Origin of the sequence: Halomonas litopenaei, assembly GCF_017303055.1 — a bacterium.
Taxonomy (GTDB): domain Bacteria; phylum Pseudomonadota; class Gammaproteobacteria; order Pseudomonadales; family Halomonadaceae; genus Halomonas; species Halomonas litopenaei_A.
Genome location: NZ_JAEKJT010000006.1, coordinates 344,336 through 396,081 on the forward strand (window position 1 = coordinate 344,336; position 51,746 = coordinate 396,081).

Annotated in this window: 47 protein-coding genes (1 of these 47 cut by a window edge); 17 read left to right on the top strand and 30 right to left on the bottom strand. The window is 58.3% G+C overall.

Going from position 1 to position 51,746, the window contains the following annotated elements; translation table 11 throughout:
• The 3 genes from JF545_RS14095 to JF545_RS14105 all read right to left on the bottom strand — a co-directional run.
• On the bottom strand, positions 1–611 hold the 5' portion of the coding sequence (locus tag JF545_RS14095) for an amidohydrolase (protein WP_206943073.1). 1,126 nt of this gene lie to the left of the window's left edge; 611 of the gene's 1,737 nt are visible here — the first part of the coding sequence; its start codon is at positions 609–611; its stop codon lies beyond the left edge, outside the window.
• 82 nt (positions 612–693) lie between these two features.
• Positions 694–2,085 carry a YjiH family protein gene (locus JF545_RS14100; RefSeq protein ID WP_206943074.1) on the bottom strand — a complete coding sequence of 464 codons (1,392 nt, stop codon included), beginning with the start codon at positions 2,083–2,085 and terminating at the stop codon, positions 694–696.
• Between the two features lie 118 nt (positions 2,086–2,203).
• Entirely contained in the window at positions 2,204–2,944 is a 741-nt protein-coding gene (locus tag JF545_RS14105) for a class II aldolase/adducin family protein (protein ID WP_206943075.1), read from the bottom strand.
• Between the two features lie 137 nt (positions 2,945–3,081).
• Here JF545_RS14105 and JF545_RS14110 point away from each other — a divergent pair, with 137 nt between their 5' ends.
• Entirely contained in the window at positions 3,082–3,981 is a 900-nt protein-coding gene (locus JF545_RS14110; protein WP_206943076.1) for a LysR substrate-binding domain-containing protein, read from the top strand.
• 398 nt (positions 3,982–4,379) lie between these two features.
• On the opposite strand, the gene JF545_RS14115 is transcribed toward JF545_RS14110, so the two are convergent.
• A complete protein-coding gene (locus JF545_RS14115; protein ID WP_206943077.1) occupies positions 4,380–4,595 on the bottom strand; it encodes a hypothetical protein in 216 nt (71 codons plus the stop codon).
• A gap of 85 nt (positions 4,596–4,680) precedes the next feature.
• Here JF545_RS14115 and JF545_RS14120 point away from each other — a divergent pair, with 85 nt between their 5' ends.
• The 3 genes from JF545_RS14120 (at position 4,681) to JF545_RS14130 (ending at position 7,025) form a co-directional block, all read left to right on the top strand.
• Positions 4,681–4,863 carry a hypothetical protein gene (locus JF545_RS14120; RefSeq protein WP_206943078.1) on the top strand — a complete coding sequence of 61 codons (183 nt, stop codon included), beginning with the start codon at positions 4,681–4,683 and terminating at the stop codon, positions 4,861–4,863.
• 153 nt (positions 4,864–5,016) lie between these two features.
• Positions 5,017–5,859, top strand: coding sequence for a DMT family transporter (locus JF545_RS14125; RefSeq protein ID WP_242520868.1), 843 nt, complete (start codon positions 5,017–5,019; stop codon positions 5,857–5,859).
• 344 nt (positions 5,860–6,203) lie between these two features.
• Positions 6,204–7,025 (top strand): type IV toxin-antitoxin system AbiEi family antitoxin domain-containing protein, encoded by an 822-nt coding sequence (locus tag JF545_RS14130; protein WP_206943080.1) that lies wholly within the window; start codon positions 6,204–6,206, stop codon positions 7,023–7,025.
• Between the two features lie 361 nt (positions 7,026–7,386).
• Here the strand turns inward: JF545_RS14130 and JF545_RS14135 are convergent, their stop codons facing one another.
• A complete protein-coding gene (locus JF545_RS14135) occupies positions 7,387–8,295 on the bottom strand; it encodes a LysR family transcriptional regulator (protein ID WP_206943081.1) in 909 nt (302 codons plus the stop codon).
• Positions 8,296–8,494: 199 nt separating this feature from the next.
• On the opposite strand from JF545_RS14135, the gene JF545_RS14140 reads away from it, so the two are divergent.
• The gene (locus JF545_RS14140; RefSeq protein WP_206943082.1) at positions 8,495–9,691 is read left to right on the top strand and encodes an MFS transporter; all 1,197 of its coding nucleotides are present in this window, start codon (positions 8,495–8,497) and stop codon (positions 9,689–9,691) included.
• Positions 9,692–9,831: 140 nt separating this feature from the next.
• Here JF545_RS14140 and JF545_RS14145 read toward each other — a convergent pair whose 3' ends face one another.
• From JF545_RS14145 to JF545_RS14155, 3 genes are read right to left on the bottom strand one after another with little or no spacing between them, the layout of a single operon-like run.
• Positions 9,832–10,188, bottom strand: a complete 357-nt coding sequence (locus tag JF545_RS14145; protein ID WP_206943084.1) for a nucleotide pyrophosphohydrolase — start codon at positions 10,186–10,188, stop codon at positions 9,832–9,834.
• Positions 10,189–10,371: a hypothetical protein gene (locus JF545_RS14150; RefSeq protein WP_206943085.1), complete on the bottom strand. Its 183-nt coding sequence runs from the start codon at positions 10,369–10,371 to the stop codon at positions 10,189–10,191.
• 3 nt (positions 10,372–10,374) lie between these two features.
• Complete coding sequence (locus tag JF545_RS14155; protein WP_206943086.1) at positions 10,375–11,022, bottom strand: MarR family transcriptional regulator; 648 nt, start codon at positions 11,020–11,022, stop codon at positions 10,375–10,377.
• A gap of 529 nt (positions 11,023–11,551) precedes the next feature.
• On the opposite strand from JF545_RS14155, the gene JF545_RS14160 reads away from it, so the two are divergent.
• The 6 genes from JF545_RS14160 (at position 11,552) to JF545_RS14185 (ending at position 18,859) form a co-directional block, all read left to right on the top strand.
• Positions 11,552–12,454 carry a LysR family transcriptional regulator gene (locus tag JF545_RS14160; RefSeq protein ID WP_206943087.1) on the top strand — a complete coding sequence of 301 codons (903 nt, stop codon included), beginning with the start codon at positions 11,552–11,554 and terminating at the stop codon, positions 12,452–12,454.
• A 171-nt stretch (positions 12,455–12,625) separates the two neighbouring features.
• The gene (locus JF545_RS14165; RefSeq protein WP_206943088.1) at positions 12,626–14,086 is read left to right on the top strand and encodes a gamma-aminobutyraldehyde dehydrogenase; all 1,461 of its coding nucleotides are present in this window, start codon (positions 12,626–12,628) and stop codon (positions 14,084–14,086) included.
• A gap of 62 nt (positions 14,087–14,148) precedes the next feature.
• Positions 14,149–15,300, top strand: a complete 1,152-nt coding sequence (locus JF545_RS14170) for an iron-containing alcohol dehydrogenase (RefSeq protein ID WP_206943089.1) — start codon at positions 14,149–14,151, stop codon at positions 15,298–15,300.
• A gap of 212 nt (positions 15,301–15,512) precedes the next feature.
• Complete coding sequence (locus JF545_RS14175; RefSeq protein ID WP_206943090.1) at positions 15,513–16,922, top strand: APC family permease; 1,410 nt, start codon at positions 15,513–15,515, stop codon at positions 16,920–16,922.
• 32 nt (positions 16,923–16,954) lie between these two features.
• Positions 16,955–17,425: a hypothetical protein gene (locus tag JF545_RS14180; protein ID WP_206943091.1), complete on the top strand. Its 471-nt coding sequence runs from the start codon at positions 16,955–16,957 to the stop codon at positions 17,423–17,425.
• A 9-nt stretch (positions 17,426–17,434) separates the two neighbouring features.
• On the top strand, positions 17,435–18,859 hold the full coding sequence (locus JF545_RS14185) for a gamma-aminobutyraldehyde dehydrogenase (RefSeq protein ID WP_206943093.1): 1,425 nt from the start codon (positions 17,435–17,437) through the stop codon (positions 18,857–18,859).
• A gap of 230 nt (positions 18,860–19,089) precedes the next feature.
• Here the strand turns inward: JF545_RS14185 and JF545_RS14190 are convergent, their stop codons facing one another.
• From JF545_RS14190 to JF545_RS14215, 6 genes are read right to left on the bottom strand one after another with little or no spacing between them, the layout of a single operon-like run.
• Positions 19,090–19,422, bottom strand: a complete 333-nt coding sequence (locus JF545_RS14190; RefSeq protein ID WP_224851818.1) for an AtuA-related protein — start codon at positions 19,420–19,422, stop codon at positions 19,090–19,092.
• A gap of 4 nt (positions 19,423–19,426) precedes the next feature.
• Positions 19,427–20,791, bottom strand: coding sequence for an acyclic terpene utilization AtuA family protein (locus JF545_RS14195; protein WP_206943097.1), 1,365 nt, complete (start codon positions 20,789–20,791; stop codon positions 19,427–19,429).
• The gene (locus JF545_RS14200; RefSeq protein ID WP_206943099.1) at positions 20,788–21,630 is read right to left on the bottom strand and encodes a 3-keto-5-aminohexanoate cleavage protein; all 843 of its coding nucleotides are present in this window, start codon (positions 21,628–21,630) and stop codon (positions 20,788–20,790) included. The genes JF545_RS14195 and JF545_RS14200 overlap by 4 nt, the downstream gene beginning before the upstream one ends.
• On the bottom strand, positions 21,627–22,598 hold the full coding sequence (locus JF545_RS14205) for a 3-hydroxyacyl-CoA dehydrogenase NAD-binding domain-containing protein (RefSeq protein WP_206943101.1): 972 nt from the start codon (positions 22,596–22,598) through the stop codon (positions 21,627–21,629). The genes JF545_RS14200 and JF545_RS14205 overlap by 4 nt, the downstream gene beginning before the upstream one ends.
• Positions 22,595–24,469: a TRAP transporter permease gene (locus tag JF545_RS14210; RefSeq protein ID WP_206943103.1), complete on the bottom strand. Its 1,875-nt coding sequence runs from the start codon at positions 24,467–24,469 to the stop codon at positions 22,595–22,597. Before JF545_RS14210 ends, JF545_RS14205 begins: the two co-directional genes overlap by 4 nt.
• A gap of 18 nt (positions 24,470–24,487) precedes the next feature.
• Complete coding sequence (locus JF545_RS14215) at positions 24,488–25,459, bottom strand: TAXI family TRAP transporter solute-binding subunit (RefSeq protein WP_206943105.1); 972 nt, start codon at positions 25,457–25,459, stop codon at positions 24,488–24,490.
• 128 nt (positions 25,460–25,587) lie between these two features.
• Between JF545_RS14215 and JF545_RS14220 the strand changes: the two genes are divergently transcribed.
• On the top strand, positions 25,588–26,499 hold the full coding sequence (locus tag JF545_RS14220; protein ID WP_206943107.1) for a LysR family transcriptional regulator: 912 nt from the start codon (positions 25,588–25,590) through the stop codon (positions 26,497–26,499).
• A gap of 364 nt (positions 26,500–26,863) precedes the next feature.
• The gene (locus JF545_RS14225) at positions 26,864–27,733 is read left to right on the top strand and encodes a DUF4437 domain-containing protein (protein ID WP_206943109.1); all 870 of its coding nucleotides are present in this window, start codon (positions 26,864–26,866) and stop codon (positions 27,731–27,733) included.
• A 271-nt stretch (positions 27,734–28,004) separates the two neighbouring features.
• Here JF545_RS14225 and galE read toward each other — a convergent pair whose 3' ends face one another.
• The 3 genes from galE to JF545_RS14240 are packed head-to-tail and all read right to left on the bottom strand — an operon-like array spanning position 28,005 to position 31,051.
• A complete protein-coding gene (galE, locus tag JF545_RS14230) occupies positions 28,005–29,012 on the bottom strand; it encodes a UDP-glucose 4-epimerase GalE (protein WP_206943111.1) in 1,008 nt (335 codons plus the stop codon).
• Positions 29,013–29,057: 45 nt separating this feature from the next.
• Positions 29,058–30,503 (bottom strand): sigma-54-dependent transcriptional regulator, encoded by a 1,446-nt coding sequence (locus tag JF545_RS14235; RefSeq protein ID WP_206943114.1) that lies wholly within the window; start codon positions 30,501–30,503, stop codon positions 29,058–29,060.
• On the bottom strand, positions 30,500–31,051 hold the full coding sequence (locus tag JF545_RS14240) for a heme NO-binding domain-containing protein (protein ID WP_206943116.1): 552 nt from the start codon (positions 31,049–31,051) through the stop codon (positions 30,500–30,502). The genes JF545_RS14235 and JF545_RS14240 overlap by 4 nt, the downstream gene beginning before the upstream one ends.
• A gap of 414 nt (positions 31,052–31,465) precedes the next feature.
• On the opposite strand from JF545_RS14240, the gene JF545_RS14245 reads away from it, so the two are divergent.
• Genes JF545_RS14245 through JF545_RS14255 form a run of 3 tightly spaced genes read left to right on the top strand, consistent with a single transcriptional unit; the run spans position 31,466 to position 35,348 of the window.
• Positions 31,466–32,677 carry a polysaccharide biosynthesis/export family protein gene (locus JF545_RS14245; RefSeq protein WP_206943118.1) on the top strand — a complete coding sequence of 404 codons (1,212 nt, stop codon included), beginning with the start codon at positions 31,466–31,468 and terminating at the stop codon, positions 32,675–32,677.
• Positions 32,674–34,080 carry a hypothetical protein gene (locus tag JF545_RS14250; protein WP_206943120.1) on the top strand — a complete coding sequence of 469 codons (1,407 nt, stop codon included), beginning with the start codon at positions 32,674–32,676 and terminating at the stop codon, positions 34,078–34,080. Before JF545_RS14245 ends, JF545_RS14250 begins: the two co-directional genes overlap by 4 nt.
• A gap of 26 nt (positions 34,081–34,106) precedes the next feature.
• Positions 34,107–35,348 (top strand): O-antigen ligase domain-containing protein, encoded by a 1,242-nt coding sequence (locus JF545_RS14255; protein ID WP_224908167.1) that lies wholly within the window; start codon positions 34,107–34,109, stop codon positions 35,346–35,348.
• A gap of 7 nt (positions 35,349–35,355) precedes the next feature.
• Here JF545_RS14255 and JF545_RS14260 read toward each other — a convergent pair whose 3' ends face one another.
• From JF545_RS14260 to JF545_RS14275, 4 genes are all read right to left on the bottom strand, one after another.
• Positions 35,356–36,351 (bottom strand): glycosyltransferase family 4 protein, encoded by a 996-nt coding sequence (locus JF545_RS14260; RefSeq protein WP_206943124.1) that lies wholly within the window; start codon positions 36,349–36,351, stop codon positions 35,356–35,358.
• A complete protein-coding gene (locus JF545_RS14265) occupies positions 36,348–37,340 on the bottom strand; it encodes a glycosyltransferase (RefSeq protein ID WP_206943126.1) in 993 nt (330 codons plus the stop codon). Before JF545_RS14265 ends, JF545_RS14260 begins: the two co-directional genes overlap by 4 nt.
• Before the next feature lie 217 nt (positions 37,341–37,557).
• On the bottom strand, positions 37,558–38,466 hold the full coding sequence (locus JF545_RS14270; protein ID WP_206943128.1) for a glycosyltransferase: 909 nt from the start codon (positions 38,464–38,466) through the stop codon (positions 37,558–37,560).
• 17 nt (positions 38,467–38,483) lie between these two features.
• Positions 38,484–39,767: an oligosaccharide flippase family protein gene (locus JF545_RS14275; RefSeq protein ID WP_206943130.1), complete on the bottom strand. Its 1,284-nt coding sequence runs from the start codon at positions 39,765–39,767 to the stop codon at positions 38,484–38,486.
• 291 nt (positions 39,768–40,058) lie between these two features.
• Between JF545_RS14275 and JF545_RS14280 the strand changes: the two genes are divergently transcribed.
• Positions 40,059–41,498, top strand: coding sequence for a WecB/TagA/CpsF family glycosyltransferase (locus JF545_RS14280; RefSeq protein WP_206943132.1), 1,440 nt, complete (start codon positions 40,059–40,061; stop codon positions 41,496–41,498).
• Between the two features lie 3 nt (positions 41,499–41,501).
• Here JF545_RS14280 and JF545_RS14285 read toward each other — a convergent pair whose 3' ends face one another.
• From JF545_RS14285 to JF545_RS14325, 9 genes are all read right to left on the bottom strand, one after another.
• Entirely contained in the window at positions 41,502–43,577 is a 2,076-nt protein-coding gene (locus JF545_RS14285) for a PAS domain-containing hybrid sensor histidine kinase/response regulator (protein WP_206943134.1), read from the bottom strand.
• 47 nt (positions 43,578–43,624) lie between these two features.
• Complete coding sequence (locus tag JF545_RS14290; protein ID WP_206943136.1) at positions 43,625–45,850, bottom strand: PAS domain-containing hybrid sensor histidine kinase/response regulator; 2,226 nt, start codon at positions 45,848–45,850, stop codon at positions 43,625–43,627.
• 729 nt (positions 45,851–46,579) lie between these two features.
• On the bottom strand, positions 46,580–47,350 hold the full coding sequence (locus tag JF545_RS14295) for a hypothetical protein (protein ID WP_206943138.1): 771 nt from the start codon (positions 47,348–47,350) through the stop codon (positions 46,580–46,582).
• Between the two features lie 93 nt (positions 47,351–47,443).
• Positions 47,444–48,514: a DUF1214 domain-containing protein gene (locus JF545_RS14300; protein WP_206943139.1), complete on the bottom strand. Its 1,071-nt coding sequence runs from the start codon at positions 48,512–48,514 to the stop codon at positions 47,444–47,446.
• Between the two features lie 28 nt (positions 48,515–48,542).
• Positions 48,543–50,012, bottom strand: coding sequence for a DUF1254 domain-containing protein (locus JF545_RS14305; RefSeq protein ID WP_206943140.1), 1,470 nt, complete (start codon positions 50,010–50,012; stop codon positions 48,543–48,545).
• A gap of 218 nt (positions 50,013–50,230) precedes the next feature.
• Positions 50,231–50,449, bottom strand: coding sequence for a hypothetical protein (locus JF545_RS14310; protein ID WP_206943141.1), 219 nt, complete (start codon positions 50,447–50,449; stop codon positions 50,231–50,233).
• Between the two features lie 297 nt (positions 50,450–50,746).
• Complete coding sequence (locus JF545_RS14315; protein ID WP_206943142.1) at positions 50,747–51,169, bottom strand: type II toxin-antitoxin system VapC family toxin; 423 nt, start codon at positions 51,167–51,169, stop codon at positions 50,747–50,749.
• Complete coding sequence (locus JF545_RS14320; RefSeq protein ID WP_206943143.1) at positions 51,166–51,405, bottom strand: FitA-like ribbon-helix-helix domain-containing protein; 240 nt, start codon at positions 51,403–51,405, stop codon at positions 51,166–51,168. The genes JF545_RS14315 and JF545_RS14320 overlap by 4 nt, the downstream gene beginning before the upstream one ends.
• An 89-nt stretch (positions 51,406–51,494) precedes the next feature.
• Positions 51,495–51,746, bottom strand: a 252-nt coding sequence (locus JF545_RS14325; protein ID WP_206943144.1) for a DDE-type integrase/transposase/recombinase, incomplete at its 5' end; no start/stop codon positions are given.

Below are 51,746 nucleotides of genomic sequence, written 5' to 3' on the forward strand. Positions count from 1 at the left end.
ATGCCCGTCGGCTCCCCAGTGATACCGTCACGTTCGATGTAACCATGACGAGGGTCCGGAGTGTTGACATCGATAGCGGCCAGTTCCAGCGCCATCGAGTTGACCAACATACATCCCCAGGAGCGGTCGAGAATGGCTACCGGGCGATCCGACACGATACTGTCGAGCCAGGCTCGATCCGGAACGATACCCGCCTGCTTGAAGGTATACCGCACAAAATAGGCGCCATAGATCCAGCCATCCCCCGGATGTTGGTCGGCGTAACTCAAGATCGCCTGGCTAACCTGCTCTGGCGTCGGATCCTCGAGTCCGACATCCAGGTATCCTGCGTAGCCAGGTGCCAGCGCCAGGTCAGGATGGGTGTGCATGTCGTAAAGGCCAGGCATGACAAAGCGACCACCCAGATCCACCACACGAGTATGTTCGCCGATATGGGCGGCAACCTGGTCGGCACTGCCGACGGCGATGAAGCGCCCCTGAGAGATCGCTACAGCATCAGCCCAGGGCGTCGCGTCATCCACCGTGTAGAACCGGCCATTGGTCAAGACCAGCTCGGCAGTTGCTGCAGAAGGACGGGTATTGGAAGACAGATAATGACGAGAAACGTCCATGATGTAGCCCTTTCAAACCGGAAGATGCCTCCAGCGACTAGCGCAGTGACATGACACAGGCTAGCCGCAGGCGTTGGCAGATTTATCCCAGGATCAGGTGGCCCAGGAGAGACAGGATCGGCAAGGAGATCAGTACGCGGAGCAGATAAATCACGATGAGGTCCCTCAGCTTCAAACCAATCCCTGCTCGAATCAGGACGATCGCGGCCTCGGTGAAGAAGATGATCTGGTTGACCGCGACACCTGCCAGCACGAACCGGGTAACCTCACTTTCAATACCGGCACCGAGCAACGGCGGCATGATGCTGTCCACAATGCCGGCAAGCAGCGCAGGAGCGGCCTTGTCAGCTTCTGGCAGCTGCAGCAGTTCGAGAAATGGCACCAGAGGCAATGACAGCACGTGGAAGAACTGGGTGAACTCGATCAACGCCAATCCGGTACAGCCAATGATCATCATCGTGGGATATACGGAGATCGCCACATCGAGACTGACATGCACACTGCGCTTGAACAGTTCCAACGGTGGCGCAGCCGAGGCCGCACGCTCTACTGCTCGACGCAGCCCCATCGCAAACAGCCCTTCCCCTGCCTGCTTGTCCATCACCAGTTGCTGACCCACAACGGGATGGTACGCATCGGGCTTACCCCGCAACGGCGGTAACTTTGGCACGATGATGGCGCACACAATGCCGGTGAAAGCGACGGCGGCATACCACGGTAGAAATACATGCTGCATTCCGATCAAACTCAGCAACAGGTACGAGTAAGCGATCGACACGATCGAAAAATTGGTCGAGATGACACAGGCTTCTCGACTGGTATAGAAGCCCTGTCGGTACTGCTGCGTGGTCAGGATAATGCCCACGGCGGACGCTGACAGCCAGGAGGCAAGACTGTCGATAGCGGCACGCCCCGGCAGCCCGAACAGCTTGACGAAAACCCTAGACAGAAGGCTACCGACGAACTCCATTAGCCCATAATCGGTCAGCAGCGGCAGCAGCAAGGCCGACAGGAAATAGATGGCCAGTACCACGGGCCCGACGTCGTAAAGCAATACGCCCCCGGTGTTGCGGTGCCATACCCACTCTGGCCCCCACTGGAAGTAGGTCATCAGCATCAGTGTGGCTCCTACCACCCTGATAAGCGTCCATCCGACTCCAGGATTCAGCAGCTGCACGAAGCGATTGGGATGCTCCTTTAGCGAGCTGAACGTGACCAGCACCGTCAGTGCGCTGGGAATGACCGCAACGGCAACGGTTACCGGCACCATCAATGGCTTTATCACGTCATTGATATAGTCGATAACGAAAGCAATCAATACCGTCAGGCGGCCATCGACGCTGATGGGAGTAAGGAACAACAGCACGCCAAGAAGAGTGGGCAGCAGGAACTTGGCAAGTTGCGCAGCGCTATAGCGATGGGAGCGATGCGTTGTCTCATCGGTCACGGCCGAGGATTCGGATTTATGTTGCATGGGTGCCACCTTGTTATAGTTATCCAGCTTCAGGATTCCATTGTGGTATCAGGCCAACGTCCCGGTACGGCCTGTCTGGCACTGTCGTCTGGAACGACGTGCCACGGTTCGCCAGGGACTATTGCCGGTAGCTCGGATCCATGCGGTCCAGCTTGCGCCGCAGCGCCTTCCAGACCAGGTCAACACCTTCCTGATGATAGTCGGGGTGCTCGAACTGTCGGGCGGTGAACTCACAGGCATCATGCGAGGGCAGGGCCAGCGGACGACCGCTTTTCATCGCCTCGAGCTGGATTTCGCAGGCCTGGTTCAGGTAATACATGTAGAAAAAGGCCTCGGGAATACTGCGACCTACGGTAAGAAGGCCATGATTTCGCAAGATCATCGCCTGGTGACTGCCAAGCGCTTCGACGATGCGCTGCCGAACGGACAGGTCCAACGGAATGCCTTCGTAGTCGTAGTATCCCAAGCGCTGATAAAAGGCCATGTTCGTCTGATTGATCGGCAGCAGGCCCTCTTCCAACGCCGACACGGCCATTCCGGCCATGGTATGAGTATGCATCACGCATGCTGCGTCATGCCGGTGGAGATGGATAGCGCTATGTATGGTGAACCCGGCGGGATTGACCTCACTATCCACCTCTCCAACTTTATTACCGTAAGCATCGATCTCCACCAGGTTGGATGCGCTTACCTCTTCGGGTAACAGACCATAGGCATTGATCAGAAATGTCGGCTCGTCACCTGGAACCCGAACTGACAGATGGGTAAAGATCTGATCACTCCAGCCGTAGTAATCCAAAAGTCGATAGGCCGCCGCCAGATCGGTTCGCAACGCCGCGCGCGTGTCCTGATGTCCCATGTCTTGTTCCTGTTCTACCGTTAGACGAGCCCCAATTCGGGCCGACTCGGGTAGAGTAAGGAACTTGTCAGATACGTGATATCGATCTATTTTCCATAGATCATTCCAAAACGGAATGACCCTTCAGGACCGCGCCGATGAGTCGTCAGCTGCCCACCATGATCTCGCTCAGTTGCTTCGAGACGACGGCCCGTCATCTCAGCATCACCAAGGCGGCGGAAGAGCTCAACCTGACCCTGAGCGCTGTCAGCAAGCAGATCAAGAAGTTGGAACGCGAGCTTGGCTGCGCGCTGTTTCACCGGGAGAAGCAGCGCTTGAGCCTGACAGACAGTGGCCAGCAGTACCTGAGCGTGGTATCGAAAGCATTGCACCAGATCGACGGCGTGACACGCTCGCTCAGCAGTGGAACGTCTGACCTGGTCACCGTCGGCGCGGAGCCTTCCTTTACCTCTCGCTGGCTACTGCCCAGACTCGGGGACTTCAAGCTTAAGCACCCTGAGGTGACTACCGACATCATGAATGATCTTCGCCACCTCTACGACGGTAGCGAAGACTTTGACGTGGGTATTCTCTACGGGGACGGACAATGGCCAGAGTTCGAGAGCCACTTCCTGATTCAAGGCGAGCTGGTGGTCGTATGCACCCCGGCCCTGTTCGAGCGGTATGGCCCGATAGACGACCCCAGAGACCTGCTGCGCTACCCGGTGTTGCACCACGGCAGCTATGCTCCCACCCCTCAGCTATCTTCCACATACCTTTGGCTACAAGGCGCCGGGCTCGATGGCGAGGCCATAAAGTCGATTCCAGGCCAGCACTTCGAGCACTTCCGGTTCTTGCTCGATGCCGCCGAACATGGCCTCGGCGCGACAGTACTTCCCGCCTACTTTGTCGAAGCCGAGCTATCCAAGGGCCAATTGGTACAGGCCTCCCGCACAGCGATGGTGTGTGGCGCCTACTACGTTGCCATCCGCCGGCAGCGCCTGCCCCATCGCCCAACGCAGCTGTTCGCCCGGTGGTTACTGGAGGAAACGACGTAGACAATGATGAAAAGCAGCAGCAGATCTACTCGCCACCGGCGATGAAAGAACGCGGGTGACTCGGCTCTGTCCGAAAAGTCGACGAGCGAAGGTTAGACAAGGAAAAAATCGTTGAGAAAGCGCAGTTTACGTGGTGTAAATGAGTATTTTGACCGGGCTGGCGTACCAGACGATTTTTAACGCCGTATTACCGAGCGCAGGCACTTTTCAGACAAGCCCTAGAAGGCAACTGGGGAAAAGACGAAGAGCACCTGTCACTGCCTGCCCCTGGACCACTTCAGCAACCGACCACACCACGGCACCCACTAGACCACGACAGCGCCTCCACCGTGGTCTCATCTGAATCACAACCACTCGTCAGCCGGAACGACAGGAGCAAGCTCCAACCCCGTAACGTGCTACTGGTCTTGCCTACGCGCCCTACGACGCTTGAGTTCAGCGCGCATCCAGGCCGACGACTCGGCCATATCACGACGTAAGTCGGCTAGCTCATCAGGCGTTAGCCAGCGCACCGCAGGCTCGCGGGGGCGGAGTGTCTTAGCGGGAATCTGCTCGACGGCATGGCCTTCCAGCGCAGGGCCACCGGCCTCGGGCTTGGGGCGTTGTTCGCTCATTGTGTTCTCCGGGTGGCTGCGCGGACGCCCGCCGCATGGCCTGCCCTATAGCCCGCTCAGCTCGACGGGAGGGGCGCGGCATTTCATGGCCGCTAACGCCATTGCCAGCGGCAAGCTTGTGCGTGTTAACAAGTATAGCGACAACACCAGCCTTGCTGAGTACATCGTGCGCGACCGCAGTCGCCCGCTTGCTAGCGCCCCGCCCCTGTTCAGGGACTGGCTGATCGCGGCTGCCCTTGGGGAAAAGACAACAACCATGCTGTCGTAAAGAGAACAGCTCGCCAGGCGCAGGGCTCGTATCCTGCCTGGGACGTTGTGACATCGTCGCCATCACCCCAGACTGACCCCAGGACCTACGCACACCCCAGCAGGAGCCCACTGAATGTTCTTCCCTCTACATGGCCACGGACGCGGCCTTGCCATGGCGGCGGCAGGCGTCACCGTTCTCAGTTTCGACAGTCTGCTGGTCCGCCTGGCGGCGACGGATGGATGGAACATCATTTTTTGGAGAGGCGCCTTGATGGCACTCTCGCTCGGCTTGCTGTGCCTAAGCGGCCGACGGCTGGCAACACTGAAAGAGAATCCCGCCGCGGCCCTGTGCTCCGCCATCACGCTGGCGATCACGTCCAGTCTGTTTGTCCTCGCCGTCATGAACACCAAGGTCGCCAATGTTGTCGTCATATTGAGTGCCGCCCCGCTGTTTGCTGCCATCTTCACGCGTTGCTTTCTGCATGAGGCGGTTGCCATGCGGACCTGGTTAGCGATTTTGGCGGCCATGGCCGGCATGCTGATCGTTTTCGCGGGGTCGCTTTCCAGCGAAGGACTGCTGGGAGATATGTATGCGGTGATCGCGGCGGCGGCTGTCGGGGGCAACCTCACCCTGCTGCGCCGTCACCCGAAGCTCGACAGACTCCCCCTTATCGCCATAGGCGGCGGCCTATCGGCACTGATTGCCTGGCCGATGGCAACCCCATTTGCCCTGACAACTCAAAGCTACGGCGTATTGGCGCTGATGGGGTTATTGCAGATGCCATTGGCCACCGCACTGATCAACAACGCAACCCGCCACCTGCCATCGGCGGAAGTGGCACTGTTCTATTTGATTGAAGCAGTCTTTGGCACGCTGTGGGTCTGGTACTGGCTGGATGAGCAGCCACCACAGGCGACCCTGCTCGGCGGCTCATTGATTCTGTTGACCCTCTTCATCAACGCCTGGTTGGGCTTGCGAGGCACAGCCCGGCGCCTACCTTCTCATCCCTTGTAGCTTGAGACCGGCCCCTTGAAAGATGGGGACCAGTTCACTAAGCGCCCATAGCGAAAAACCAGGAGCCTATGCGGTATAGGTGAGGCGTTCGAGCAGCGCGCAACGCAGCGAATCGTCGGCCCAGACATTCATGCAGTACTTCCCCAAGCTGTGCAAAGATAAACGTCGACGCTTCAGAGAGGGCAGCGAGGTATGTTCCCCTTCAGGGAGGGTCGCCTGCTTCCTGCCTTTGCGAACATCGGCCTCTTTGCCTTTTGCATTTTTTGTGCCCTATTGGTTCACCAAAAACTATTAAATCAAAGAATGCTGTGAACTTTCTTTGAACTCATGACAATATGTGACCTATGAGTGCACATAAACCAGAAAAGCTAAAGCGCATCCTTGACGCTGTCCCTCCCGGCTTCATCGTCGATTCTGGTTGGCTGGAGCGCCACGAGGTCAGCCGCTTCCTCGCGCGCAAATACGTTGATCGCGGTTGGCTTGAGCGGGTGACTCGCGGCGTTTTCCTGCGCCCGGCACCGGATACAGGCAAACTCCACGCACTCGACTGGAAAACCTGTCTGCTCTCGATGCAGCACATCATGGCCTACGATGCCCATGTCGGCGGCATGGCTGCGCTCGCCCTGCAAGGCTATAGCCATTATTTACCGTTGGGCGGGAATGCCCAGGTCTGGGTCTATGGTGAAGAGATACCAAGCTGGCTGACCAGGCTTCAGCTAAACGCATCGCTCAAGATACGTACAACGCCCCTCTTCTCTGACCCGTCGCTCGGCCTTACCAATGACGAGTCCGACACTTCAAGGGCCCTACCCTGGGACTGGCAACTAAAAATGTCATCGCCTGAAAGGGCCGTCCTGGAAGTCATGGACGAATTACCCGCCAATGAGAGCTTCCACAACCTCGATATGGTCTTCGAAAGTTTAACAACCCTTCGCCCACGCACGCTTTCTGCGTTGTTGCATAGCTGTAGGAAGATTAAGGTTACGCGGCTGTTTTTCGTCTTTGCCGACCGCCACAACCACCCGTGGCGTAAGCGCCTTGACCCGCAAGAATTCAACCTGGGAAGCGGCGACCGGGCACTGCTCACAGGCGGCAAGATACACCCGCGCTACCGCATCATGGTGCCGGAAGAATTTGCCATCACGGAGGCAGCTGATGGCGCGTGAAGATTACAAAGCACAGGTCGCCCTGCTCTGCTGGTCGTCGCGTTATACCCTGCGCTTGGAGTAATGATGCGTCATAGGCTAGCGCTTAAACACTTCAGAAAAGTGCTTCAAGATACAAGCGTCTACTCGCTGCTGGCAGGCGTCGACAAGCCTGTTCGTTCACCTTGTGTGATTGTGGTACTTGGCAGGAAGCCTCTTAAACATGTAGAGAGCTTCAAGCGGCATCAGGAAGGCCCTGCCATCCGGCGCCTAGTCCGAAACACTAACGGCGAGCTAAGCGGCTGCCACTTTCAGTAGCCATGGGCCTCCGTGGCCTGAGGTTTATACCAACGGCCAGCCCGTCCTTGCCCCCGCTTGAGCCTCACGCCATCTGCTGGCGGATGGCGGGGAGGCGCTCTTCGACCAGTGCGACGAAGGCGTCGATCACCGGTCGTCCCGGTGTCGTCGGATAGTGCAACTCCAGCGGCACTGCCCCGAGTGCCGGGCGCAATGGGATAAACCGGCAGCCATCACATTGCAATCGTCGAATGCAGCCGGGCGCGATGGCGATTCCCACCCCAGCCGCGACCTCACTGAGCAGTGTCTGCATCAAGGCTGGCTGGCGCTGGATGCGCGGCGAGAAGCCTGCATCGCCGCAGGCACTGATGATCTGGTCGAACAACCCGGTCGCATGCTTGCGCTGAAATAGCACGAAGTCTTCCTGCTCCAGCTCGCTGAGGGCGAGCCGCTTGCGGTGCGCCAGACGATGCCCCTCCGGCACAACCACCATCAGACGATCCTCGTAGACAGGCAGGGTAGCCAAGGCGTTTCGGTGCTCGACAGGGAGCGGACGCGACAGTCCGATGTCAATCTCGTCACGTCCGAATGCATCCAGCTGCTGCTGAGCGCTCATCTCATTCAAGGTCAGACTCACCTCTGGGTGGGTGGCGGCGAAATCGCGCATCAATCCGGGCACGAAGCTCGCGCAGGCCGAGCTCATATAGCCGATACGCAGCGTGCCGGTCTGGCCGCTGGCTGCCATCACCACGCGCTTGCGTGCCTGCGCCTCCAATGCCAGCATGCGCTGCGCCTCCTCCAGCAATGCCTCTCCCGGCGCCGTGACACGAACTTCCCGGGTATTGCGCCACAGCAGACTCACGTTCAACTCGGCTTCGAGGTCGGCTATCTGACGGCTGATAGCGGGCTGCACGGTATGCAGCTCACGTGCAGCGGCCGAGAAGCTTCTGTGCGTCGCCACCGAGACGAAGGTTTTCAGAGTGCGGAGTTCCATGACTGCCCTCAAGGATTACTGATGCTCAGATAGTATAAGTCATATCGATTATCGTCATTTCTACTATAAGTCTGTACTCGTTAATCTGAGGGCCTGCTAAGCCTTCCTCCATCAGCTGTTGCCTTTCGCGTCCCTCCTTGCCTCTTACGCGTGACGCGCATCCGCTGATACGGAGGCCCTGAACACGAGTGGAGCCTATATGACGACATCAACCACTGGACTCGTCGCGCAGGGTGCACGCGAGTCCTCGCCAACTCTCTCTAACGGTGGCCGTTTCACACTGCTGGCCATTGCCTGCCTGACCATCATGGTCGGAACCGTAGTAGCCCCCGGGCTTCTGAACATCGCCTCTGCCCTGCAGGTGGAAAGCCATGCCAGCTGGCTGATCACCTTGCCATCGTTGGGTGCCGTGATGTTCGCGCCGATTGCCGGGCGCATGATAGATCGCATCGGTGCCTATCCCTCGCTTGTGGGTGGTCTGCTGCTGTATGGGCTGCTGGGAGCAGGCGGGGCGCTGCTGGAGGGCACCGTCGCCGTGTTTGCCGATCGCATCCTGTTGGGTGGCGTGACGGCGGTGGTGATGGCAGGCGGCACCACCCTGATCTCAGAGTGGTATCACGGTCATGCCCGTCTGGCGATGATCGCCCAGCAGGGCATGTCCATCGAGCTTGGTGGGGTGATCTTCTTGCTCGTCAGTGGCGTACTGGCGGGTATCGCCTGGCAGATGCCATTCCTACTCTACCTGCTGGCCTGGGGGCTACTGGCCATGCTGTGGATAATGGTGCCGAGACAGTCCCCATCCGCCCCTGAGGCTGAGCCCGGGCAAAATCAGGCCGCCGCGCCGTCATCCTCGCTTAATGGCACCTATCTGGCAGCAGCCATCTCGATGACGCTATTCTTCACGGCCATCGTCATGCTGCCCATGCGCTTGAATCTTCTCGGGCTGGATGAGGCAGCCACCGGTATCTTCCTGGCGGCAATCTCACTGGTCGCGGTGGTGGCCGCAATGCTGATGCCGAAGGTGTCGCGTGCGCTGGGCGAAATGCCGACTCTGGTGCTGGCCTTTCTGCTTTATACCGCCAGCCTGTTCATCTTCCAGCAGGCCGAGAGCATGCCCCTGATGAATGTCGGGGCCTTGCTAGCCGGCTTGGGCTTCGGTTTCTCCATCCCGCTGCTCAATCATATGACAGTGGAACGCAGCCATCCCTCGGTTCGCGGTCGCAATCTCTCCTACCTGACGATGGCGATCTTCCTGGGACAGTTCCTGACGTCCTTCCTGGAACTTGTTCCGGGCGATGGCCGCAATGTCTTCGGAACCGCGGCCGCTCTAGGGCTAGTCTTCACGGTGCTCTACCTAGCCGCCTATCTTCTCAAGCGCGACAATCGCAGCGCCTGAGCTATCACAGGTAACACCAGCCCGCTCATGACGAAAGGCATGATGCAAAAGCCCCGCCACCTGACGGCCAGATGGCGGGGAATTCGGGCCAGCGTCGTACTCAGCGGTCAAACAGCACCGACAGGCGAAGACACATCACGTCAATCCTGATAGTGCGTGTACTTTTTCGTACTTCCCTTCACCTGGTCAGCGGGGTATTTCTCCGCATTCTTCTCCATCTTCGCCCGGCATGCCGCTTCAATATCCACGTCCAGCTTGCCCGCCAGTCGGATCAGGTAGAGCTGAACATCGGCAATTTCATCGCGCACGGCGGCCAGTTGCTGCTCATCCAGTTCCCTGGACTGCGCCTCGGTCAGCCACTGGAAGCACTCCTGCAGTTCAGCTGCCTCCACCGTCAGCGCCATGGCCAAGTTCTTGGGCGAATGGAACTGGTCCCAGTCGCGCTCGGTGGCGAACTGGTCCATCGCATCGCGGAGCTGCTTGAACGGGTCTGACATCTAGGGCTCACCTGATTCTTCGGTATCGGATAGCGGTGAGCATGCCTGCTCTCGAGTTAAGGCATCGGTAACTAGTAGTCCCGTCGTACAGCCCCCAACGAAAGCTACCTGATCACGCAATTCATCCCCGAGGGCCTCGGCCACCCGGCGCGACATGGCGCGCTGATCGTCGTACAAGCTCATCGCTTACTCCAGATACTCTGCCAGCCGCTTCGCAGCGACCTTGCTCTCGCGGGGATGACCAAGTCGAATGGCATCGACCAGAGCCAACATGGCATACAACTCGCGATCGCGACGCACCGCGTAGGGAGCGCCCTTGAACAGCGGGTCCACGGCCTGGCCTTTGCTTTTGCCTCGGGCGTCTGGCCATACCATCGGCAGTTCACCTGGGCTATATAACTGGCCTTCCAGCACTGGCGCGGCAAAGGTCGTCGCAATCCCACGGGTAATTTCACCTGGCTTAGCCGGGAATACGTAGCGCACACCATGCATGATGAAGTTGAACAGAGCCCGGGCGTTAGCGCGCGGCACGCCAGTTCGGTGATCCTTGCGAATCAGACCTACCTCCAGACACCTATGAAGGGCAAGGCTAACCTGACTTTTGCTGATGCCGGTTTCCTCGGCCAAGGCCCGCACACTGTAGCGTGCCTGCAACTGGTCGTCCTCGAGTCCAGGCAAGCTCTCGCGCACCCCGTCAATGTCATCGAGTGCCCAGTCCCTCCAGTCGTCTGGCAGCGCCTTCTCTCCCTTGCCAGCGTGAGTATCGGGGCCGCGGCCGTCCTTACGGCTCAAGGCCACCAGCTTCAAAAGCAGGCCAATATCTTGACTTTTCATAGTGCCACCATCCTCCACTGTCCCGCGTCCTAGGACATGGGACAAGCTCGATGAATGACTACCTGACTGTCAAGGAAAATCGTCCACTACAGAGACATGCGCTTGTAAACCGGGGTAGCGTCGGCAAGCCCGAGCTTGACCCCTCGAGAGAACGTTCGGCCTTTAAATTGCTCTCCAGCCCCTTACATCGTTACAGATAGGCACAGTGCACCACACGGATCGACTCGGTGGGTACCGTCTCAACGAAGCGCTGGCCTCGCTACCCAAAGGACCCATTCGCCTCTCCTGATGGAGGTTGAGCTCTGTTAGCCAAGATCGCTCGCGCAGCCAAACGGCGAACGCCATCTGGACCAAAATCCTGACTCTCAGCCCACTCGCCTTCCTGCTATAGGCTCTCCACCTCCATGAACGAGACAGCTTGTTGGGTCCAGGACGTCATGCTCTCCAACGTTTCACCGGTCCGTGATCTGACACCAAGCAGAAAAACCCTATACCCTAAGCACGCCATCGTTTTTTTAAATACTAGACCATGACCCTAAAGCAAATACGCTACTTCATCGCCATCGCTGAACTGGGATCCATCTCAGCGGCAGCCCAGGCAGTATTCGTCTCTCAATCGACTCTGACGCTGGCCATCCAGCAGCTCGAGGAAGAGCTCGAAGTGTCGCTATTTTCCCGCAGCGCGAAGGGTATGACGCTAACCCATCAAGGTCATCAGTTCCTGCGCCAGTCGCACCTGATTCAGAGCACTGTAGAAAACGCCAAGAGGAATCTACAGGAAGCGACGCATCAAGAGTCCGGCCAGCTGGTCATCGGCGTGACAAGTCTCGTCGCCGGGTACTTCCTGGCCGACCTGTTAACGCGCTTTCAGCTGGCCTACCCGCGAGTCGAGATCACCGTGGTCGAAGACGAGCGGCATTATGTTGAACACCTGCTTGTCAGCGGGGAAATTGACGTCGGTGTGCTGATACTCTCCAACCTGTCCAATCGCCAGGCACTGCAAACCGAAGTACTGGTGCATTCTCCTTACCGTCTCTGGCTACCCGCGAGACACCCTCTTCTCGAGCATGACAGCATTTCTCTCGCTGACGTCGCGGCAGAGGCGCTAATTCAGTTGAACGTGGATGAAATGGAGCATAGCGCCCGTGCTTTCTGGCAACGCCTTAGCACTCCCCCGAACATCACCATGCGAACCAGCTCAACCGAGGCAGTACGTAGCCTGGTTGCTGCTGGCCTTGGACTCTCGATACAGCCCGACATGACATACCGTCCCTGGTCGCTTGAGGGCGACATCATCGAGGCACGTTCACTGCATGACTTGAACGACACCCTGGACGTTGGCCTTACCTGGCGCAGGGGATCACAGCGTCCAGCCCTCGTTGATGCCTTCCTGTCCGTCGTTCGCGGCGGTCACGGTGACACCAGACGCTGAGTGCACCGGTTACTTCCTCAAGTCCTTCTTGATCCTCGAGCCCACAGAAAAATCGATACCTACCCTCGAAAATAAGAAATTGTCGATACTTTGCTTCCCGCTTAGTCTTGCCGAACTGCGTAAAAGAGCGCGTCGCTGGACTCGGCTCCCATCCTTGCAAGCGAGAATCTCATGACCTCAGTCCCATACCCTTCGTTCACTACAAAGCTCCTTATCGATGGCTGTCTCGTCGAAGGTGAGGGCCGAGCTGAAAGCATCCATGATCCCACGTCTGGGAAGGTGATCGCTGAGGTCCGGGAAGCAAGCATGGAACAAGTCGAGCAGGCCATCGCCGCTGCCGGTCGCGCCCAGGCAACTTGGTCACGCACGACGCCACAGCAGCGCTCGACAGCTCTACTCGATATTGCCAGCTTGATTCAGGAAAGGGCCTCTTCCCTGGCACAAATAGAATCACTGAACTGCGGCAAGCCTCTGCATCAGGCACTGAACGACGACCTGAACGCAGCCATCGACGTCTTTCGTTTCTTCGCAGGGGCCGTCCGCTGTCAATATGGGCAACTCAGTGCTGAGTACGTTCCCGGCTATACCAGCATGGTTCAGCGAGCACCACTTGGTGTCGTCGCATCCATCGCCCCATGGAACTATCCACTGATGATGGCGGCGTGGAAGATCGCTCCTGCGCTTGCAGCGGGTAATACTCTTGTGTTCAAGCCATCTGAGCACACGCCACTCTCGATTCTTGAACTGGCCACCCATCTAGAAGGCATACTCCCCGCGGGGTGCCTCAATATCGTCTGTGGTGGTGGTGAGAACGTAGGCAGCCTGCTAGCCCGACACTCCGATATTCGGATGATTTCCCTCACCGGAGACATCGTCACGGGCCAAAAGGTGTTGAAAGAGGCGGTCAATTCACTCAAGCGCACCCACCTTGAGCTTGGTGGCAAAGCTCCCGTCATCGTCTGCGATGATGCTGACCTGGACCTCGTGGTCGAAGGCATCACCCGACACGGCTACTACAATGCCGGGCAGGACTGCACTGCAGCGTGCCGCATCTACGTCCAATCAGGTATCCATGACCGCCTGGTGGAGCGGCTGGGCGACGCCGTCTCACGGCTCCGATTTGCCCAGCGCAACGATCAAGACAACGATATGGGCCCCTTGATCAGCCTACGCCAGCGTGATCGCGTCGCCAGCTTCGTCGAACGGGCATTGACAGAACCCCACGTGGAACGCATTACGGGCGCGGCAATTCCTTCCGGGAGCGGTTTCTTTTACCAGCCAACGTTGCTTGCTGGCTGTCTTCAGTCGGATGAAATTGTACAGCGTGAAGTCTTTGGCCCGGTCGTAACAGTCACACGCTTTGATGAAATATCTCAGGCCCTGGATTGGTCGAACGATACCGAGTATGGGCTTGCCTCCTCCGTCTGGACCACAAACATGGATAAGGCAATGCATCTTGCCAGCCGACTCGAATACGGCTGCACGTGGATCAACACCCATTTCATGCTAGCTACCGAAATGCCTCACGGCGGACTGAAGCGATCCGGCTATGGAAAGGAGCTTTCGAGTGATTCGCTCCAAGACTACAGCGTGGTGAGGCACATCATGGCTAGACATTCCCCACTTGACTGACAACTTCATGGCATGCGAATGCCCGTCCATGCCCCTAGCATAATAACAGCTCTGGAGACACCATGAACTTTCCCTTTGTGCTACCCACTAAAATTGTGATGGAACCGGGCCTGCGCTCACAGGTAGGTCAACACCTTCAGGAAATGCAGTTGACACGCATCCTGATTGTCACTGATCCGGGCATCGAAGCCGCAGGGCTTCTCTCTCCTATTTATGCAAGCCTTGAACATGCGGGCATCAGCTTTAAGGTAACGACTGAGGTTAAGCCCAATCCTCGAAGCGAAGATTGTAATCGCATAGCAAACGAGTATCGGGGTGCAGATATCGAGGGCCTTGTGGCGGTAGGGGGTGGTAGCGCTATTGACGCCGCAAAGGCCATCGCGGTCTTGATGACTCATGAAGGAGTTATCGAGGACTATGAAGGCGAGAATACCCTTGTCACCGACCCTCTTCCTCTAGTGGCTATTCCGACTACAGCGGGTACGGGGAGCGAAGTCACCTTTTTCTCGGTGATCACCGATTCTGCACGACAGTATAAAATGAGCCTGCTGGACGTCAGGCTAGCTCCTGAGTTAGCACTACTCGATACGGAGGTCACTGCCCAACTACCTCCGGCAATCGCGGCAGCTACGGGAATGGACGCGTTAACACATGCGATAGAAGCCTACACCGGAAAGATGGCTAACCCCATCAGTGACGCTCTAGCGCTGCACGCCATTCGCCTGATCAGTTCAAACCTTCTCCCTGCGGTAGAAGAATGCGATAACCATGGCGCGCGCGAGCAAATGATGGTCGCCAGCCTGATCGCAGGTATGGCTTTTGGCAATGCAGACATCGCCAGCGTGCACTGCATTTCAGAAGCCATCGGAGGCATGTACGACACTCCTCACGGAGTTGCGAACTCCATTTTCCTGCCCTTTATCTTCAGACATAACTGTGACGCGGATCTGGAACGGCATTCTCAAGTAGCCTTTGCCCTGGGGGTAGACCCGCAACTCGGCGAAGCAGATGCCGCCAGGGCTGCCGTCGACGTGCTTTTCAACATGAGCCAACGGCTCGGCATCCCGAAATTCTCTGAAGTAGCCGGCGTCCAGGAAGCGGACTTTCATAGCATTGCTGAAAAATCAAAACAGAATATCTCAGACGCTAGTAATGCCAAAGAAATGACGGTCGACAGTTACTTAGACATCATCCGCCAGGCATATAACTACTAGGACGCTTTACTACTGATCAATTAAACGTACACGAAAACACGCTATCTCTCGTCTACCGCTACGAAAAATCGTTGGCGACCGCTCAGATATTGACCATCAAGATTCCAACATCACTATTTGATGCGGGCGTCACATCTTGAGCTCCTGAATGCAGTGTTTCAATAAAACAACGAGCCCTGCCTTATAATATCCATCACAGTGGAACGACAAAAATGAGCAACGAACTTATAAGAACTTTAGGCTTCTGGAGAGCTTTCTCCACCTGTACCGGGCTGGTCGTGGCTGGCACCACCATGGTGACACTTGGTTATAGCATGGGCCTGGTGGGCCCAGCGTTTATCGTCAGTGCCTTTATCGCGATGATCGTGAGTATCCTTGTATCTTTTTCTTACTCTGAGCTTTCATCTTTTATGCCCGGAGCGGGGATGATCGGCGACTATACGATGGTAGCCATGGGCCCTTTCATGGCAATTGTCAGTGTTCTTGGCGGCTACATTGTACTGGTGTCGGCTGCCGGAGCCATGGAGTCGATCACTGCAGGGCTCGCGGCACAAAGCTTGGTCCCTGGCATCAGCGCCACGTTCGTCGCGGTCGTTCTCCTGGTGCTCTTCCTTGCCGTGAACCTGGTGGGAGTCGGGGTATTCGGCTCCGTCCAGGTATTCACGACCGGCTCCATGATCATAGGTACATCAGTCATGGGTGTACTTGGTTTGATGGAATGGGGTACTCACACAGATCCCACTCAGGTTCCGTTCAACCCTAAAGGGTGGGAAGTCGTACTTCAGTCATTAGCACTCGGTATCTGGCTATTTGTTGGCATCGAGTACGTCGCTCCCATGGCGGAAGAAGTCAAAGAGCCGGAAAAGACGATTCCCAAGGCCATGTTGTTTGGCCTTCTGACCATCTTTGTCGCTGATATGTTGTTCGGCCAAGCTATCGCGCGTTACGTTCCCCTCGACGTGCTCGAATCTTCTACGGCTCCTCAGGTTGATGGTGCCGGGGCGCTGTTCGGGCAGGCTGGAAAGATCTTTATGGTCATGATTACGGTGCTCGCCAGTGCCAGCTCCATCAACTCGCACATGGCTGCTGTACCTCGCATGCTCTACGGCCTTGCCAGAGAGGGCTTACTGCCTCGAGCTTTCACCTATGTCCACCCCCACTTCCGTACTCCTTGGGTAGGCATTTTTAGCGTATTTCTTCTACTATGCATCCCCTTCATGCTGAGCATCAGCATGGACCTTATCGCTACCATGATTTTGGCGTCCTGCGTGACATGGCTGCTCTCCTACGTTATTGCCCAGATCAACGTCATGATCCTGCGTAAGCGGTATCCCGATGTACATCGGCCCTTCTCGACCCCCTTCTTTCCGATTCCCCAAATAGTGGGTATCGCGGCCTGTATCTACATGATCGTTACCATTCATCCCGAAGGAGCGATGAAAGCCCAGATCTACGCGATCGCAGGGGGCTTCATGACCATTATCATTGTCTACGCAGTGGCTTGGTTAAAGTTCAAGAAGATTCCATTGTTCACACCGACGCCTCTGGGATCACTATACGCCCAACACAATACCACCAGTCCCGAAGACAGCGCTCCAGTGACTGAGGCTTCCGCTCGATGAGACTCTTCTCCAACATCGAAACGCGCGCAAACATGGCGTTCGAATTCATGGCCAAGCAACTAGGTTGCAGCGAACGTATCGGCCCTATGAGCCGATCGGGAAGCTTCGATGGTGGCGATATGATCTTGCGCTACGTCGAGAAGCGCCGTTTCTTTTCTAGAATCTACAAGCTAGACATCACCCTGAAGATTGACAACCTTGAGGCGCCTCTCGGTGAAGCGTACTGGAAAAAGGGAACGCAATGGTCTGGTGAGCAGGCTGCCAGTGACTGGCTTGCTCAGCATCCCCAGCTGTCAACGCTGTCATCGCTGATTGATATTGAAATGGCAACTTACCGGCGGGGAGTCTCTGACTCCAGTGCAACTGTGCATCTAGTCACACTACCAGGTTGCTTTATTTGGACGCTCGTCCCGCCCATGCACTACTTCGTTAAACTCAATGGCAAAGAGATCGAAGGGCTTAGCCGCTTGCTTGGTCAACGCCTTGATACCACTCTCGCGTAAGGATATTCCATGGATTACTCGCTATTGATCAACGGCACTTTATGTCAAGGTAAAGGCGCTCCTTTGGACGTTCTTGATCCTACCAATCATGAAGTCCTGTGCACGCTTAATGAGGCAACTGCTGAGCAGGTTGAGGAAGCCGTAACAGCCGCCGATGCAGCATTCACCAGCTGGTCGCTGACGACACCAGCATTTCGCGCTACCAAGCTGCTGGCACTGGCTGACTGGATTGATTCTCACCAAGAAATGCTAGCCCGATTGGAGTCAGACAACTGCGGAAAGCCTTATCGGCAGGCTCTTGAAGACGAGATTCCAGGTGCCTCTGATGTCTTTCGTTTCTTCGCCGGCGCGGTAAGGTGCATGAGTGCGTCTGCTGCAGGTGAGTACATGGAGGGGCATACCTCCATGATCCGCAGAGACCCACTGGGAGTAGTGGCATCCATCGCACCCTGGAACTATCCGCTGATGATGGCGTCATGGAAGCTTGCTCCGGCCCTTGCTGCGGGTAATACCGTAGTACTCAAGCCGTCCGAGCACACTCCTTTGACGAGCCTGGCACTCGCCAGTGCCATGGCCGACATCTTTCCACCAGGGGTCGTCAATGTGGTCCATGGACGAGGCAACACGGTCGGCGAACCCCTGACAGGTCATCCTAAGGTACGCATGGTATCTCTGACCGGCTCAGTAGGTACGGGCAGTGCTATCGTTTCGTCTACTGCAGACAGCGTGAAGCGCATGCATATGGAGCTAGGGGGCAAAGCGCCGGTACTGATCTTTGACGACGCTGACCTTGATGATGCAGTGGAAGGCATCCGCAACTTCGCCTTCTATAATGCTGGCCAGGACTGTACCGCTGCCTGCCGCCTATATGTCCAACGAAACGTCTATGAAGACTTTGTGTCCCGCTTGAAAGACGCGGTGGGCCAGATCAAGGTCGGTTCCCAGGATGAAGAAGACGTCGAAATGGGCCCCCTGATCACTGCAGACCACCTGAAGCGCGTACAAGGTTTTGTAGAGCGAGCTGCAGCCGTGCCGCATATTGAAGTGGTCAGCGGCGGGACGGCCCTCGACCGGTCTGGCAATTTCTTCGCCCCAACCATTATCGCGGGTGCACGCCAGGACGACGAAATTGTACAGCGCGAAGTATTCGGCCCAGTGGTCTCCGTGACCCCGTTCGAAGAAGAAGAGCAGGTGCTAGCCTGGGCCAATGATTCCAACTATGGCCTCGCCTCTTCTGTATGGACCCAGGACATTGGGCGCGCCCATCGCCTCTCGAGCCGGCTGCAATACGGCTGCACTTGGGTGAATACGCACTTCATGCTGGTCAGCGAAATGCCGCACGGCGGCCAGAAGCTATCTGGATATGGCAAGGATATGTCGATGTACGGTCTTGAAGACTACACCTGTGTCAGACATGTCATGATCAAGCACTGACGTAGCTATTCGAATCACGTCAGGCGGAGTGATCATCCGCCTGACGTCTTCCCCGCTGTAAAGCACAGCAGCACTAGACGATGCGACAGGGAGCAACACCCTTCGCCCCACTTTTGCTTCGCAAGCCGCACCGTCGCCTGCACCTGGCTGCCCACTCAGCGGACCTCGGGCACGTCCTCCACGTTCCCCCTGAAGGTAGCCGTAACAACCTTGTCAGTCGCACGTCCCATTTATCGCGAAACGGGGCTCTCGACCGTCATTGAAAGCAGCAGAGAAGAGAGCGTCTTACCGTGGCCATCCAGGTTGAGCGAGCCATTTACGCCCCCTTGAAGGACGTCTTCCAGGACAAGATTGATCCCGGCAAGGTTAGGCATGGGATAGCGTTTCACCCCGGTGACACCACGATGAGCGAAGAGCTGATACACCCCCTCCTCGGTCACCTGATCCAGTAGCCAGCGGTAGTGCTCGTCCTTGTAGACGAAAACGGCCAGGTTCAGTCGGTCGCCCTTATCGCCAGCGCGAGCATGGGCAAAGTGATAAAGAGACCGTCGTTCACGAGACATATCCTCAACTCCCATTGCGGATGCTGACGCTGGGTGTGACATCTTGGCGGCGAACCAGGTACGAGGCCGTCTTGAGCCGGCGGTTCAGGTGTCGACGCACACCGCCACCTGCAGCGGGGCCGCAGCAATACAGCGCCAGCAACTCCTGTGTCGCGAGCTCGACCACCGCACGTTGTTTATGCTCGACCGCCAGACGCAGCCGAATATCTTCGGAGGAGCTTCCTGGACTGTCTCGCCACACTGCTGCATCACCGTCGAACACGCTGGAGATACCAATGACATCGAAGCGAGTCCTCATGTCAGCGGGGCAGCGCGTTGCCAACCGCCGCTGCAACGTATCCTGGGCGAGCTTTGCTCGAGCCATTGCGTTAGGCCCGGCATAGGAAATTTCCGCTTCCCCTTGATAACCATCCAGAAAGCTGACGGTCGTCTTGAGCCTGTCCGGCGCTGGATGCCCTCGCACCCCTTTGACCGATACGCGATCACGGCCCACTTGCCGCACCTCAACGCCCGTCAAGTCCACCACCACATCCGGTGTCACATAGCCGGCGGGATCATGAATTTCGTAAAGAAGCTGCTCCTTGACCGTCTGCTCCGTCACCAAGCCTCCGGTACCTGGAGGTTTCGTCACTATCAGACTGCCATCACGTTCTACCTCGACGATGGGATATCCCAGGCAGTGCATGCCTTGAACATCCTTGACCCCGGGATCGGCAAAGTACCCTCCTGTCACCTGTGCACCACACTCAATCAGGTGGCCCGCCAAGGTCCCCGCGGCGATCCGGTCCCAGTCATCACGCGCCCATCCGTGGTGGTAGCGCAGAGGGGCCAGGGCCAAGGCGGGGTCAGCGACACGTCCAGTAACCACCACCTGTGCCTCCTGCGCCAGTGCCTCGACCAGTGCATCCGCCCCCAGATACACATTGGCCGCCACCACGTCGTTGCTGTCTGGCAGCTCGCGGTGCTCGCCCTCCCACGGCTGCCAGTCAAGCGAGTGAATCTGCTGGCGAACGTCATCCCCCTGAATCACCGCGATGCGGGCATCCTTGACGCCAGCCCGTTGTGCCATCGCTGCCACTTGGTCACCTGCGGCTTCCGGGTTTGCCGCACCGAAGTTTCCCAACACGGTAATGGCATTGCGCAAACAATCACCCAGCACCGGGGCAAGAAATGCCTCCAGCAAAGGCTCTACCCCTCTGCTGGGGTCTTGCAGACGCGCCAACTGAGCGGCCGCCAGGGTTCGCTCTCCCAGCGTTTCGAACATCAGGGCACGCGGCGCATCATAGTGCAGCAGAGCTTCTACCAATGGCCCGGCCGCGTCGGTACGGTCGCCCGAGAAACCCGCCCCACAGCCTACGACAACAGTCATGCGAGCCTCCCGGATCTCACCAAGGGCAAACCAAGAAATTCTCTCACCTGACGAGGCTTCATGATGCTGCGGCCGCTGGCTTCAATCCTCTCGCGCGTCAAGCGCACCAACTCCGCATTGTCTTTCACCAGAGTGCCATCGGGGCGCCAGAGGTTGTTCTCGAAACCCACACGGGCATGCCCACCGTGCGCTGCTGCCAACCCCATGCACTCGGCTTCCGTCGGCCCAAAGGCGCAGACGGCCCACCTATCACCCGGTGTCAGGGCTTCCAGAAATTCAGGTAGGCGAGCCGGATCCGCCACCGGCGGTGTCTCATAGCGTCCCAGGACAAACAGCAGAAAGCTCTTGCCGGATGGCAAGACTCCGGCATCGCGAAGCTGGTTGAAGTGGAGCAGATCCTCAACGGAATAGAGGATGTATTGCACACTGCCCCCCTCGGCCTGAAGGTTACGGCAAACGGCGCCACTCGCTGCGACCTCCTGAGGGTCGCCAAACAGCTCGCGCACGGCTACCGAGACGGATTCAGGACGAAGCTCTTCCAGCAGTTTCCTCTGGGCCTGTGGGTCATAACGCCCACCCGCCTCGCTGGTGACTTGCAGCACCATGTCATCGCCGACAGCTGCACGGATCATGCCCAGCGCGTCTCGATAGGCAGCCACATCCAATAGATGACGGCCATCAGGTTCACGCACGTGCAAGTGCACCATGGCCGCCCCCGCATCACGGCAGGCGAGCGCATCGGCGGCTAGCGCCTCTGGCGTCAGCGGGATTTGCGGGTGATCGACCCGGGTACGTCGAGCGCCGTTGGGGGCGACCATCAACAAGCAAGGTGATGTCATGACTTCACCTCCGCGGGCTGATCTGCGGGCTGGTGTGCGGGCGGTTGTGCAGACTGAGGTGCAGCCTCGATGGCTTGCTGCAGCGCCACCAACTGGGCATCACGCTGAGCAGAAAGTTCGCTCAGTGACTGACCGCAAGCCGCCTGTTCGACACCAGCGACGACACGACTCTTGAGCGCCTCATCCACCGTCGGGGAGCCCAGACTGGCCCAGCGATATTGCTGACTCGGACCCAGGTGCTCTAAGTAGTGCTTGATTCCACCCTTTCCACCCCCCAGGTGATATGTCAGAAAAGGGCCCTGTATCGCCCAGCGCATTCCCGGGCCCGCGGTCACCGCCCGGTCGATGTCTTCGACACTGGCGACCCCTTCCTGCAGCAGGTACAGCGCCTCGCGCCACACCGCAGACGTCAGACGGTTAGCGATGTGCCCCACCATTTCCTTCTTCATCACCACGGGCTGCTTGCCGATGCCTCGGTAAAAGGTGGCGAGCCTGTCGACAACCTCTGCATCCGTCCCGTAGAGCTCGACAAGCGGCACCAGATGGGGAGGGTTGAAGGGATGAGCAATCGCGATTCGCGACGGTTCCGGTGCATCCAAGGCAATATCGGAGTGTTGCATCGACGACGTGCTGCTGACGATCAACGCCGACGGAGGGGCCAGCCGTTGAATGTCCGCCAGCAGCCTACGCTTCATCTCTGCCGACTCCGGCGCATTCTCCACCACCAGGTCCGCTTGCTCGACGGCCTCAGCTAAAGCGCCACATACCTTGGGCTCACGTGGAGAGCCCCCCAGTGTTTCCATGTCGGCAGCCACAAGATCTGCAAAAGCGGCTCTTGCAGAAGCGTCCGGGTCATACGCACTGACCTCTAACCCACGCGAAAGGAAATAGGCGGCCCAACAGATGCCAATCGTGCCGCATCCCACTATCGCAATGCGCGTTATCACAGACTCGGAATCGTTCATCATGATGCTCCCTGCAGCTGGTTACGACGTGCCACATTCCAAGCCCAGCCATACAGGGCAAACAGCCCGATGACGCCAACCAAGCCCGGAGCCAGGCCCGGCAAGACCGCTAGAATGCCGACGATGAGGAGAATGGCGGCATCCAGCCAGCGACGCCCTGTCAATCGGGCTCCACCCAAGGCTCCGGCGAAGGCCAGGACAAACGCCAGGGCTCGCAGGGCTGCGGTGGTGATTTCCCACGCACCGCCCATGCCAATCAATGCGGGGTAGGCCAGAATCAGGAAGGGAATAATGTAGGTGGCGGCGCCAAGCCGTACGGCATGACCGGCCACATTCAACCATCCCGCCTGAGCGATGCCTGCCGCGACGAAAACCGCGATACACACCGGCGGGGTAATCACCGAGATCGTCGCAAAATAGAAGACAAAGAGATGGGCGACCAGCGGCTCAACGCCCATACGCGTCAAGGCCGGAGCCAGAACAGCGGCCACCAGGACATACGCCGCGGTGGTGGGAATGCCCATCCCCATGATGAGACAGATAACGGCAACGATCAGCGCCACGAGGAAAAGCTGCTCGCCGGCCACGCTCACCACCAGGGTGGATAGCGTCACTCCGATACCGGTCATGTTGAGCATTGCGACAAGTATCTGAGCCCCTGCCAGCAGGACACCGATGATGACCATGCCCTTGCCAGCGTCTTCAAGCCCGGTCATGAGCATCCGCATCATCTGCGCGGGCGGTGTGCGGTCCAGAATGCCGAAGGTCACATAGCACAGCAGTAGCGACGCTATGCCCAGAAATGCGGAGTACTGGATGGAGTAGCCCGTCAGTACGCCACCAAACAGGCCGCCCAAGGCCGCCAGAATGGGCACAATTCGTCTGAACTGCAGTACATCCGGCCAGCGTGGCAAGTCGGCCTCGGGCACCAGCGGCAGCGCACGCCGCACCGCCACCACGTGAATGGTAAAAAACACTGCCACATAGAAGAGAGCGGCAGGCAGCAGCGCCGCCAGAGCGATAGTGACGTAGCTGACGCCCAGGATCTCGGCCATGATGAATGCGGCGGCTCCCAGAATGGGCGGTGCAATTTGACCACCCGTCGAGGCCACCGACTCGACGCCTCCGGCGAAAGCGGCGGGATACTTCAAGCGCTTCATCATCGGAATCGTGAAGTTGCCTGTGGTCGCGACATTGGCCACCGCACTGCCACTCACCATGGCAAACAGGCTCGACGCGACCGTGGCAATCTTGGCTGCTCCACCTTGGCTTCGGCCTCCAATGCGCATCGACAGATCAATGAAGGTCTGGCCCCCTCCCGTATGCAGCAGCAATGATCCGAACAAGACGAACGCAGCGATCGTGGTCGCCGCCACACCAAGCAGCATGCCCCAGATTCCCAGGTCACCAAGGAAAAGCGTTTCGGTCACAAAAGCGGTGTCGAAACCTCGATGACTCAACGGGCCAGACAGCAGATTGCCGAACAGCGCATAGGCAATGCCAAGCGCTACCAGCATGGGAAAAATCCAGCCGATGGCACGCCGCGCGACTTCCAGGATGGTGAGCACCAGCGTCGCTGCCATGAGCTTGTCCTGAGTGGTCGCCCAGGGCAGCGTCGACAGAATCTCGTCTGCCTTTACCGTGACATAGAGGCAGGACGTGATGGCACCAATGGCAAGCATGACATCAACGATGATCCCAACTGGACGCCATGACTTGCCTGCGCCCAGAGGGAAGCTAAGAAGGCCCAGTCCAATCACCAGCGCAAGAAAAACGCTTCGATGTACCAGGCTATCGAATGGCCCTGTTGCCGAGGTGTAGAAAATGAAGCCACCGAGAACCAGGGCGACCAACATCAAGCTTTTATTACGCATGGGACCGGGCTCCTGAGATTATTCCACCGGCTGCAGGTGGTCAGGAATCTCGTAGCCCTGCTCTTCGAAGTAGCGAGCGGCGCCTGGATGGAAGGGAACCGTGCCGCTTTCCAACGTGAGTTCGGCGATGTCTACATTCGCCAGGTTGGCCAATGCGCTCACCTGCGGATCTGGGTTCTCCATGACCGCCTTGACGATGTCATACGCCATCTGCTCATCCAGGTCCGGCGATGAATGCATGGCGAGGCCGAAGCTCCAGGTGGTGTAGGCAGGCATACCTTCGGCCGCGCCCTCTGGAATATCTACCACGGAGATGTCAGGCATCTGCTCCCGCAGGGTGTTCGCCTGATCCTCGTCCAGTGACAACACCTGAATCGGCGTAAAGGTCGCGACGTCCATGGAGGATCCGTCGAGCTTGTTGCCGACCCCGGACTTGACGTAACCGGCGATGCGATTGTCCTTCACACCGGCCACGACGTCGGTGGTGGAGCCTCGCACGTAGTCGGGTGAGATGCCCAAGGTCTCCATGACGGCCAGCGTTGTCGCCTCGGTAGCCGACCCGGTAATACCTGGGTTAAGACCAACTCCGTTCAGGTCGGTCAACGACGACACCCCGGCATCCTCGCGCATGACCACATTCTGCGGGGCTGCCGAATACACCCACAGCAGACGGTTATCTACCGGCCGATCAGCAAACTCACCTTCGCCCGAGTAGGCGTGATAGCCCACATTGGTGGTGACAAGCCCCATATCGAGCTGGCCGCGAAGAATCCGGCGAAGATTGTCGACGGTGGCTCCCGTTTCGACGACCGATGCGCGAACCCCTTCGACTTTCTGGTTGATGATCTGGCCGACGGCCACGAAATAGCCGTACTGGCTGGAGGAGGTAGAGGTGGAGCCGATAAGCAGCTGATCTTCCGCCTGGGCAGCAGCGGACATCAGGCCGGCACTGAGGATGGCAGCCAGCAGCGGCGTCTTGTATGAGGACATGGCGTAGCTCTCTCTGGTGTTATCTATTATTGGCGTCCAGTAGACGAGTGTCGTGCGACCTCCACACCTTGGAAAGAATGACGGTATTTGTCTAATATATTTAACCGAACGAGACTTTTACTTTTTTTATGCAACCATCTATCCGACAGTTGAAGGCATTTGTGGCCGTCGCAGAACACGGCAGTTTCATAGAGGCCTCCGAACGCCTGCACCTCTCTCAACCGGCCTTGAGCATTGCCATCCGCAAGCTTGAGGAGTCGGTCGGGGGCATGCTCTTCAACCGCTCGCCCAGGGGGATCCAGCTGACCCCGGAAGGTCGCTATTTTCTGCCTATCGCAAGGCGCCTGATCAGTGATTGGGACGAGGCCCTGGGAGATATCGGCGAACTCTTCAACAAGGAACGCGGCAAGGTGACGCTAGCCGCCCTTCCGACCCTCGCGGCCGGCTTCCTCCCTGCCGTCTTGGCGGACTACCGGCGGCAGTACCCCAATATCGCCATCAACGTCCATGATGTCCTGGCCAACCAGGTGGATGAACTCGTCAGAGACCAGCGAGCGGATATCGGCTTTTCGGTGAAGCCCAGCGGGGCAGAGGCCATACATTTCGAATCGCTGGTGGACGACCACTTCGTTGCGGTCTGCCCCCATGGACATCCCCTGCTGAACCAGGACGAGGTGAAGTGGGAGGAGTTGATCGCCTATCCCGTCATCGCCCTTAGCCGGCTTTCGAGCACCCGGCAGGCCATCGACGAGGTGTTGCAACACCTCGATGCGGAGATGGACGTCATGTGCGAAGTCAGTCAGATCGGCACAGCAGGACGCATGGTCGCAGCCGGACAAGGCGTCGCCGCCCTACCCTCCCTCAGCTTTAAACAAATCTCGTCTGAGGGGCTAGAGTGGCGTCCACTGACCCACCCCACCGTTCCACGCACGCTGGGAATCATCACACCAGCGCGCTCGTTACAGTCCGCCGCTGCCACCGCCATGCTGGAAGTCGTGAGAAAGCACGCGCTGACGCTTAATCCGCTGGAAATTCAATAGTCGAGACGAAGGCTTCCCCCATCTCGCCACATCGCTAATAGCCAATAGCCAGAGATAGGGGAACTGCCCCAGGCCAGCTTTCACCCGCAATGCCAGACGGTGTTGATGGCGCACCGCCGTGGCCTATCGAGGAATTCTCATCGACTCTAGGTAGAAGAAACGACGCATGTCGTGGCTTCACCCTAGCGTCGATCCACAGCACCACGCCCAGCATCAGCGCCAGATTGTCCTGTTCTGACGAATAGTGTTTCCCCCCTTTGCCGCTTTATCACGCCGCCTGTGCCTTCCAAAATTCACCGCGTCGATTGCCAGCGCATCGGCGATGCGCCTTTCCTTTCAACGCTCAGACAGACAGGCAGCCATCATGAAACGTCCTTTCTCCCTTGCTCTACTTGGCCTCTCGATCGCCGTTACCAGCATCACCGCCCACGCCGATGGCCAGTCCTCGCTCACGCCAACCAGCGAAGTCGTCCAGCAATCCGATATCGACTGGGGCTATCTCAATCCGCTGCGCGGTGACCAGAGCCCGGCCGCAGGTGACCTGTGGGGCGACCGCACCAAGGATGGCGCTTCCGGCTTCCTGGTGAAGTTCAATGAAGGTTTCTCCTCACCGCCTCACATCCACAACATCACCTATCGTGGTGTGGTCATCCAGGGCGAGGTTCACAACGATGACAAGAACGCCGATGAGCAGTGGCTGCCCGCAGGCTCGTTCTGGATCCAGCCGGCGGGGGAATCTCATATCACTGCAGCCCGTGACGAGGTCAATATGGCCTACATCGAGATCGATGAAGGGCCCTATCTGGTACAGCCAGAATCCGAGGCCTTCCACAACGACGAAGAGCCGCTGAATGTCGCCGAAAACAACCTGGTATGGCTGGATGCCAATGACATTCGCTGGATCAGCCTCCCGGGCAGCGACGACGCCGCACAAGGCCCGAAGACCGCTTTCCTGTGGGGCAACCCGGACGCCGGACAGATGAGTGGCCGTCTGGTGAAACTGCCAGCCGATTTCTCGGTTGAGATCACAAGCCACGCCGACGAATTCCGCGCCGTGGTCATCAAGGGCGACCTGACCCACGAGACCGAAGGCAAGAACGACAGTCAGCACCTGACGACCGGCAGCTACTTCGGTTCACAGGGCGAGATCACCCATGACATCGCCACCGGTGCCGACGGCGAGACACTGCTCTACGTGCGTACCAATGGCGATTTCGACATCGTTGAGCAATGATCTTCGAGAGCTGAACCAGCAACCATAAAGCGCTGCAGAAAACGCGAACGGCCACCCGGCTTCAAGACCGAGGTGACCGTTCGTGTTCAGGGCTATGTCTGTGACACCTTCGTCAAGGCTCACCGATAAGGGTATGAGCTTACCCTTTTTCACCGGGGCGGATGGCAAAAGAAAGCCACGTCATCGAAAACGACGTCTTACGATTGCGCTGCCGACCTGGCCTTAAGTGCATCATCCTGGTGTCTATTTCCTCTTCTTCCGTCCAGCGGGATTATGGCGGGTGCCCCAGAAAGTGGCGGTTCTCGAACAGCCACGCGTGGGTCAGGATGTCACGCAAGTCATAGGTCGGTGCCCAGCCGAGCACTTCCTGGGCCTTGCAGATACTGGCCACCAGCCGGGCTGGATCGCCAGGGCGCCTGGGGCAGATCGATGTCTCGATCTTGCGACCGCTGACCTCCTCTGCGGTCCGAATCAGCTCGAATACGCTGTAGCCAACACCACAGCCAAGATTGAAGGTCTCACTGCTCCCTCCCGCAAGCAGGCGCTCCAGGGCCAGCTCATGGGCACGACAGAGATCTTCTACGTGCACAAAATCGCGTATGCAGGACCCGTCAGCGGTCGGATAGTCGTCGCCGAACACCTGGATCTGCGAGCGTCTCCCGGAGGCTGCCTGGAGTACCAGAGGAATCAGGTGAGTCTCCGGATCGTGCCTCTCCCCCAACACACCCTCGGGATCCGCGCCGGCAGCATTGAAGTAGCGCAGACAGATGGACCGCATGCCATAGGCAAGCCGATAATCCTCGAGCGCCCTTTCGACGAGGTGCTTGGTATTGCCATAGGGGTTGATCGGGTTGCAGTCACGACTCTCGTCGAGATCTCCCTCTCCGGGCACACCATAGACTGCGGCGGTCGAGGAAAAGACGAGGCGCGAAATGTCGTGCCTGACCATGGCATCCAATAGTACTAGGCTCTTCATAACGTTGTTGTGGTAGAAGGCGGCGGGATCGCGCACAGACTCACCAACCTCGATCAACGCTGCGAAGTGCATCACAACATCAAAGGCCTGCGATGCAAGAAGACGGTCGAGGAGCGCACTGTCACCGAGGTCTCCAACCATCAGTTCGGCGTCCATCACGGCATCGCGATGGCCTCTTGAGAGATTGTCGAGCACGGTGACAGCGTACCCCGAACGCCTCAGCCGTTTGACCATGTGCGAGCCGATGTAGCCGGCTCCTCCCACCACCAGCACTCTGGCCTTGCTGCTATGCTCCGTCGTCATGCATCACTCCCCCCGTCTGCGCCGAAGGTTTACTGCCCGCGCCACTCAACCATCCACGGTCGCCTCGCTCGACCAGCGTTCAAGCTTGCGGTACAGGGTGGAAGGACTGACAGCCAAGGCGCGTGCAGCGCCGGGCACGCTACCGTGGTTTAGCGAAATAGCCCGCTCGATCACCAGCCGTTCGATCTGGGCCAGAGTCATGCCATCGAAGGAGGCCTCGACGTCAACGGGCTTCGCGCCTGGGGAAGGAGGTTCGGCAGCCTGCGCGGCGCCATACCCAACCGGACTAGGGGGGGAGGCCTGAGGAGCAGAGCTGACTTCCTGAGGCAACAGTGGTGCCAGCGAGAGGTCCGGCCCAGGACTCATGACCACTGCACGCCGCATCATGTTCTGCAGCTCCCGCACGTTGCCAGGCCAGCCGTAGCGCTGGAGTCGTCGAATGGCGGCAGCCTCCAGAGGATCAAACGTCTTGCCCTCCTCGGCGGCAAAACGATCAAGAAACACCTGTGCCAACAGCACGACGTCATCGCCACGCTCGCGCAGGGGTGGCAGCTCGATCGGCAACACGGATAACCGATAGAACAGATCTTCACGAAAGCGGCCGGCCTGCACCTCAGCGATGGGGTCGCGGTTGGTGGCACAAATGACTCGCACGTTGACTGCCTCGGGACGGCTACTCCCAACCCGCTGGATCATGCCCGTCTGCAGGAAGCGCAATAGCTTGACCTGAAGCTTCAGCTCCATTTCGCAAATTTCGTCGAGAAACAGCGTGCCGCCATCAGCTTCCTTGGCCGCCCCTACGCGGTTGTCCAGGGCTCCGGTAAAGGCTCCCTTCACATGGCCGAAGAGCTCTGACTCAAGCAAGTTTTCAGGAATGGCACCGCAATTGATCGCCACAAAGTGGCCTTTGCTGCGCTGGCTGATGGCATGGATCGCCTCCGCAGTTACTTCCTTGCCGGTGCCACTTTCCCCGGTGACGAATACCGTGGCCTTGGAGTTCGCCACGTTTTCAATGGCGCGATACACCACCTGCATGGCATCGGAGCCGCCGACAAAGCCCTGGAAGCGATCACGCTTCTTGATCCGGCGAGCCACCTGAACTTCACGCTCAAGCATTCGGTGCTGGCCTGCGCGAACCACCGTTGTGGTAAGACGCTCCGGTGCCACCGGTTTCACCAGGAAATCATAGGCGCCTGAGCGCATGGCCTGAATCGCGCGACTGATGGAACCATCAGCAGTGATTACGACAACACTGGAGTCTCGCGCCATCTGCGGCGTCGATTCCAGCAGCTCCAATCCATCCCCATCTGGCAAATTGAGATCTAACAGAATAACGTCGAAAGGCCGCTGCGATCGCGTCAGCTGCTGACGTGCCTCGGCCCCTGAGTCGGCCATTTCCACCGTGCATCCAGCTGCCTCAAGCTGCCCCGCAAACGTCAGCGCCAGCGACACAGTATCCTCGATGATCAGCACATACGTACCTTCACTCATATCGCATCGCTGCCTGTCCCTGGACGAATGATGAAGCGAGCCTGATTCAACACGTTGTCAGCACACCACTCCACGCGACTGTTCTCACTATAGAAAACAATACACTGCTGAACCAGGCCGAAGGCGATGTGCGCGAAGGCGCGGTGGGAGCGATACGCCACGATAAATCCATCCTCGCACTCATGGGTCGTGACCGATGGAGGCGTCGCGCCTGGATAAATGACCTTTACCTCCTCATGGATATGGCTTTGAACGTGATCAAGCAATTCCCGAGCAGAGGCGTAACGATTAAGCAGGTGCGGGAAGCGCACCTCGAAGCGTTGAAACAGATAACGTCCAAACGCCTCACAGATGCCGGCGGCGTCTGCATCAGCGAGGGTGGAGGCCGCGCCAACGAGGGCTCCTGCGTATTCGCTTGGATAGTTGCCCACCGTTGTGAAGGCAGCTTGATTGGGCAAGTCGGCCTGCTCTACGACGCGCTCGGTGAAGTCTGGACCGAAGCTCTCATCCATAAAGTTCATCAGCTCGACAAAGATCATTCCTTTCATGGCAGTCGCTCGCTTAACAGGTAAACCGACCGGGAAAGACTGGAGTACACATCGCGCCTCTGCGGCACTCGACGCCCCGCTTGTCTCCGGTGACGTGATACATGTCATTAACTAAGCAAGAAAGATGCCAGGCCATATTACCCCTCCATGCCGGAATATCGCCTTCAGTTATCGCAAACTGCAACGAAAAGAATGCATTCTGCAACGAGCTCTATTGCAAAATGCAATGGCACAGCGAACAGACCCACTTGGCGCTTCATGTTCCTGTCACTCTGCAGACCATGCCACCGCCCCTCTCCATCCACCGCGCTTTCACTGCGTCGATAACTACACAAGAGGAGAAACTTCTTCACTCTTGGCCCGAATCTTGTATTCAATCTACTACAGTATTCTTCTAATGGAGGGAGAAAGCTCATGGACAATAGCGTCTGCCAAGCTAGAGCGATCCTCGGCACGATCATCCTCGGTCTTGTCCTCACCGGCTGTACCTCGGCGCCGACCCCTGACAACCAAGCAGAGGCTCGCTGGATGCCTCAGCAGGCGGAGCTTGAGGCATCACAGCAACAGTGCGTGCCCGACAGCGCTACCCTGGCAGAGCCGGCAATCAACTACGTTTCGGCCGCTGAACTTCGCCAGGAACGGGACCAGCTTGGTCCCGGGGATAGACTGCGTATTCAGGTGGTGGGCGATGACGGTCACCTGTCACAGGTTTACGTGATTGATGACTACTTCCAGCTTACGCTTCCAGGCCTCGCACCACTGGACACCCAAGGCAAGGCCCTCCGCCAGGTCGAGACGGCACTGGGAGACAGGCTGGTAACGGCGGGACTGGTTCGCCCGCTGCCCAGGGTCGTCGACGTGTCGCTGTTAGAAAGCGCAGGCATCTCGGTACCGGTCAGCGGCGCTGTCTTCCAGGCTGGTACGGTGCGCATTGGCGAGCGCGAGAGGGAAACGCTGGTCGGCCAGCGTGAAGGCCCCGCCAGCGGCGATGCCAACAGAGAGCGAAGCTTAGCAGCTGCCATTCGCGCCGCCGGTGGCGTGCGGCCCGATGCCGACCTGACGCGTATCCAAGTGGTGCGAGGCCAGCGCTGGACCGAACTTGACCTCAGTGGACTGCTCGACGGAACGCGGCTGGGAGACTTTCGGCTCTCTCAGGGCGACAACGTTATCGTGCCAAGTACGAAGTGCTTCGATGAGCGACTGGTGCGCCCGAGCCCCCTTACGCCCCCCGGCATACGTGTCTACCTGTCAAACCTATCTCGACCCGCTGCCAATAATGCCAGTTCCGCTATCGGCAAAGAGGCCAGCAGCCTACCTTACGGGACGCGACTGCTGCAGGGGCTCGCTTCTGCCAACTGTGTGGGAGGCTCAGCGATGAACGCGCATCGTCAGGCCGTGCTGATTTCCGAGAACCCATTGAACGGTCGCAGCGTCGTGATTCAACGCGATATCGAGGCGATGCTGGAAAATGCCCAGCGCGACAGAATCAACCCTTACCTTATGCCCAATGACGCCGTCGCCTGCTACGACAGTCGAGCCATGAACGCTCGCGACGCCATCACCTTGTTCGGCGAAGCACTTGGCTCCGCTGCGACGGCCATCCTCATTGATGATCTAGCACAATGAGCGTAGATACCTCGACACAGCCTCGTCGGCTGCAGCGCTTCTGGTACCTGGTGCGGGATGGTCTGCCCTCCGCTGGCCGATATCGACGCTATACCTGCTCTCTGCTGCCCTGCTTGGTGGTCATCTGGGGTCTGGTAGCGCTTTACCTCATACTCGCGCCCGTCAGCTACAAAAGCTCCATGACGCTGGTTCTGCCTGGCTCCGGTGCGGGCGGTTCCATCAATCTCGAATCCATCGGCCAGGCAACGTCGCAGACCACCTCGGCCTTCTCGAGCCCCTCTCTGAGCCCGACACAGAACTATAAGCGTCTGTTAGGCGCAGACCTGATCCTGCGCCAGGGTGCGGCCGGTCTAGATGATGAGATTCTGCCCGATCCGACCGTGAAGCTGGTCGATCAGACCAACCTGATCATGGTGTCAATGCGCGGGGCCAGTCCAGAGCAGGCACAGGCTCGCCTGGAAGCCCTCAGGCTCGCCTTTCTGTCCGGACTAGAGCGCTTGCGTCAAGACGAGGCCGAAAAGCGAGAGGCCGCCGATCTGGCGCGACTGGATGAGCTGGAGCAGAAACTCAAGCAGGCTCAACGCCGGGTCCTCGAGTTTCAGGGCACGACCGGGCTTGCGACTCTGGACCAGTTCCATCAGCGCCTGAGCGTGGTCGACGATCTGCAGGGCAGTGAGCGCGAGTTTCGCCAAGCAGTAAGGCGCAGTGAGGCCCAGGCCTACAGGCTCGGCGAGATGCTCGATATTACTCTTGACGAAGCCCGCAGCGCCCAGCTGCTGCGCGCTGATCCGCTGTTCCAGTCATTGCTGCAACGCTATGCCAGCGTGCTGGCCGACTGGACCCAAGCTCGCGCCACTCTGGGCGAGCAGCACCTGACGCTGACCGAACTGAGTGCCCAGCGCCAAACCTTGCGCCAGTCGCTGGTGCAGCGTGGAACGGCCCTGACTCCGCTGTCAGCGGAGATCCTGCTCGGCTTCGCCGACCTCTCGGTGAGCGACGGCCGCGAGCGGCTGCTCGACGAGCTAATGCGCACAGCGGGCAACGGTGCAGGCGCCCAGGCAGCTCTTGCAGAGGTCCGGGAGCAGATCTCTCAACAGAGCAACGAAACCGATACTCTGGTCGAACAGGCCGCTGATCTGACGGACCTGCTGCGCGAACTGCGTGTTGCTGAGGCCGTCTTCTCATCCGCATTGGCGCGCCTGGACACCAACAAGGCAGATCCCTTCGCCTCCTATCCCCTGGTGCAGACCTTCGAGTATCCCTCACTGCCGCGGTCCCCCTCCTCGCCATCCACCCTGCTGGCCGTGGCCGGCGCGGTGGTAGCCTCGATCCTTGTCATCATGGGCTTCCTCCTGCTATGGCTTCGCCAACCCCTTATCCAGCTAATGCTGCCGAAAAGCTGATCTCGGTAGCCATCCAGAGCACCTGGTTGCTCTGGGCACTCGGCGGTCTTTACATCGCCGGGCCCGCTCTGGCCTGGATCCTGGGGTTGATGGCCGCTATCACCCTCTATCTCGGGCCCGCCTTACCCCAGCACCAACGTCCCCCGCCGTTGCATCCTGCCATCGTCCTGTGGCTGATTGGCATGCTCGCCATGCTGCTGATCCTGGTCATCGGCCATGTGCTCAACGGGCTGGGGCTTGGCAAGACGATCAAGTCTTCCATCGGCTGGGCCAAGGGCTGGGCATTGATCGCCCTGTTTCCCTTTGCCGGCGCGGTACTCGCCATCCGCCCAGAGATCATCTACCGAGCAGTGTGTCGGCTAGGACTACAGACCCTCATTCTGCTCCCGCTATTTTTCGTGGCGCCATTCATCGGTCTGCCGGGCCTGCTGTACGTGTCGCCGCTGAAGATCGTGGGCGGCTCGGGCCCTGAGTACTTCGCCGTGATCCTCTACACTCTGGAGCCTGGCACCGGTGTGCCGCGCTGGCAGTTCTTCGCCCCCTGGGCCCCGGCTGCAGGCATGGTCGCGGTGGTACACATTCTCTGTGCCATGGAAGACAAGCATCTGGGATGGAAAATGACAGGGGTCGGAGCAGGGTTGATGATGGCGCTGCTCTGTCAGTCTCGGCTGGCATTGGTCGCGCTTGCCATTGTCTGGCCGCTGGCCTTCGGCATCAGCCAGCTGCGCAGGCCTTGGACCTGGTTTACCGCCGCCCCTGCAGTGCTTGGCCTGGGGCTGTTCGCACCGCAGCTGCAAATGTTGCTGGATCAGGCAATTGCCCGTTTCGTGGGTGCGCGGGCCGACTCGAGTCGGGTGCGCGCTGCATTGGGAAGAATCGCGGTTGACCGTTGGCGCAACGAGGCGCCCTGGTTCGGTCACGGCGTAGTGGAAAATGGCCCACATCTCGTCGAGTACATGCCTATTGGCAGCCACCACAGTTGGTTCGGCCTGCTTTTTGTCAAGGGCATCACCGGCCTGTTCGCTCTCCTCCTTCCCTTGCTGGCAAGCCTTTGGATGGCGGCGCGACTCTCGCTGACTCACCCCATTGGTCGTGTCGCCCTATCGATGCTACTACTGTTGACGCTCTACAGCTTCGGCGAAAACCTCGAAATCCTGAGTTACCTCTACTGGCCGGCCTTGCTGCTGGTCGGCACTGCCGCCCGCGCCGCCTCCCGCAAACGCCAACTCGCCGCTACCGCCCAGGCAGATTCAACACCGGTGTCCTGACGTCGTGTCATCGAGCATCACCGCTCAACAGGTGGCGCCATGCCTCTAGACGTGCCTCGGTTAGCCCGACAACCGAGGCGCGAGCCTTCCTGCCCAGCTCCGTCAAGGACCCTTCATCCAATGCAGCCAGGCTATCCCTTAGCCCGTATGGAGAGGAAAAGTCTACCCGCACTCCCGCCTCGCCAAGCTGTTCGGGGAGGCCATCCACATTAGCCACCAGCAGGGCCCGCGCGGCCTGGCGTGCTTCGGTAGCCACCAGCCCGAAGGCCTCCCACCGCGACGGCACTGCGATGACGTCGCACTGGGCGAGGAAGGCCGCACGATCTGATACTGCGCCGACAAAGCAAACGTGGGGCAAATCCGCCGCTGCAGCCCTCAGCGCAGCTTCCTGGGGACCAAAGCCACCCAACCGCAGCGTGTAGCGCTGTGGATCAAGCTCGCGAAAGGCTTCGATCAACCGATCGAAGCCTTTTTGCTCGGCAAAACGCCCGTAAGCTCCTACCACCAGAGGCCGACGACAAGCCCCATCCGACGGTGCGATGGTCGCCAGGTCAGGTACATCGCTCCAGGGGGAGATCACCCTGAGACGATGACGCGAGATGCCCACCGCCTGCTCCAGCCACTCTCGCTGTCCGTGGGAGACCGCTACCACATCGTCGAACAGCCGATAGGCCTGTCGCAACATGGTTCGAAAGCGCCGACGATGTGGCACACAATGTGCCTCCCAGGCCCCTGTATAGCTGTGTTCGACGTGGATCAAACGCGCTTGGGGGTTGCGGGCTCGCAGCACAGCGAGAAACGGCAGAGCGCGCCAGCGCGGCGGAAAGTGGGTCAGAATGACGTCAGCCTCAAGTCGCGGTGCCCAGGGCCGGTCAGGCATGACCTGAACAACTCGCGATGTCTGTAGATCGGTGAGTCCCGGATGATCGTAGATCGCCAGCGCCTGCATGACCCCACCTGGGGCGACATCATCCAGCAGGTGTATCACCCTGAGCGGCTTCATGCGACCGCTCCCGCACCCAGGCGCCGCGCCGCCAGCGCCTTGAAGGCGCGGCGCGGCAGCCAGCGCGCTGCCAAAGACCCAAGAGTGGTTTCCAGCGTCTTGCGCGGCTCCCGCAGCAAAATCGAGGGACTGGCGGCGAAGGCCTGGCCGATCAACGATACGGCGAAGCCGCCATCGCCAAGCTGCACGGCGCGGCGTGCCAGATAACGCAGCTGGTAGGCTCTGGCGCGACGGCCGTAACGTGACAACAGGGCTGGCGCATAGACGCGCGCCTTGTCGATGGCCCGCTCCCAGCTTTCGAACTGGCGCACCATGTTGGCCGACAGACCTCCACCAAGAATGCGGTAGTCGGTCAGACATCCCTCGATACCCTCGAATGTGCACCCTGCGCCAGCGCTCATCCGCAGCCATAGTTCGATATCCTCGGACTGCCGGAAACTCTCGTCGAACCAGCAGGTACGCTCAGGCTCGCGGGGATGCGGGAACGCAACACGCTCCAGCGCTGAGCGCCGAATCACCGCCGCCGAGCCGTTGCCCACAGGATTTCTCATCAACACATGGTGAGGCTTGACCGCGGTCAGGCGCGGCTTTTGCTCAACTCCCAGGAAGCATCCCGCCGCATCGATCAATCGCGAGCCAGCGTAACTGACGTCGACATCGCTACTGGCTCTGAGATGGATAAAGTGCAACGCGAGCTTGGCGGGATGCCAGCGATCGTCTGAGTCCAGCAGGGCGATGAAGTCACCACGGGAGGCAGCGATGCCCGTGTTGCGTGCACCCGCAAGCCCACGGTTCTTCTGGGTGACGATACGGATCCGCTCATCGCTGAAACCGCGGCAGATATCCATGCTGCCATCGCTTCCTCCGTCGTCGACAATGATGAGCTCAAAATCACCAAAAGTTTGTTCCAGTACGGAAGAGATGGCCTCACCGACGAAGGCTTCAACCTGATAGACCGGCATCACTACGGAGAAGATGGGATGGCTCATGGGAAGGCTCCTGAAAAGGGAAAAGCTGGGAGATTCTCCTTCCTTATTCCAAAAACTGTGCCAACTTTACTTTAACATTAAAATCAATATCTTAAGATTGACCAAGACCGCTAATTGCCTGGGTTTTCAGCACAATGCAATGCAAACTGCAATCAGCCGAGTCACGTCTTTGCAAAGTGCAACGGTCGTCCGCGTCCAGACCTGAAGAGGTCACGAGCTAGGCGAACAAACGCATGCGCGCCGCCCTGGGAAGCACTGGGCTGACCAGCGCTCCCATTACGGTCAAAGCGCCCCGCCGTCGATCTTTCAGGAAAGCTCCAGGAGAACTCTTGAGCCCCTCAAGCGCGAAGTGTAAAGCCTGGGCGGAGGAGCCTCCTGCGCGCAGTGCGCGGCGCGCAAGATAGCGGCAGTAGAGCGCCCGAGCCCCCGCTACGTCAAAGCTCTCTGCGTACTCGCGGCTCAATTGCTGCCAGCCGGCATACATGGCAGGAAGATCTGCCGATAGCCCATCTATGGAAAGCCGATACCCCACCAGCACACGCTCCAGTCCCGATGCGCGCGCACCACCGGCCACTGCGCGCGCGATCCATTCCTGATCCTCGGCGTGCTGCATGCCCTCGCGAAAGCCCCCGCACGTATTCCAGAAGGCGCGGGTGACGACCAGATTGGACGTGGTGCAGACCGGGTTTTCTCCCAACGCCTGCTCAAGCGCTAGCGCTCCGGCCGGAATCGTCGAATGGGTCTGGGCGGCGTCCAGGCAGTGGTCATCCGGATGCAGGAAAGCGATTCGGGCATAGCTGATATCAGCTCCGCTATGCGTTTGATGGAAGGCTGCGTGCGCCTCAAGCTTATCGGGCGCCCACAGATCATCCGCATCAAGAAAGGCGATCAACTCGCCACGGGCGTGCGCGGCACCGACATTGCGGGCGCGGGCCACACCGCCGTTGGGCTGATGGATAACCTGTATCCGCGCGTCGCTCCGCTGCCAGCGAGTGAGTCTTTCGAGGGTGTCATCTGTCGAGCCGTCGTTGACTAGCCACACCTCAAAGTCTGTCTCGCTCTGATTCACTACGCTGGCCAAGGTGGCCTCTATTGCCTCCCCACCATTAAAAACAGGAATGATCACGGAAAACCTTGGCGTCTTCATGCGGATACCCTCTGGAAATCAGCCAGGGTCGCGATGCCCTCACGACCCGAAAGGAGATGGATCGATGCGGGTATCAGCGCCAGCGCCAAGCCGGCAACGTAGGCCCACGCCGCAGCCATGAGCCCGAGACCCGCAAACAGCGTCAACCCTCCTAGCGCCGCAGCCGTCGCGATGCTGTTAAGCAGCGCCTCGACAGCGGGACGGTTGTGAGCACGGAGCCAGGCGCTGGCCACAGCGGCGAAGATCATCGGCACCGCCCCCAGCGCCAGCACTGACACCAGGGGGGCTGCTCCTCGCCACTGCTCCCCGAAGACCAGCGGCACATACCAGGGCGCAAGGCCTACCTGCAGCACCAGCACGGGAAGGAAAGCCCCCAGCCCAAGCCAAAGTCCCTGGCGGCATCGGCTGGCGCGGCTCGAGGCTGACGTTGCCGCGCTGATGTAGGGGAACAGCACTTGCCCCAGGGCCGTGATAAAGGATGTGGTAATGCCAAGCCCAGCGTTAAATGCAAAGTAGTAGATACCCAGCGCCTGCACACCGAACAGGGCTCCGACCAGCAGCTTGTCCAGCTGCGTGCGAGCGACATTCACTAGCTCGGAAATGAGCACGCCAGCGGCGAAACCGAGAAATGATCGCCACGGCGTCAACCCCGCCGCCGGCACAGGTCGCCAGGCCTTGGCCCTGCGCACCAGCAGCAGCCACAGTGGAGCAGTGACGAGCTTCGGCAGGACAATGGCCCAGGCGCTGGGCCACAGCAGCACAAAGATTAGCGTCAGCAGCTGATCGGCGATGGCTTGAGTGGCGGTGATCCGCGCGACGATGCCAAAGCAGCCGCCCCGCATCAGCAGGAACACCTGGACCAGTCCGGCTGGCATGAAAAGATAGACCCCAGAGAGCACGGCCAGCATCGCGGCAATCTCTCCCATACCGAAGAGGTGTAGTAGGGCCGCCAATGCCAGCTGAATAAGGCTCACCCCACAACACCAGAACCAGAAAAGGCGATGGGCGGTGTTACAGGTCGCCGCCAGTTGGTCTTCGGACTCAGCGATGATGCGCTGGCCAATACCGGCGTTGGCCAGCACCCGCACCACCTCAAACAGACTAAGCGCCAAGGCCGCAACGCCCATGATGGTTGGCGATACCTGCCGCGCGATGACCACAACGCTAAGGATACGGATAAGCCGCGTTGCCACCTCGGCGCCGCCGAAAGCGGCGAGTCCTCTCAACAGCTGCCCTACATCAGCACGGCGCCAGCGAGATATCAGGTGAGCAAGGTTCATGGTTCTCTCCAGGGAGTCAGGGGCCTAACCTACCTATCAATTTTCGGGCCAACCTTACCTTTTTCTCTTTAATCAATACGTTAATAAAAAACCACAGCAACTTGCCGGATAGCATCTCTGCGAAGATCGCGTATTGCGACGTGACATCGCATTCTTTGTTGCAAATTGCAAAAACCCTTCAATCGAGAACACATGAAAAATGATAAATATATGATAATAAAGGGATAAAAAAATTGGCACGGTTCTTGACATGGATTAGGCATTCCACACCACGACGCGCTGGAGCCCATCATGAGCCTTCTAACCGACACCATCCGCCATCTCGATATCCGCACGGCTCACACTGGAGTTGATGACTTTGCCTGCCCCACACCGGAGGCCCTTGCCACTACTACTCTCTTCGGGCTGCCATTGGTGAACGCTACTCGCGCTCAGGTGGTGTCTCGCATCATCGCGCTCGCCACCCAACCGAGTCGCGCCATCGTCAACTTCGTCAACGCCCACTGTGTCAACGTCGCCCGAGCCGACGCCCAGTACCGCGCTCACCTGCAGCAGTCCGACCTGTTGCTCCCCGATGGGGCGGGTATACGCATAGCTTCCCGGCTGACAGGTGCCTCCCTCGGCGATAATCTCAATGGCACGGACCTCTTCCCGCTGCTGTGCGAACAGGCTGCAAAACACGGGCTTCCCATCTACCTCCTGGGAGGCCGTCCCGGAACCGCCCGCCGCGCTGCCGAGGAAATGCAGCGGCGCCATCCCGGGTTGATCATCGCAGGCACCCAGCACGGGTACTTCGGCGCCTCAGAGACCTCGCGGGTCCTAGACCAGATCAACTCAGCCCGACCCGCCTTGCTGTTCGTCGGCTTCGGTGTGCCTCTTCAAGAGCAGTGGATCGCCAAGCATCGCGCGACCCTCGCTGTTCCCGTGGCGCTTGGCGTCGGTGGTCTGTTCGACTACTTTGCGGGCAACGTCTCTCGCGCTCCCGCCCTGTTTCGCCGCCTGGGCTGCGAGTGGACCTGGCGGCTGGCGCAAGAGCCGCGACGACTCGCAAGGCGCTACCTCCTCGGCAACGTCGCCTTCATAGCCCACGCCATCAGCCAAGGACTCGCGGCGCACCGTCCTACCCACGTCGTCCATGCTGCCGGCAAGCGCGTGCTGGACATCGCTATCTCCGGCAGCGCCCTGCTACTGCTCTCGCCCCTATTGGCCCTGATCGCTATGGCTATCCGTGGCGAAGATGGTGGCCCGGCGCTGTTTACGCAACAGCGCATCGGCGCCCAAGGCAAACCGTTCACGATGCTAAAATTCCGGTCCATGGTGCTGGACGCCGAGGCCCGCCGTGCTGAGTTACTGACCAGGAGCGAGCGAGATGGCGTATGTTTCAAGATGAAACGCGACCCACGTATCACGCGAATCGGCGCATGGCTGCGCAAGACGTCGCTGGATGAACTGCCGCAACTGGTCAACGTACTGCGCGGCGACATGTCTCTCGTCGGGCCCCGCCCCGCACTGCCCGACGAGGTAGTGACGTATGCTGGCAGTAGCTGGCAGCGTCTGGCGGGCAAGCCGGGCATCACTTGCACGTGGCAGGTATCGGGACGCGCCGACATCCCCTTCGAACGCCAAGTGACCATGGACATCGAGTACCTGGGCCGAAAATCTCTCTTTCACGATCTGGCGCTGATGCTGCGCACGATTCCGGCGGTATTGACGAGTCGCGGCGCCTACTGACGCTTACGTCGACAGGGACTGAAACAGTTCGCGGGCGCTGGTGACAGCGTCCGTGCTCTGCTGCTGGAGGGTCTTCAACAAGTCGTCGGTCCGCTCATCCTCAGCATGGCGAAGCGCATTGACCGTTGCCATCAAAGGGAAAGCGCCGAAATTTCCAGCGACCCCCTTGAGGCTATGGGCCGCGCGCTGAAGCGGCTCTCGCTCGCCACGACGATGAGCCGACACCACCTCCGCCACGAGGCGCTCAATATCGTCGACCGCCGCCTGAAGTAACATCTGCCGCCGCGCCGGGGAAAGTGACGCGAAGATCGCCCGAAAATGTTCCTCGTCCACGGCCGGGGCTGAGGATGGCATGGCTTCGACGCCAGGCGGCGATAGGCTGGTCACTGAGGAGCCAGTGACAGCCGGGGAGTGTTCTTCGGCTCGCCTGCGCTCGCCGTCCAGCAACTCCAGCAGAATCGCGGCCAGCTGCTGGCGATTCACCGGCTTGGCCAGGGCCGCGGAAAATCCCTGGCGCGTTAGTTCGCCAAGCTCTTCTCGATTGGTGTGTGCGGTGATCGCGACGACGGGCAAGGTGGCAACTGCCGGCTGCCGCCTCAGTTCGGCAACAGCCTCGAGACCCGACATCCGCGGCATCAGGATATCCATCAGCACGCCATCGAAGCGCTCGCTGAGCGCCTTGTCAACGGCCTCGCGGCCATCACACGCGATATCACTGTCGCAGCCAATCACCTCCAACATCTGGCACAGCACGACCCGGTTTGTCTCGATGTCATCCACTACCAGTAAGCGCGGTCTGTTCTCCTCATTGAACACCCTGTCAGGAAGTTGCTGCTCAGCCGCTGGCACACAGTAGTGGGCGTCAGATACCTCCTGGCGTAGAGGGAGACGCAGCGTGAACCCTGACACACCCTCAGCCTGGCAGGGCGTGATGTCTGCCTCGATAGCAGCAGCCCAGCGCTGGAGCAGCGCTCGGCGGCGATCCCTGCGTTCGCGTAGCATCTGCCCTGTAGCGGTGCTGACGATGTCGATGCAGAGGCAGTCGCCTTGGACCGTGACGCGCAGGCTGATTGGTGCCTCACCCTCACCGAGTCGCTCGATAAAAGCGTCCATCAGTTGGCGCAGGCGGGTCGGGTCGGTCGTCAGCACTTCCGGAACCGACCCATCAAGCTCCAGTCGCAGGCGCCGACCGATACGCTCATGACCGTAGCGCCAGAACTGGAGGAGCGTGTCGAAATAACGCCGCAGATCGACCGGCTGGGCCGATGCCACGGGCCCACCGTCATCCGCATGAGCCATGTCGACGATCTGCTCGATATGACGTTGCAGCTGATGAGCCGCCTCTCGGGCCATGCCAAGGCGCTCGGCCTGTGCCTCGTTCAACTCGCCCAACGACAGCAGGTCGATCATGCCTAAAAGCCCGTTGAGCGGCGTACGGATATCGTGACTCATGGCCGCCAGGAAGTCGGCCTTGGCGTAGAACGCCTCCTCCACGGCCTGCCGACTTGCCTGAAGCTCTTTGCTCAGGCGCACCAGCTGACGAACCCGACGGTCAGCAATCAGCGCCAAGGCGCGAGCCCGTCGATCCGATGCGCGCTGCTCGGTAATGTCCTGCACCGTGCCAAGCAGTGACTTGAAGCGCCCATGTTCATCATCTTCACGAATGATGTTCCAACGCATCCAGCGCGTCTCTCCATGGCGCAGGATGCGAAATTCATATCCATGCTCAATGCCAGGTTCGGCCGACCCATGAAATTCGGCTTCCTGACGTCTAACCCGGTCGCGATCCAGAGGATGAATATGGCTGATAAGCGTCTGCTCGTCGGGCTTGATCCCGGGAGCTAGCCCCAGCAGGTGGTGAAATTCTGGCGAGGTCGCGAGGCGACGGCCACGATCTCGGTGAAAGCTGGCAATGCGAGCCGTACGCTGTGCGCGCAGCAGGAACTGGCTGTCTCGATCCAAGCGACGCTGCAGCTCGCTTTCGCGCAGCATCAGCTGCTCGTTGGCCTGGAGAAGCTCGCGGCTGCGACGTTCGAGTATTGCCTCGGCCTCTTCCCGCGCCGCCTCAGAGCGCCGCAAACGGCGCTCAAGTCGTCTGATTGTCTCAGCGTCTGAAGGGCAACCGGTCATGCGCTAACCTCTCCACTCAAGCCGCGATTTGCCTCTTGAAGGCGCACCAGAAGCTGCTCGATGGAAGGCATCAACACCTGCACCAGAGGAGCGTCGAGCTCTTGCAGGCAGTGTTCAATGAACGCTACCCACTGCTGCAGCGCCACTTGTTGAGACGACTGCGACAGCTGAGCCAGCTCTGCGAGGGCTTGCTGCGACTGTTCTCTGTCTTCCTCGGCCAACGCTTGGCCCAGCGCGTCCAGACACCGGCTGAAGGCCGCCGCCGCATCAAACGTAAGCCTTACATCAGCAACGCCGTGATCCCCCGCCCAACACTCGAGCAACGGAGCCAGCAGATTCAGCAGGCGCTCGCGCTCGAGTGGCTTGCCCAGTACCCCGTCGACTGCCGGGAGAACACCAACCTCTCCTTCTTCACATCCGGCGCTATACCCCAACACCGGTACATGCGCGAAGGGATGTGGCAGTCGGCGCATCAGCCGAAGACAGGTGCCACCGTCAACGAGCGGCATGGCGCTATCCATCAACACCGCATCGAAGGTCGTCGCACACAACTTCTGAAGAGCCTCGAGACCATTGCTCGCCTCCTCAGTGGTTGCGCCGATGGCCCTCAAGCACCCTTCAGCCACCAGACGGTTGGTCTGAGTGTCATCCACCACCAGCACATGCGGGGATCGTCCCGCGACGCGTGGCAGCACCTCCGCACGTGACAGATCGGGTTGTGCGACCAGGGGCAGATCTGTCCTTTCCAGTGTTACGCGCAACCAGAAGCGACTGCCAACCCCTACCTGGCTCTCCACTCCCACCGTACCGCCCATGGCTTCAGCCAGCAGGCGGCAGATAGACAAGCCTAATCCAGTACCCCCAAAGCGACCCGAGATGGAACGATCGGCCTGCTGAAAGGGAGTAAACAGAGTCTCTTGAACCGAGGGAGCAATGCCTATCCCTGTGTCACTCACCTCAATCAGCAATCGGTCATCGGCCTCCTCCTTGAGCGACAGCCGGACTGAACCACTTGAGGTGAACTTGATCGCATTACTGAGAAAGTTCGAGACGATCTGCTGCAGCCTTGCGGGATCACCGATGACACCCAGAGCGCCGTGAACCTCACGCTCCAGCAACAGCTGCTTATCTTTGGCGCTGGCCTGGAACAGATCGGCTGTGGCGTGCAGCACCTCGGCCATATCGAACACCGTGCTATCGAGTTCGAATCGACCACTCGTCATCCTAGCGTGATCGAGCACATCGTTGAGTGAGACCATCAGGCTGCGCGAAGCAGCTTGCATGGCACGCAGCGACACTTCCCGGTCCTCATTGCCATCATCCGACAGCTGGGCGTCAATCATGCCGATGATGCCACTCAGAGGAGTACGGATCTCATGACTCATGGTGGCCAGCAGCATCATATTGGCCTCCGCCGCCCTGGCCGCTTCATCACGCGCATCGATCAGCCGACGAGTGGCCAGATTTTCGGCGGTACGATCATGGATAACCCCGAATAGAGCAAGGGCGCGCCCCTCGTCGTCAGCTTCGACGCTGCCCTTCACGTCGACCATACGCAGGGTGTTATCTGGTCGGCGCAGGGTAGCGCGAAAGGCAAACCCTTGGCGTCTCGCGATGGCATCTGCGATCAGCTGCTCGATATGAGGCCTGTCCTCGGCAATATAGGAATCGAGCGCCTCCTCCAGCTCGACCTGCTGATCTGGATCAAAACCGTGAATATGGTAGACCCCCGGAGACCAAGTAATCGCCTCGGACAAGAGGTCCAGTCGCCAATGACCCAATCCTGCCGCCTGCTCGGCATCGTGGAGCATACGCAAGCTGTCGTGAAGCTGCTCCTCGGCGAGGTGATGCTCACTGACATCCGTCATGGTGACCACGAAACCAGTGGAGACACCATCCTCTGCGGACAGGAATTCGATGTGCATGTCCAGCCAAAGCAACCGGCCATCACTGTGGCGTCGAGAGCGGTAATCGCTCACGGCCTTGAGGCTAAGCCTGGCCTCTTCCAGCAGTGCATCGCCGTCATGCTGGGAAACGGGCTCGCTACGCGGCAGGATTTCACTGAACTGCCGTCCGATAACGTCCGACTCGCAGACGCCGAATAGCCTCCACGCGCCCTCACTGCCACGACAGACCCGCCCTTTACCATCAAGCAGCAGCAGAGGCTGGTGTGTCACTCGACACAGCATATCGTCGGCTCTACCGGCTTCCCCGAAGTGCATGATCTTCTCCCCTACCGCAGTACGGCGATACTGCCACGAGCTACCAATCTCACATCCTGTGCACTAACAATCATGTTAACGGCATTTTGCGCACATGGCTGCACGGACATTAGTCATGTGCTCTCGTTTAGCCTACGTCAAAGAAAAGTGGTGCTGCCGCACTTCGGCACCTTCAGAGCAGCGCTGGCCAGGAACGCCACGGCGCTCCCTCTGCGAGCCCCCTTCCCAGCGACGACAGCGCGGAGCGAGAAGACAGCGACTGGCTCTACCTACCGAGAGCTTGACCTGGTTGATGGATCCATTCATAGCGTCGACGCATCCACTGCATGGGGGAACCCAAGCGATCCGATTGAACGCTGGCGCACATTAAGGAAAAATCACAAGTTGCTGATCTGAGTGGCGAGGCCAGAAGGACTTGAACGAGGACAAAGGCATTCATTATTCGCCTATCCATCAAGATGCCACGATGACTCCGTGTATAGCCAGCATCCCCAGCGGACGTAGCGTTTAGTTCCGCCAATTATGTATGGACAATCATTGAGCAAAGCTAACAATAGAGACACAGCGGTGGAGATGGTACACGTTGTATCGTTTCAGTCACTCTAAAAAAATCAAAAGTCAGGATACCGCACCCATAGGACTATGCCCTCTGGACGACTATCCAGCGAGCAAGCGTGAGTTGTGGGGGTCTCAATGACCAAGCCCAGCCAGACAGGCGAGATGACGACATCATGGAACCAGTAATTTACCTGTCAATCCTATAACCGATTCTGGGCTGATGCCTTCATCATAAAAATTGTATTCGTAGCTAAGCCCAAGCTGAACGGGGGCTCCCGCCACATGTATTAGCTTGTTCACTTGAACGCCAAGCGGAAGGCTAACAAACTTACCGCAATCCCAATCGTAGGTCACCGACATATCGGAAGTACCCACCGACCAGTTATCGACAAGTGAGACATTCACTATGGGCTGGACGACTGATAAATTTATCGAGTCACGAGAGGCATCACCATCTATATCTACCAAGTTCTGATTAAACAGACCCCATATGCCCCAGTGGGATTGGGCGACAAAACCGGCTGCAGGACCCAGTGCCCAACGGTCTGTCGTGAGTTCATCACTTCCGGTAGGCAGAAGAGCGACAGCTCCTACACCGAAGCGCCCCCAATGCCGATTGAACGTCGTTAAATTAAAAACGGTAGCGTCTAGAAGACCCGTCTCATTTTCAGGATTATCAGTGACATAGGGCAACGTCAGCCTAAAGATATTAGACGTATCGCCCAATGTGTATGGCTTGGCTATTCGAAACTGAACCTTATTTCCATCCACACCTCCTGCCCCATGGTAACGAGATGTATAAAAATTCTGTAAAAGATAGGCAGAAAGCGATGCGGTGGGATCACTAGCCGCTTGCGAGATATCTTGTTCGCCGGTTTGGGAGTATGCTTCGGACGAAATCAACAGACAGACCATTGTGATAACACTCGCAACCTTATACATACATATCCTCTCGCCAACATCGGTGGAAAACGAGAGGCATCCCTACAGACACCTCAACGCTTTAAAAAAGTGCTGTCAACTGATAGCCATCCCTTACTCTATGACTAGCTCACCTGCATGTTCGCCGATATATTCAACAGCAGACGCTCTTGAGTCTGGAAGGTAGAAGCGAAACAAGGCCGAAAAGGGAGTCGATGTCTCCAGGTTGTTCTTCGCGCCAGGACGATTGAAGTTAATCGTGTAGGTTCCGTCTTCATTCGGCTCAGCCTGGGTGTTGGATATCGCAGAGATGTCTTTCGCCAGCCAGCCCTCCTCATCGTATATCGTCACAGACCAGAAGCCACCACGTTCTTCCTGGATGTCTGGAGGAGTGAAAGTGGCTTTCGATGGCTGTATTTCTCCATCGATAATCTCGCTCTTGTTCGTGAAGGGCCAGTATGCTGCGTCAGGTAAACCTAACCCGCCCCATCCATAGGCGGTTCCATACAAGTGGTCTTGTGGGCGTGAGGTGTACGGCGTGCCATTAACGGACTTAGTATGAGTTAGCGCACCATCTTTTACATCTTGGATCAACGCTGCTCGTATTTCCTCAGTTTTTTCCAGAGGAAGAACAAACTCAGGCGACTCATATGCTTGCGCGGAGTTGGCTTCGATAGTAGCCAGTTTCTGTAAGCGCAAAGTTTCTTCTATCCCTCCTTCTTCATCACTCAGAATGGGAACGCGCATATTCAGATACACGTGCTCGCCATAAGTGACATCGTCTGGCGTGATCGTGATGCTATCTCCTGCATACGCCACTCCAGCGACATAATTTTGCATGTCGATCACTTGAATAATTTGGTAGTGACTCCCGTCCGGGACGCTAAACGTCGCGCCTTCACTGATATCCACTACAGCGCTGGCGTAGATACCGTCCTGGTTTTCACGAATCACTTGCTGGGTATCTACTCGACTAAGATCACTTTGATAGGCCCATTCGTTTATCGGTGCTTTTGCTAGGCTTCGCTTAAAGTTAAAGTCACTCTCTGAAATTTTATAAACATAGTCAGAAACACCAAAGTTCGACGGTGTCGTAACGTCAAATCCCTCGGCAATATCAGCCACGGCAGGAGAACTTAGCGCGAACACCGAGGATGACAACAGTATCAAGCAGCAATTCTTCATGTTCAGAAAACTCCCTTTCATATCTTCCCTAATCGTTTCTTTCTATTGAAGGCGGAACCCAGTCCCCATTTACAATAGCGTCCTTGGGCCAATAAGCGCGTATATACAATGAAAATTCCTTATCTGGAGAAGGCAGCCAATTTGCCTCACGCTGTGGTCCTGGGTTCTCGGACTGCACATAAATCGTCAGACTGCCGTCATCTCCCATCACCAGCGATTGGTTTTTTGTCCCTAGTGAATAACGATTCAGCTCATTTGGATAGAAAAAGTGTTGCTCATTATAGAGCGTCAACGACCAAAAACCGTCAACGGGAGGCAGTTCGTCGCCCTGAAACGTAACGGTATATTCATGGGTGCCATCAAGTCGCTCGCCGGAACTGTCGAAATCCGCCCCGAAGTACATCGTCTCACTCGGTACATTAGAGAACATGTTGCCTTTGGCGGTGGCAGTACGCTGGAAGTAGTCGTAACCAAAACGGGCCGCATTCAACTGGGTTCGCCATCCATTACCAGCGTCAACACCATTATTTCGAAATTCAAAAAGATGGCCGATGAGACTCGCCTCGGTCTCTTCAGCGGCCTGAGTCAACGCCAGCATTACGTCTTGGTCTCTTGCCGCAGCATCGAGCAATTGATTCACTGTTGCGTAGATAGCCTCTTCACCAGGTAGGGGTGGTGTCTCGGCCAGCACTTCTGGCAAGACCTCGAAAAACGATGTTGGGTCTACCCATTGTGTCTCTCCGTCACCGCCCTCATTCGGATTCGGGATCGTGGGAGACTCAGACCAGTCCGTCGTCTGCTGCTCACCGGTATATTGAGACAACGGATAGGCCATCACTTGATCAATCAGGGGCTGGATGGCTTGACGGTCTTCCTCAGTATCATCCATGAAGATACGAGGGAAGACAGCGCCTAGGTTGGTTTGTGACCGATAGACCGCGTTGATCCCCTCAGGTATCTCCCCATCCCACTCTGGCCCCACCAGCAGATAGTGCCCCGCCTCGGTGCCATACTGGAGACCCAACTCTGCAAACGAGTCAGATCGCTGGTCCACAACCTGATAGACCCAGAACCGGTCTCCAAAGTCCGGTACTTGCACGACCACGGCATCCTCATCGAGAGCAAGGAAGCCCGCTCCATACACCACATCCTGATTTGGCGAGGTGACAAAGCGTTGTTCCGGACGAAGGTAGTCGGACAGCATGCTCACCTGGTTCAAAGGGGCGACCGGTAACACGCCTCCTAAAAGTCCAGGATGAGGAGCCGTTGCGAACAACGCCTGCCGGTTGTGCATGTTGACAAGAGGCCAGGCCCATAGATAAGCGGTCCGCCCTATTGCTGCGGCGTACTCAGGGCTAAGCGGCGCTCCATTCACTGGTATTGGGACATCTGCAGAAGTTTGGGGCGCTGGTACTTGCCCCATTTCTTGAGCGGTGGCGGGTGAAATAGCCACCGTCATGAGAGTAGAACCGAGCAGTAGCTTCAACGTCCAAGACATTTTTCCCTTCTCTGCTTTAGCAAGACTAGTGGCACTCCGCACCTATAGGCACGAAAAGCTTATGAATAGCGATTGCTAAAACAGCGTAGTCGAGAGTTTTGATCTTGTCCTAGACCAACCAGTTCACGGAGAGGAATGTAAGAATAGGAACCAGACGATTCGAACTTTAATGCAACAATATCAGATGCTTAACTTGCAAGCGACACACAATATTACAGTTACTCTTCCATCCAAAACAGAGCGGTCATCTTAATTATGGTGAAGGCTACGACGCGGAAACATAAAGATCCTGCGCTACGATATACCGTCGAGCGTGCCCCATCATCACGTTGCGCCTGATGCAAAAATATTTGCTGGGAGAGCGCCTTGCTAAGCCAGCCAATATGGCGGATGGCCGATGTCCAACTATCAGAGGAGGACTTGACGATGGTGGCCATGAAAGCCCCAGGGGCTGAGGGGTCGGCGCTCTACTGAAACTGACTACTGGAACGGATCCCTAGGATGCTGGGACTTACGGGAGGGAAGTCGTAATACGCTGGTCTGAACGGTGGGCCCAGTAGGGCTTGAACCTACGACCGTGGCGTTATGAATTCGCTCTTAAATCAATAATATACTCAACATTCCACGAAATCTACCGCAACCTAATAAGGATTATAAAAATAGAAATATCAGAAGCTTGGCGAAAGTTAGTATCACCTTCCCGAACCAACCACTGTACCGTTAGTGTACCGATATCAGCCCATTTCCCAAGGGTTGGTCGTCTCGACGCTCAACGTCTCGAAATCCTTTACGTTGCGAGTCACCAACACCGCTCCATGCTGGATGCAGATAGCCGCCATTTGGGCATCGGCCATGTGAACCTGCCTTCCTGCACTCTCGCTGGCAGCGACCTGCTCTGCGTAGTGAATCGCAGCCCCGCTATCGAACGATAGAATGCGGCCAGAGAAATCTTCCTCGAACATTGCCGCCGCCATGGCTGCGAAACCACGTTTGCGTTTACCGTCGGGCAGGCGCTCGATGCCATAGAGAATTTCAGCGACTGTAATAGCGGAAATTGTCACGGAAATAGCATCCTGCCTGTCCAGCCAGTCGATAACCCGAGCGTTTGGCACAGGCCGCATCAGCTCGGATAGCACGTTGGTATCGAGAACAATCATGCGCCGAAGCCCGGATCACGTGGCTCAGACCTAGGCGGCACTTCCAGTTCGATGCCTCCCGCGTCTGCGAATCGCTCACGTATGCGAGTCCCCAGCCCCTTTGCCTGAGGCTGGTTTAAGGCACTACGTAGAATGATGCGGACCTCCTCTTCCATGGAATGGCCATGCCTTGCCGCCTGCATGCGAAGCTGAGCCTTCAACTGCTCATCCAAGTTGCGGATCGTGATCGAAGCCATGCCAGACTCTCCATATGATTACAATGCTATCAATGATAGCGTGAAGCGCACGAGTGCGCCTGTACGTGACGATAGGTATCATGCTGGCTCTAATAGAGGCTTCGAGGGCCAGGGCTCTTGACCCCTTGTGTGAGCCCGTAGGCCTTCACTGTCACCGTATAGTGCCGACTGCTGAAGACGAGGCCGCTGTCAGAGCGAAGAGCCAGCGGTTGATGAATCCGGCCCAGTGCGCCGAATCGATGTACCAGAGCCTCTTCCAGCGCGGCTTCAGCCGTCTTGCTGCTGCCGTTGTCCGACAATCGCCAACCAAGGATCTCTCGGGTGCAACAGTCGATGATCAC

Coding starts and splice junctions, on each gene's coding strand:
- JF545_RS14100 (WP_206943074.1), bottom strand. CDS start 2,085: ATGCAACATAAATCCGAATCCTCGGCCGTGACCGATGAGACAACGCAT.
- JF545_RS14105 (WP_206943075.1), bottom strand. CDS start 2,944: ATGGGACATCAGGACACGCGCGCGGCGTTGCGAACCGATCTGGCGGCG.
- JF545_RS14110 (WP_206943076.1), top strand. CDS start 3,082: ATGAGTCGTCAGCTGCCCACCATGATCTCGCTCAGTTGCTTCGAGACG.
- JF545_RS14115 (WP_206943077.1), bottom strand. CDS start 4,595: ATGAGCGAACAACGCCCCAAGCCCGAGGCCGGTGGCCCTGCGCTGGAA.
- JF545_RS14120 (WP_206943078.1), top strand. CDS start 4,681: ATGGCCGCTAACGCCATTGCCAGCGGCAAGCTTGTGCGTGTTAACAAG.
- JF545_RS14125 (WP_242520868.1), top strand. CDS start 5,017: ATGGCGGCGGCAGGCGTCACCGTTCTCAGTTTCGACAGTCTGCTGGTC.
- JF545_RS14130 (WP_206943080.1), top strand. CDS start 6,204: ATGAGTGCACATAAACCAGAAAAGCTAAAGCGCATCCTTGACGCTGTC.
- JF545_RS14135 (WP_206943081.1), bottom strand. CDS start 8,295: ATGGAACTCCGCACTCTGAAAACCTTCGTCTCGGTGGCGACGCACAGA.
- JF545_RS14140 (WP_206943082.1), top strand. CDS start 8,495: ATGACGACATCAACCACTGGACTCGTCGCGCAGGGTGCACGCGAGTCC.
- JF545_RS14145 (WP_206943084.1), bottom strand. CDS start 10,188: ATGTCAGACCCGTTCAAGCAGCTCCGCGATGCGATGGACCAGTTCGCC.
- JF545_RS14150 (WP_206943085.1), bottom strand. CDS start 10,371: ATGAGCTTGTACGACGATCAGCGCGCCATGTCGCGCCGGGTGGCCGAG.
- JF545_RS14155 (WP_206943086.1), bottom strand. CDS start 11,022: ATGAAAAGTCAAGATATTGGCCTGCTTTTGAAGCTGGTGGCCTTGAGC.
- JF545_RS14160 (WP_206943087.1), top strand. CDS start 11,552: ATGACCCTAAAGCAAATACGCTACTTCATCGCCATCGCTGAACTGGGA.
- JF545_RS14165 (WP_206943088.1), top strand. CDS start 12,626: ATGACCTCAGTCCCATACCCTTCGTTCACTACAAAGCTCCTTATCGAT.
- JF545_RS14170 (WP_206943089.1), top strand. CDS start 14,149: ATGAACTTTCCCTTTGTGCTACCCACTAAAATTGTGATGGAACCGGGC.
- JF545_RS14175 (WP_206943090.1), top strand. CDS start 15,513: ATGAGCAACGAACTTATAAGAACTTTAGGCTTCTGGAGAGCTTTCTCC.
- JF545_RS14180 (WP_206943091.1), top strand. CDS start 16,955: ATGGCGTTCGAATTCATGGCCAAGCAACTAGGTTGCAGCGAACGTATC.
- JF545_RS14185 (WP_206943093.1), top strand. CDS start 17,435: ATGGATTACTCGCTATTGATCAACGGCACTTTATGTCAAGGTAAAGGC.
- JF545_RS14190 (WP_224851818.1), bottom strand. CDS start 19,422: ATGTCTCGTGAACGACGGTCTCTTTATCACTTTGCCCATGCTCGCGCT.
- JF545_RS14195 (WP_206943097.1), bottom strand. CDS start 20,791: ATGACTGTTGTCGTAGGCTGTGGGGCGGGTTTCTCGGGCGACCGTACC.
- JF545_RS14200 (WP_206943099.1), bottom strand. CDS start 21,630: ATGACATCACCTTGCTTGTTGATGGTCGCCCCCAACGGCGCTCGACGT.
- JF545_RS14205 (WP_206943101.1), bottom strand. CDS start 22,598: ATGATGAACGATTCCGAGTCTGTGATAACGCGCATTGCGATAGTGGGA.
- JF545_RS14210 (WP_206943103.1), bottom strand. CDS start 24,469: ATGCGTAATAAAAGCTTGATGTTGGTCGCCCTGGTTCTCGGTGGCTTC.
- JF545_RS14215 (WP_206943105.1), bottom strand. CDS start 25,459: ATGTCCTCATACAAGACGCCGCTGCTGGCTGCCATCCTCAGTGCCGGC.
- JF545_RS14220 (WP_206943107.1), top strand. CDS start 25,588: ATGCAACCATCTATCCGACAGTTGAAGGCATTTGTGGCCGTCGCAGAA.
- JF545_RS14225 (WP_206943109.1), top strand. CDS start 26,864: ATGAAACGTCCTTTCTCCCTTGCTCTACTTGGCCTCTCGATCGCCGTT.
- galE (WP_206943111.1), bottom strand. CDS start 29,012: ATGACGACGGAGCATAGCAGCAAGGCCAGAGTGCTGGTGGTGGGAGGA.
- JF545_RS14235 (WP_206943114.1), bottom strand. CDS start 30,503: ATGAGTGAAGGTACGTATGTGCTGATCATCGAGGATACTGTGTCGCTG.
- JF545_RS14240 (WP_206943116.1), bottom strand. CDS start 31,051: ATGAAAGGAATGATCTTTGTCGAGCTGATGAACTTTATGGATGAGAGC.
- JF545_RS14245 (WP_206943118.1), top strand. CDS start 31,466: ATGGACAATAGCGTCTGCCAAGCTAGAGCGATCCTCGGCACGATCATC.
- JF545_RS14250 (WP_206943120.1), top strand. CDS start 32,674: ATGAGCGTAGATACCTCGACACAGCCTCGTCGGCTGCAGCGCTTCTGG.
- JF545_RS14260 (WP_206943124.1), bottom strand. CDS start 36,351: ATGAAGCCGCTCAGGGTGATACACCTGCTGGATGATGTCGCCCCAGGT.
- JF545_RS14265 (WP_206943126.1), bottom strand. CDS start 37,340: ATGAGCCATCCCATCTTCTCCGTAGTGATGCCGGTCTATCAGGTTGAA.
- JF545_RS14275 (WP_206943130.1), bottom strand. CDS start 39,767: ATGAACCTTGCTCACCTGATATCTCGCTGGCGCCGTGCTGATGTAGGG.
- JF545_RS14280 (WP_206943132.1), top strand. CDS start 40,059: ATGAGCCTTCTAACCGACACCATCCGCCATCTCGATATCCGCACGGCT.
- JF545_RS14290 (WP_206943136.1), bottom strand. CDS start 45,850: ATGCACTTCGGGGAAGCCGGTAGAGCCGACGATATGCTGTGTCGAGTG.
- JF545_RS14295 (WP_206943138.1), bottom strand. CDS start 47,350: ATGTATAAGGTTGCGAGTGTTATCACAATGGTCTGTCTGTTGATTTCG.
- JF545_RS14300 (WP_206943139.1), bottom strand. CDS start 48,514: ATGAAGAATTGCTGCTTGATACTGTTGTCATCCTCGGTGTTCGCGCTA.
- JF545_RS14305 (WP_206943140.1), bottom strand. CDS start 50,012: ATGTCTTGGACGTTGAAGCTACTGCTCGGTTCTACTCTCATGACGGTG.
- JF545_RS14310 (WP_206943141.1), bottom strand. CDS start 50,449: ATGGCCACCATCGTCAAGTCCTCCTCTGATAGTTGGACATCGGCCATC.
- JF545_RS14315 (WP_206943142.1), bottom strand. CDS start 51,169: ATGATTGTTCTCGATACCAACGTGCTATCCGAGCTGATGCGGCCTGTG.
- JF545_RS14320 (WP_206943143.1), bottom strand. CDS start 51,405: ATGGCTTCGATCACGATCCGCAACTTGGATGAGCAGTTGAAGGCTCAG.